This window comes from Acetobacter fallax, assembly GCF_011516735.1.
GTDB classification, from domain to species: Bacteria; Pseudomonadota; Alphaproteobacteria; order Acetobacterales; family Acetobacteraceae; genus Acetobacter; species Acetobacter fallax.
Map to the genome: position 1 here is coordinate 1 of NZ_WOSX01000016.1, position 57,671 is coordinate 57,671.

Annotated in this window: 49 protein-coding genes, 1 tRNA gene and 3 pseudogenes (1 of these 53 running past the window's edge); 37 read left to right on the forward strand and 16 right to left on the reverse strand. The window is 59.4% G+C overall.

Annotated elements, in window-relative coordinates:
• Positions 1 to 795 precede the first annotated feature (795 nt).
• The 5 genes from GOB85_RS09580 to efp all read right to left on the reverse strand — a co-directional run bounded on the left by GOB85_RS09580 (position 796) and on the right by efp (position 5,339).
• Positions 796 to 1,782 carry a peptidoglycan -binding protein gene (locus GOB85_RS09580; protein ID WP_173577376.1) on the reverse strand — a complete coding sequence of 329 codons (987 nt, stop codon included), beginning with the start codon at positions 1,780 to 1,782 and terminating at the stop codon, positions 796 to 798.
• Positions 1,783 to 1,794: 12 nt separating this feature from the next.
• Positions 1,795 to 2,850 (reverse strand): flagellar motor protein MotA, encoded by a 1,056-nt coding sequence (locus tag GOB85_RS09585; RefSeq protein WP_173577375.1) that lies wholly within the window; start codon positions 2,848 to 2,850, stop codon positions 1,795 to 1,797.
• Positions 2,851 to 2,883: 33 nt separating this feature from the next.
• The gene (locus GOB85_RS09590) at positions 2,884 to 3,726 is read right to left on the reverse strand and encodes an OmpA family protein (protein ID WP_173577374.1); all 843 of its coding nucleotides are present in this window, start codon (positions 3,724 to 3,726) and stop codon (positions 2,884 to 2,886) included.
• Between the two features lie 123 nt (positions 3,727 to 3,849).
• Positions 3,850 to 4,680: an inositol monophosphatase family protein gene (locus tag GOB85_RS09595; RefSeq protein ID WP_173577388.1), complete on the reverse strand. Its 831-nt coding sequence runs from the start codon at positions 4,678 to 4,680 to the stop codon at positions 3,850 to 3,852.
• 92 nt (positions 4,681 to 4,772) lie between these two features.
• Complete coding sequence (gene efp, locus GOB85_RS09600) at positions 4,773 to 5,339, reverse strand: elongation factor P (protein WP_173577373.1); 567 nt, start codon at positions 5,337 to 5,339, stop codon at positions 4,773 to 4,775.
• Positions 5,340 to 5,756: 417 nt separating this feature from the next.
• Here efp and hisG point away from each other — a divergent pair, with 417 nt between their 5' ends.
• The 8 genes and pseudogenes from hisG to GOB85_RS09640 form a co-directional block, all read left to right on the forward strand.
• Positions 5,757 to 6,413, forward strand: coding sequence for an ATP phosphoribosyltransferase (gene hisG, locus GOB85_RS09605; RefSeq protein WP_173577387.1), 657 nt, complete (start codon positions 5,757 to 5,759; stop codon positions 6,411 to 6,413).
• A gap of 48 nt (positions 6,414 to 6,461) precedes the next feature.
• A complete protein-coding gene (gene hisD / locus GOB85_RS09610) occupies positions 6,462 to 7,766 on the forward strand; it encodes a histidinol dehydrogenase (protein ID WP_173577372.1) in 1,305 nt (434 codons plus the stop codon).
• A gap of 111 nt (positions 7,767 to 7,877) precedes the next feature.
• The gene (gene infA, locus GOB85_RS09615; protein ID WP_146889024.1) at positions 7,878 to 8,096 is read left to right on the forward strand and encodes a translation initiation factor IF-1; all 219 of its coding nucleotides are present in this window, start codon (positions 7,878 to 7,880) and stop codon (positions 8,094 to 8,096) included.
• Positions 8,097 to 8,101: 5 nt separating this feature from the next.
• Positions 8,102 to 8,749, forward strand: a complete 648-nt coding sequence (locus GOB85_RS09620) for a Maf family protein (protein ID WP_173577371.1) — start codon at positions 8,102 to 8,104, stop codon at positions 8,747 to 8,749.
• Complete coding sequence (locus GOB85_RS09625) at positions 8,737 to 9,861, forward strand: ribonuclease E/G (RefSeq protein WP_194298743.1); 1,125 nt, start codon at positions 8,737 to 8,739, stop codon at positions 9,859 to 9,861. Before GOB85_RS09620 ends, GOB85_RS09625 begins: the two co-directional genes overlap by 13 nt.
• Positions 9,851 to 10,063 (forward strand): DNA gyrase inhibitor YacG, encoded by a 213-nt coding sequence (locus GOB85_RS09630; RefSeq protein WP_173577370.1) that lies wholly within the window; start codon positions 9,851 to 9,853, stop codon positions 10,061 to 10,063. The genes GOB85_RS09625 and GOB85_RS09630 overlap by 11 nt, the downstream gene beginning before the upstream one ends.
• A gap of 41 nt (positions 10,064 to 10,104) precedes the next feature.
• Positions 10,105 to 10,180 (forward strand) — tRNA-Phe (locus GOB85_RS09635).
• A 164-nt stretch (positions 10,181 to 10,344) separates the two neighbouring features.
• Positions 10,345 to 10,618, forward strand: a pseudogene (locus GOB85_RS09640) (transposase); the annotation flags it as partial.
• A 378-nt stretch (positions 10,619 to 10,996) separates the two neighbouring features.
• Here GOB85_RS09640 and GOB85_RS09645 read toward each other — a convergent pair.
• Positions 10,997 to 11,611 carry a hypothetical protein gene (locus tag GOB85_RS09645; RefSeq protein WP_242011416.1) on the reverse strand — a complete coding sequence of 205 codons (615 nt, stop codon included), beginning with the start codon at positions 11,609 to 11,611 and terminating at the stop codon, positions 10,997 to 10,999.
• A 297-nt stretch (positions 11,612 to 11,908) separates the two neighbouring features.
• Positions 11,909 to 13,189 (reverse strand): NupC/NupG family nucleoside CNT transporter, encoded by a 1,281-nt coding sequence (locus GOB85_RS09650; RefSeq protein ID WP_173577369.1) that lies wholly within the window; start codon positions 13,187 to 13,189, stop codon positions 11,909 to 11,911.
• 196 nt (positions 13,190 to 13,385) lie between these two features.
• Between GOB85_RS09650 and GOB85_RS09655 the strand changes: the two genes are divergently transcribed.
• The 8 genes from GOB85_RS09655 to GOB85_RS09690 all read left to right on the forward strand — a co-directional run bounded on the left by GOB85_RS09655 (position 13,386) and on the right by GOB85_RS09690 (position 23,066).
• Entirely contained in the window at positions 13,386 to 13,868 is a 483-nt protein-coding gene (locus GOB85_RS09655) for a glutathione peroxidase (protein WP_173577368.1), read from the forward strand.
• A gap of 238 nt (positions 13,869 to 14,106) precedes the next feature.
• Positions 14,107 to 17,043, forward strand: a complete 2,937-nt coding sequence (locus GOB85_RS09660) for a penicillin-binding protein 1A (RefSeq protein ID WP_242011417.1) — start codon at positions 14,107 to 14,109, stop codon at positions 17,041 to 17,043.
• 36 nt (positions 17,044 to 17,079) lie between these two features.
• Positions 17,080 to 18,211, forward strand: a protein-coding gene (gene prfB, locus GOB85_RS09665) for a peptide chain release factor 2 (protein WP_173577367.1) whose coding sequence is annotated in 2 segments (ribosomal slippage) — positions 17,080 to 17,148 and positions 17,150 to 18,211 — 1,131 coding nt in all. Because the reading frame shifts where the segments join, the coding sequence is not laid out codon by codon here.
• Positions 18,212 to 19,044: 833 nt separating this feature from the next.
• A complete protein-coding gene (locus GOB85_RS09670) occupies positions 19,045 to 19,707 on the forward strand; it encodes an energy transducer TonB (protein WP_173577366.1) in 663 nt (220 codons plus the stop codon).
• A gap of 86 nt (positions 19,708 to 19,793) precedes the next feature.
• Positions 19,794 to 20,828: a MotA/TolQ/ExbB proton channel family protein gene (locus tag GOB85_RS09675; protein WP_173577365.1), complete on the forward strand. Its 1,035-nt coding sequence runs from the start codon at positions 19,794 to 19,796 to the stop codon at positions 20,826 to 20,828.
• A gap of 3 nt (positions 20,829 to 20,831) precedes the next feature.
• Entirely contained in the window at positions 20,832 to 21,254 is a 423-nt protein-coding gene (locus GOB85_RS09680; protein ID WP_173577364.1) for an ExbD/TolR family protein, read from the forward strand.
• 128 nt (positions 21,255 to 21,382) lie between these two features.
• Positions 21,383 to 21,820, forward strand: a complete 438-nt coding sequence (locus GOB85_RS09685) for an ExbD/TolR family protein (RefSeq protein WP_173577363.1) — start codon at positions 21,383 to 21,385, stop codon at positions 21,818 to 21,820.
• Between the two features lie 25 nt (positions 21,821 to 21,845).
• Positions 21,846 to 23,066 carry a tol-pal system YbgF family protein gene (locus GOB85_RS09690; protein WP_408737062.1) on the forward strand — a complete coding sequence of 407 codons (1,221 nt, stop codon included), beginning with the start codon at positions 21,846 to 21,848 and terminating at the stop codon, positions 23,064 to 23,066.
• A 238-nt stretch (positions 23,067 to 23,304) separates the two neighbouring features.
• On the opposite strand, the gene GOB85_RS09695 is transcribed toward GOB85_RS09690, so the two are convergent.
• Entirely contained in the window at positions 23,305 to 23,700 is a 396-nt protein-coding gene (locus GOB85_RS09695; protein ID WP_173577361.1) for a nuclear transport factor 2 family protein, read from the reverse strand.
• 93 nt (positions 23,701 to 23,793) lie between these two features.
• On the opposite strand from GOB85_RS09695, the gene GOB85_RS09700 reads away from it, so the two are divergent.
• From GOB85_RS09700 to GOB85_RS09710, 3 genes are all read left to right on the forward strand, one after another.
• Positions 23,794 to 24,606 carry a helix-turn-helix domain-containing protein gene (locus GOB85_RS09700; protein WP_173577360.1) on the forward strand — a complete coding sequence of 271 codons (813 nt, stop codon included), beginning with the start codon at positions 23,794 to 23,796 and terminating at the stop codon, positions 24,604 to 24,606.
• Between the two features lie 402 nt (positions 24,607 to 25,008).
• Entirely contained in the window at positions 25,009 to 25,632 is a 624-nt protein-coding gene (locus GOB85_RS09705; RefSeq protein ID WP_173577359.1) for a hypothetical protein, read from the forward strand.
• A gap of 1 nt (position 25,633) precedes the next feature.
• Positions 25,634 to 27,142, forward strand: coding sequence for an ImmA/IrrE family metallo-endopeptidase (locus GOB85_RS09710; RefSeq protein WP_173578991.1), 1,509 nt, complete (start codon positions 25,634 to 25,636; stop codon positions 27,140 to 27,142).
• 451 nt (positions 27,143 to 27,593) lie between these two features.
• Here the strand turns inward: GOB85_RS09710 and GOB85_RS09715 are convergent.
• Positions 27,594 to 27,796, reverse strand: a pseudogene (locus GOB85_RS09715) (transposase); the annotation flags it as partial.
• Positions 27,797 to 28,474: 678 nt separating this feature from the next.
• Here GOB85_RS09715 and GOB85_RS09720 point away from each other — a divergent pair.
• Complete coding sequence (locus GOB85_RS09720) at positions 28,475 to 29,863, forward strand: dipeptidase (RefSeq protein ID WP_173577357.1); 1,389 nt, start codon at positions 28,475 to 28,477, stop codon at positions 29,861 to 29,863.
• Positions 29,860 to 30,879: a 4-hydroxythreonine-4-phosphate dehydrogenase PdxA gene (gene pdxA, locus GOB85_RS09725; protein WP_173577356.1), complete on the forward strand. Its 1,020-nt coding sequence runs from the start codon at positions 29,860 to 29,862 to the stop codon at positions 30,877 to 30,879. The genes GOB85_RS09720 and pdxA overlap by 4 nt, the downstream gene beginning before the upstream one ends.
• A gap of 250 nt (positions 30,880 to 31,129) precedes the next feature.
• On the opposite strand, the pseudogene GOB85_RS09730 reads toward pdxA, so the two are convergent.
• A pseudogene (locus GOB85_RS09730) lies at positions 31,130 to 31,309 on the reverse strand (TetR/AcrR family transcriptional regulator); the annotation flags it as partial.
• Between the two features lie 206 nt (positions 31,310 to 31,515).
• Between GOB85_RS09730 and GOB85_RS09735 the strand changes: the two are divergent.
• Positions 31,516 to 32,214 carry a hypothetical protein gene (locus GOB85_RS09735; RefSeq protein ID WP_173577355.1) on the forward strand — a complete coding sequence of 233 codons (699 nt, stop codon included), beginning with the start codon at positions 31,516 to 31,518 and terminating at the stop codon, positions 32,212 to 32,214.
• Positions 32,215 to 32,456: 242 nt separating this feature from the next.
• On the opposite strand, the gene GOB85_RS09740 is transcribed toward GOB85_RS09735, so the two are convergent.
• Complete coding sequence (locus tag GOB85_RS09740) at positions 32,457 to 32,873, reverse strand: lytic transglycosylase domain-containing protein (protein ID WP_173577354.1); 417 nt, start codon at positions 32,871 to 32,873, stop codon at positions 32,457 to 32,459.
• Between the two features lie 142 nt (positions 32,874 to 33,015).
• Between GOB85_RS09740 and gspG the strand changes: the two genes are divergently transcribed.
• A complete protein-coding gene (gene gspG / locus GOB85_RS09745; protein ID WP_173577353.1) occupies positions 33,016 to 33,462 on the forward strand; it encodes a type II secretion system major pseudopilin GspG in 447 nt (148 codons plus the stop codon).
• On the opposite strand, the gene GOB85_RS09750 is transcribed toward gspG, so the two are convergent.
• The 5 genes from GOB85_RS09750 to GOB85_RS09770 all read right to left on the reverse strand — a co-directional run bounded on the left by GOB85_RS09750 (position 33,463) and on the right by GOB85_RS09770 (position 39,310).
• A complete protein-coding gene (locus GOB85_RS09750; RefSeq protein WP_173577352.1) occupies positions 33,463 to 34,293 on the reverse strand; it encodes a type II secretion system protein GspK in 831 nt (276 codons plus the stop codon).
• Positions 34,286 to 36,604 carry a type II secretion system secretin GspD gene (gene gspD, locus GOB85_RS09755; RefSeq protein WP_173577351.1) on the reverse strand — a complete coding sequence of 773 codons (2,319 nt, stop codon included), beginning with the start codon at positions 36,602 to 36,604 and terminating at the stop codon, positions 34,286 to 34,288. Before gspD ends, GOB85_RS09750 begins: the two co-directional genes overlap by 8 nt.
• Positions 36,605 to 36,634: 30 nt before the next feature.
• On the reverse strand, positions 36,635 to 37,288 hold the full coding sequence (gene gspM / locus GOB85_RS09760) for a type II secretion system protein GspM (protein WP_338421700.1): 654 nt from the start codon (positions 37,286 to 37,288) through the stop codon (positions 36,635 to 36,637).
• A gap of 7 nt (positions 37,289 to 37,295) precedes the next feature.
• Positions 37,296 to 38,297, reverse strand: a complete 1,002-nt coding sequence (locus GOB85_RS09765; protein ID WP_173577349.1) for a PilN domain-containing protein — start codon at positions 38,295 to 38,297, stop codon at positions 37,296 to 37,298.
• A gap of 221 nt (positions 38,298 to 38,518) precedes the next feature.
• Positions 38,519 to 39,310 (reverse strand): prepilin peptidase, encoded by a 792-nt coding sequence (locus tag GOB85_RS09770; protein ID WP_242011418.1) that lies wholly within the window; start codon positions 39,308 to 39,310, stop codon positions 38,519 to 38,521.
• A gap of 53 nt (positions 39,311 to 39,363) precedes the next feature.
• Between GOB85_RS09770 and GOB85_RS09775 the strand changes: the two genes are divergently transcribed.
• The 14 genes from GOB85_RS09775 to GOB85_RS09840 form a co-directional block, all read left to right on the forward strand.
• On the forward strand, positions 39,364 to 41,088 hold the full coding sequence (locus GOB85_RS09775; RefSeq protein WP_242011419.1) for a GspE/PulE family protein: 1,725 nt from the start codon (positions 39,364 to 39,366) through the stop codon (positions 41,086 to 41,088).
• The gene (locus tag GOB85_RS09780) at positions 41,085 to 42,350 is read left to right on the forward strand and encodes a type II secretion system F family protein (RefSeq protein ID WP_173577347.1); all 1,266 of its coding nucleotides are present in this window, start codon (positions 41,085 to 41,087) and stop codon (positions 42,348 to 42,350) included. Before GOB85_RS09775 ends, GOB85_RS09780 begins: the two co-directional genes overlap by 4 nt.
• Positions 42,334 to 42,804 carry a prepilin-type N-terminal cleavage/methylation domain-containing protein gene (locus GOB85_RS09785; protein WP_173577346.1) on the forward strand — a complete coding sequence of 157 codons (471 nt, stop codon included), beginning with the start codon at positions 42,334 to 42,336 and terminating at the stop codon, positions 42,802 to 42,804. The genes GOB85_RS09780 and GOB85_RS09785 overlap by 17 nt, the downstream gene beginning before the upstream one ends.
• Positions 42,794 to 43,213: a type IV pilus modification PilV family protein gene (locus tag GOB85_RS09790; protein ID WP_338421699.1), complete on the forward strand. Its 420-nt coding sequence runs from the start codon at positions 42,794 to 42,796 to the stop codon at positions 43,211 to 43,213. Before GOB85_RS09785 ends, GOB85_RS09790 begins: the two co-directional genes overlap by 11 nt.
• A complete protein-coding gene (locus GOB85_RS09795) occupies positions 43,210 to 43,803 on the forward strand; it encodes a prepilin-type N-terminal cleavage/methylation domain-containing protein (RefSeq protein ID WP_173577344.1) in 594 nt (197 codons plus the stop codon). The genes GOB85_RS09790 and GOB85_RS09795 overlap by 4 nt, the downstream gene beginning before the upstream one ends.
• 231 nt (positions 43,804 to 44,034) lie before the next feature.
• Positions 44,035 to 46,200, forward strand: a complete 2,166-nt coding sequence (locus GOB85_RS09800) for an alkaline phosphatase family protein (protein ID WP_198912206.1) — start codon at positions 44,035 to 44,037, stop codon at positions 46,198 to 46,200.
• Positions 46,201 to 46,330: 130 nt separating this feature from the next.
• On the forward strand, positions 46,331 to 47,017 hold the full coding sequence (locus tag GOB85_RS09805) for a Fe2+-dependent dioxygenase (protein ID WP_173577343.1): 687 nt from the start codon (positions 46,331 to 46,333) through the stop codon (positions 47,015 to 47,017).
• A 123-nt stretch (positions 47,018 to 47,140) separates the two neighbouring features.
• The gene (locus GOB85_RS19690; protein ID WP_173577342.1) at positions 47,141 to 48,985 is read left to right on the forward strand and encodes an SPFH domain-containing protein; all 1,845 of its coding nucleotides are present in this window, start codon (positions 47,141 to 47,143) and stop codon (positions 48,983 to 48,985) included.
• Positions 48,986 to 49,002: 17 nt separating this feature from the next.
• On the forward strand, positions 49,003 to 50,052 hold the full coding sequence (hflC, locus tag GOB85_RS09815) for a protease modulator HflC (RefSeq protein WP_173577341.1): 1,050 nt from the start codon (positions 49,003 to 49,005) through the stop codon (positions 50,050 to 50,052).
• Entirely contained in the window at positions 50,049 to 51,188 is a 1,140-nt protein-coding gene (locus GOB85_RS09820; protein ID WP_173577340.1) for an SPFH domain-containing protein, read from the forward strand. Before hflC ends, GOB85_RS09820 begins: the two co-directional genes overlap by 4 nt.
• Positions 51,185 to 53,170: a heavy metal translocating P-type ATPase gene (locus GOB85_RS09825; protein WP_173577339.1), complete on the forward strand. Its 1,986-nt coding sequence runs from the start codon at positions 51,185 to 51,187 to the stop codon at positions 53,168 to 53,170. Before GOB85_RS09820 ends, GOB85_RS09825 begins: the two co-directional genes overlap by 4 nt.
• Positions 53,167 to 53,652, forward strand: a complete 486-nt coding sequence (locus tag GOB85_RS09830; protein WP_173577338.1) for a hypothetical protein — start codon at positions 53,167 to 53,169, stop codon at positions 53,650 to 53,652. Before GOB85_RS09825 ends, GOB85_RS09830 begins: the two co-directional genes overlap by 4 nt.
• A gap of 126 nt (positions 53,653 to 53,778) precedes the next feature.
• The gene (locus tag GOB85_RS09835; protein WP_173577337.1) at positions 53,779 to 55,926 is read left to right on the forward strand and encodes a multicopper oxidase family protein; all 2,148 of its coding nucleotides are present in this window, start codon (positions 53,779 to 53,781) and stop codon (positions 55,924 to 55,926) included.
• 441 nt (positions 55,927 to 56,367) lie between these two features.
• Positions 56,368 to 57,671, forward strand: partial view of a Hint domain-containing protein gene (locus GOB85_RS09840; RefSeq protein WP_173577336.1) — the beginning only. The gene runs 6,586 nt beyond the window's last position; only the first 1,304 of its 7,890 coding nucleotides appear in the window; its start codon is at positions 56,368 to 56,370; its stop codon lies beyond the right edge, outside the window.

Sequence of the window (57,671 nt, forward strand, 5' to 3'; positions counted from 1 at the left end):
ACGCAGTCAGTTCAACCATCGGCGAACTCCTGCGCAGCTACACTCCCAGCGAATGCGCCAACTACTTCACCAACTCAGGATATGGACCAACATAAAATCATCACGCTCTAGTGTTCCCCGCCTGCGCGGGGATGAGCCGCCCGAGGGTCGGCCGTCCCACCATGCGTTTGGGTGTTCCCCGCCTGCGCGGGGATGAGCCGGCTGTTGGTGATGCCCGTAGCGTCAATATAGAGTGTTCCCCGCCTGCGCGGGGATGAACCTGTGATCTTGCGGCAGGATGTCGGAATGAAGCAGCCTGCTTTCTGAGCATTGGTGCGTCATTCCGTCGTCATTGGGGGGTGCAGGCTGTTTTTAGGGTGGGGATATCAAGAACTTCCAGTTCTCTGCTTCATCACCTGTAGCACACCAGTCTTTTCAACGAGACAGCAATCACAAATCGAAACGACTGACCATTATAAAGACGATGAGCACATGGTCCCAACGGATCCATGATCCCGCCCTATCGGGTGCACCCGTGGCGACCTGTCCGCCTGCATCTGACGGCAGGCCAGGTCAGCGATGACAAGGGAGCCGAAGTGGCTTCCTGCTGATCTGCCCGGGGAGACCACCGAACTCATCGGCGACTGCGGATATAACAGCAACAGGATCCGGAACTCCCTTGCTGATCAGGGTGTCGAACCCTGTATCCCCCTCCTCGCAAAACAGAAAAGCCTCAGTCACAGGCGCCAGAAACAGCCTGACCATAACGGATACTTCGCCCCCCGGAATACACTCTCCGGGGAAAGTGAACCGCCCTTACCGATCCGTCAGCCGGAACTCGATCCGACGGTTCCGGGCAAAATCCGCCACTGAAGTCCCGCTCGTCAGCGGCTGATAATCCGCAAACCCTGTCGCCGCGAGATGCTTCGGATCAACCCCCTCGGCAATCAGCAGCTTCACCACCGTAATCGCCCGCGCCGAAGACAGCTCCCAGTTGCTCGGAAACGCCGTATGAATCGGCTGCCGGTCCGCATGACCGTCCACCCGCAAAATCCACGGCACATCGACAGGAATCTGCGACGAGACCTGCCGGAACGTCTTCGCCAGCGTCCTGATCTCCGTCACGCCCTGCGGCGTAAGGTCCGCACTGCCCACAGGGAACAGAACCTCGCTCTGAAAGACAAAGCGGTCACCAACAATCTGAACGCCCTTCTGATCCTTCAGCACATCCCGCAGGCGACCAAAAAACTCAGACCGGTAACGCTTCAGCTGCTCCACCTTATCCGCCAGCGCGATGTTCAGCCGGTTGCCCAGATCGGCGATTTTCGCATCCCGATCCATCATGTCCTTCTTCGAGACATCCAGCGCCTGCGCAATCGCGGTCAGCTGCGCATTCAGCGCCGAAAGCTGATCGTTCAGCGCCAGGACCTTCTGCTCAGCCGTCTGATCCAGCTCATTCGCATGCTGCGTCGCCACCTGCGCCTGCGAAAGCTGACTGCCCAGCGCCGCCGCAGCAGCCGTATCCTTGTCATGCTGCGCCGTCAGCACCGCCAGATTGCCGCGCAGATCCTTCGTCAGCCCACGCTCCAGAGCCAGCATCCGCGTCAGCTCCGCCGCCTGCACCTGCAGTCTGTCCAGCACATGCGTGCGCTTGTTCAGCGCCACGGACAGAAACGCCTGCCCGAGCACAAACACCAGCAGCACAAAAATCACCACCATCAGCAGGGTGGAGAGCGCATCGACATAGCCCGGCCAGGCATTCAGCCCGGCATGACTGGTCCGTCCCCGACGTCCCGGGCGCATCGCCGCCGCCTCCTAGCGCGGGTTCTGCTCGTTCGCCGCGGCAACCGTCCGGGCGACGAGACGAAGATCACTGCGAATGTCAGCCAGACTCTGCTGCCGCCCGCGCTCACTCTCAGAGATCAGCTGTGTCAGAAGCGCTTCGATGTTCCGCATATGCGCCTGCGTCTGACGGGAGTCCTCGCTCTCATGTCCTCCGGTCAGCGTCCCGAGATGCGAGCTCAGCCGCGTCAGTACCTGCGTCTGCTGTGCCCGCTGTTCCTCGCTGGCCCGAAGCACGGTCTGCAATGTCTCAAGATTTTCCGCCGTCTGCTCAAGCAGCGCCTGCACATAGGCCGGAATGTTCCCGTCGCCCTCCGTGTTTCCCATCGTCGAGGAGAACCGCGTCAGACTGGCCAGCCATTCTTCCAGATCATTGAAAAACCGGTTCTGCGCCTGCCCCGCCATCAGATCGAGAAAGCCCAGAATCAGCGCGCTTGCCAGACCGAACAGAGAGCCTGAAAACGCCGTGCCCATGCCGTGCAGCGGTTTCGCCAGCCCGGCCTTGAGCTGATCGAACATCACAGCAATGTCGCCATCCCCGACCGACATGCCCGCAATCACATCAGCAATCGCGCCCACCGTCAGCAACAGCCCGTAGAACGTGCCCAGAAGCCCGAGGAAGATCAGCAGGCTGGTCAGATAGCGCGAGACCTCGCGCCCCTCTTCAAGTCGCCCCGAAAGACTGTCCAGAAGCGACTGCATGGCCGGTGTCGACAGCGCAATCCGATTCCGGCCCGACTGGGCCGCCATCGCGGTCGCAACCGCCGTCAGCATCTTCGGGGGCTCGGGTTGCGCGAGAGTGTTGCGATTCTGGCGAACAGTCTCCACCCAGTTCACTTCTGGCCGGAGCCGCAGAACCAGACGGATGTTCCACGCGATCCCGATGCCGAGAATCACCAGAATCAGCCCGTCCAGCGCGGGGTTGTTGAAGAAGGCAGCATAGAGCGGCTTCCACAGGAGGACCGCCACAACGGCGACGCATCCGAGGAACGCGACCATCCGCAGGAGATAGATCGTGGGTTTTGTCATCGAATGCCTCAGGGCAGGAGAATCAGGAAACCGTTACGGTACCGCGTCAGACCGCCTGATGTCCACACGATCCGCAGGAAGCTCAATGCCAGTCTTCGAGGGTGACCCGATGACGCGCACATAAATCCGCGTCGAAGGGATGCCTGCGTTCATCAGAACCGCCCGCACCACAAGACCACGACTGAGTGACATCCGCCTCGGTCGGGACGGATCATTCACAGGCCCGCTGGCCGTCGAATCCACAAGCGCCCGTGTCTCCGGCCGCTCTTTCAGTGCCTGAGCCACAGCCAGAATCGCGGCGCGTGTCTCGGTGTTCAGTTTGACGGAATCGGGCGCGAACGTAATCCGCATCCCGCCTTCAACGGGCACAGCATTCCCGACAGCGTCTTTCTCCGCCGGCGGATCGGCGGGCATCGGAAAAGGATGCAGCTCAACCGGCACAGACGGTGGCGTCAGAACAGGCAGCGGCGGAGGCGCCAGGGGAATGGTTGCCGGAGGAGGCGGCTTTCCCGGGGCGGACTCCGATCGTGCGCCGGAAACCCTGCTCCCCTGCGCTGCGCCGGTTCCGCCAGCCGGCGCAGCAGTCTCTGCCTTCCTGGCTGAGGTGGCTGCGGGTTCCGGATGGCTATGACGGGTCGTCTCCGCCCCGCCATTGCCGTGCCGCCGTGTTGCCTCCCGGCTCTGGCTGCGCTCCGGAGCCGCCGGCTTTTTCACGGGCGCAATCGAATCAAGCGCGCTCGTATCCGTCGTGACCTGAGCCGTGGCCTCAGTGACAGAGAGCATGATCAGGAGCGCACCAGCGCCGGACAGACACGCTGCCAGCCGTATCCGGCGAGAAAATCTGCGGTCTGAGAAGGTCATGGATAACAACGACATGGATGCGAACCCTAAGGCAGATTGCACCGGCTGCAAAAAACTGGCCGCCGGACAGCCGGGACAACCTGCCCGCGACAGTTCGGAATCGCACCGGAAAGCCGCGACCGGGCATAACCGAAAAGCTCAGGCCTTCGCAGTCAGACTGTCCGCGACGATCTCACGCAGCTTGCCGTGCAGATGCGTATTGCCCGCCACAATCATGACGTCGTCAGGAAGATCATTGAGATCCGTCCCGTCAGGCGCGGTGCAGTATCCACCAGCCTCACGAACCAGAAGAGCACCCGCTGCACAGTCCCAGGGGCGGATGCCAAATTCCCAGTAGCCCTCATACCGTCCGGCCGCCACCCAGGCGAGATCCAGCGCCGCCGCCCCAAACCGGCGAATACCCGCCACCTGCGGCATCAGCGTGCCCATCGCGCGGGCGAAAGGGAGGCGCAGCCGGGCCGGGACTTTCGCAAAGGGAATCCCCGTCGCAAACAGCGATTCCAGCATCTCGCGCCGGGCCGAAACCCGCATCCGGCGGTCATTCAGAAACGCGCCCACGCCTTTCTCGGCCCAGAACATCTCTCCGCCGGCAGGGTTGTAAACCAGCCCCGCCACAATCTCGACGGAACCGTTCTCATGCCGGCGCTGAAGACCGATCGAGATCGCCCAGTGCGGCAGGCCATGCAGGAAGTTGGTCGTTCCATCCAGCGGATCGACAATCCAGCGCCACGTCCAGTTGTCGCCGCCGCTCTCGCCGGATTCCTCCATCAGAAACGCATAGCCCGGGCGCGCCCGTTCCAGTTCCTCGCGAATGGTCCGCTCAGCGCGAATATCCGCCTGAGAGACAAAATCGCCCGGTCCTTTGATGCTGACCTGAAGCTGCTCGACTTCATTGAAATCACGCAGAAGACGCCGCGCCGCCTTTTCAGCGGCAGCCTGCATCACGGTCATCACGGGAGAAAGGCGCATTGCCACGGTGTTTTTGTCCTGAAATTAAGGTCTGGATCAGATGCAGCCGGGCTGATCGGCGCCCGGCAACATGCTCATGCGTCCCGTCCGGATCAGGACTTCGCGCGCTCAACATAGCTGGCATCGTCCGTGCGAACGACAACACTCTCGCCCGCTTCAATGAACGGCGGAACCATCGTCTTGACGCCGTTCGAAAGAATGGCCGGCTTGTAGGACGAACTCGCGGTCTGCCCCTTCACCACCGGATCAGCCTCGATGATTTCAAGCGTCACATGCGGCGGAAGCGTCACGGCAACCGGATCGCCTTCCACAAGATTGACGTTCAGAACCATGTTGTCCTGCAGGAACGGTGCCTGATCGCCGAGCAGATCTACCGGGATCATGAACTGCTCAAACGTCTCCGGATCCATCAGCACAAGCGTTTCACCATCGGAATAGGAATAGTTGTATTCCTTGTCTTCCGTGATCAGCCGCTCAACCGTATCGGCCGTGCGCCACCGCTCGTTGGTCTTGTTGCCGGTCTTCAGATCACGCATCTCGACCTGAATGAACGCACCGCCCTTGCCCGGGGTGATGATCTGCTGCTTGAGGACCGTCCAGCGACGGCCATCATGTTCGATGACCTGTCCGGCGCGGATCAGGTTCGCCTGTTGTTTCATAACGTGTCCCTGGAAGAGGAATGCTGGGGATCAGAGGCGGGCTTCTACCGCCCGAAGGCGCGAAGAGCAAGGCTGACCGGCAATCGATCGCGAAAGCAGCAGCAGAAACGACGCATGCGGGGACACCTGCAAACCACAGTAAAAGTGCCGGGCAGGGAGCACGACACCCCCCTCATTTCTCCCTGCAAAACAATAAACCCGCCTCCATGCCCCGATCGGCCTTTGGCGCTGGCGCTCCGTTATGATAAGTCCCGCGCCTGTTTCACCGGCCTTCCACAGGTATGGCCACCTCTGGCCCGGAACAGGCCTCCGGAGTGCATGATGACCGCGGACCGCAATTCAGATCTGGCCCTGCGCGAAGCCGCTGACACGGCAGCATCGCCTCTGACGAGCGAAGCCCCCTCGCGTCATCACGGGATGGAGAGCCGGCCCCTGGTCCTCGCCCTCCCGAAGGGCCGTATCCTCAAAGGCGCCGCACCGCTGCTGGCCCGTGCCGGGATTGTTCCCGATGCTGACTGCCTCGATGAAAGCAGCAGAAGACTGCGGTTCGGAACCAGCGACCCGTTGCTGGACGTGGTCCGCGTCCGCTCCTTCGACGTCGCGACCTTCGTCGCCCAGGGGGGCGCCCAGCTCGGTATCTGCGGCGCCGACGTCATGATGGAGTTCGATTATCCTGAACTCTACGCACCGCTCGACCTCGGAATCGGCAGCTGCCGCGTCTCGGTCGCACGTCCGGTAAGTGATGATCCGAATGAAGACTGGCGGCGTTACTCGGCCTTGCGGGTGGCAACGAAATACCCGGCAATCACCCGCCGGCATTTCGCGACACGCGGCATCAACGCCGATATCGTCCATCTGCACGGTGCGATGGAACTGGCCCCGATGCTCGGTCTGTCACGCCTGATCGTCGATCTCGTCGATACAGGATCGACCCTCCGCGCCAACGGCCTGCGGGAAGTCGAGACCATCGCCCATGTCACGAGTCGCCTCGTGGTGAATCGTACAGCACTGAAAACCCGGCCCGAGGCCATCTCAGGGCTGATCGCCCGCTTCCGAGCCGCTCTTGCGGGATGAGGGCCAGAGCCCTCCGGGGCGTCTGATCCGTGAGTGAGAACTGAAGTCATGAAACGTCTGGACACCGGCTCTGCAGAATTTGAAGCCGAATTTTCCTCTCTTCTGAACACCCGCGAAACCGAAAGCGCCCGGGTTGACGCCCCCGTCAGCGCCATCCTCGCCGCCGTCCGGGAAAAAGGCGACGAAGCCGTCTGCGACTACACGGCCCGCTTTGACCGCCTCGAACTGACACCCGGCCACATGCGCATCACCGGCGAGGAAATCACCGCCGCCGTGGCAAAAGTGCCGGCGGAACAGCTCGAAGCCCTCAACTTCGCCGCCTCCCGGATCGAACGCTTCCATCGCGCCCAGCTTCCTCAGGATATGAGCTTCACCGACGAGGACGGGCTGACCCTTGGCCAGCGCTGGACCGCGCTCGATGCCGTCGGTCTCTACGTGCCAGGCGGTAAGGCCGCCTATCCGTCCTCCGTTCTGATGAATGCCCTTCCGGCCCGCGTGGCAGGCGTGCCGCGTCTCGCCATGTGCGTGCCAACCCCCGGCGGCGTCCTCAGTCCGCTCGTCCTCGCAGCAGCAGAACGGGCCGGAGTCGACGAAATCTACCGGATCGGTGGCGCTCAGGCCGTGGGCGCACTGGCATTCGGAACAAAGACAATCGCTCCCGTGGACCGCATCGTCGGTCCGGGGAATGCCTATGTCGCGGAGGCAAAACGCCAGGTCTTTGGACATGTCGGAATCGACAGCATCGCCGGCCCCTCGGAAGTCGTGGTGGTCGCGGATGCAAAAAACGATCCTCGCCTTGTGGCCCTCGATCTGCTGGCCCAGGCCGAACATGACGAACTTGCCCAGTCGATCCTGATCACAAATGATACGGGCTTCGCGGACCGTGTTGCCGCCGCCGTCGAACACGAACTGAAAACACTTTCAAGAGCCGCGATCGCCAGTGCCAGCTGGCGGGATTTCGGCGCGGTCATCGTGGTCGCCGGATGGTCCGAAGCCGCGAGTCTCATCAACCGCATCGCCCCCGAGCATCTCGAAATCATGCTGGATGACCCCGCCGCCCTGTTTGCGCAGGTCCGGCATGCCGGCGCCGCTTTCCTCGGCCGTTTCTGCCCCGAAGCCGTGGGCGATTACGTCGGCGGCCCCAACCATGTCCTGCCGACATCGCGCACGGCGCGGTTCGCCTCAGGCCTCTCTGTCTATGACTTTCTCAAGCGCACGACCTTCATCGAAGGCGACCGGAAAGCATTGCAGCGCGTCGGGCCAGCAGGCGTCGTCCTCGCAAAGGCGGAAGGTCTCGAAGCCCACGCTCTCAGCATCTCGGCCAGGCTCGAAACCGGTCACGATACCGAATAAAACCGCGCTTCAGGGCTTAAACCTTGACCGTAGCCGCCCGCGCTCTACATATCGCCGCAGTATTTGCCCTATCAATTGCACGGATGAAGCACAGAATGGATAAAGCTTACCATGTCTAAGGAAGACATGATCGAATTCAGCGGGACCGTCACGGAACTGCTTCCCAACGCCATGTTTCGCGTCAAGCTGGACAATGAGCACATGATTCTCGCCCACACGAGCGGGAAAATGCGCAAAAATCGCATCCGCGTCCTTGCAGGTGACCGGGTGAGCGTTGAAATGACGCCGTACGACCTGACCAAGGGTCGCATCACCTTCCGGTTCAAGTAAGCCACATGCCGCGAACGGAAAAAGACCCGGCAGCCGATCCGGGTGCGGGTTCCGTTGCGCGTCCGGCTCTGGTGCTGGCGTCGGCTTCGCCCCGTCGCCTGGCCCTGCTTGAGCAGATCGGCCTGATCCCGGACCGGATCGATGTCCCCGATATCGACGAAACACCCGGTCGCGATGAACTCCCCCGCTCCTACGCAGAGCGGATGGCCCGTGAAAAAGCCCGGATCGTCGCCGCACGCAGCAATGACGCGTCCCTGATCCTCGCCGCTGATACCGTGGTGACGCTCGGTCGTCGTATCCTCCCGAAGGCAGATGACCGTCAGACGGCACAGGATTGCCTGCGCCGCCTTTCAGGCCGCCGTCACACCGTCATCACAGCCGTGGCCGTCCAGCCAGGCCAGGAATGGCCGGAAGGCCGGACCGGACTGAGAATCGTCGAAACGGCTGTCACGTTTTCGCGCCTGACCGAACAGCAGATCGAATCTCTTCTGGATGGCGGCGACTGGCAGGGTAAGGCCGGCGGCTATGCCCTTCAGGGACAGGCCGCCTCCTGCATCCGTTTCATCTCGGGAAGCGCCTCGGCCGTCATCGGCCTGCCCCTCTTCGAGACCGCTCAGCTCCTTCGGGGCCAGAAGGGCGGATGGTTGCCGTGACAGCAACACTCCGTGTCGCCTGCTCTCCAGGTGAAGCGCGGATTGCCGTCATGGAAAATGGAGAGCTTCAGGATTTCGCGATCTGGACTCCCGGCCACCCGGACGGTGTGGGAGACACCCACAGAGGCCGGATCACCAGCCGCGTTCCCGCTCTCGGCGGTGCTTTCGTCACACTTGGAAAAGGCGCTGACGGGTTTCTTTCAGACCGGGATGGCGCTGAAGGCACCTGCGAAGGCGAGTCCGTCATTGTCCGCGTCACCCGTGCCGCCATGGCAGGCAAAGGCCCCCGACTGCGCGCCGCGCCGGATGCCGCACCGGCCAAAGGCGACATAACACTCCTGAAGCGTGGCCCATCCCCGCTCGAAGAACTGGCCGCCCGCTGGCACGGCCCCATTCTGGTCGATCACCCGACATTCGCCGCCCGCATCCCGACCAGTTTAAGAGACCGTGTGAAGCGCGTCCCCTCCGCATGGGATGATGGCGTTCAGGATGCCGTCGACACCCTGACCACGCCCGAAATCGATCTGCCCGGCGGGATGCGCGCCACGATCACGCCAACCCCCGCTCTGGTGGCGATCGACATGGACAGCGGCTCCGCTTCCGCCATCCTCCAGGCAAAACAGACCGCCCAGTTTGCCGCAAACCGGGCCGCCTTCCCGACACTTTTCAGGCAGATCCGGCTGCGAAACCTCTCAGGCGCCATCCTTATCGACCCGGCTGGCCTGAATGCACGCAAACGCCAGGCACTACGGGAACCCATCGAAGCTGAACTTCGCTCCGATCCGCTTCGCCCGCGCTGCCTCGGCATCACAGCGTTAGGGCTGGCTGAAATCGTGCGCACCCGCATCCACCCCCCACTCCATGAACTTCTCTCAGGCGCCCATGGACAGGCCATGCAGGCCCTGCGTCATCTGGTCACCAGTCACCTGATCGCCAGCCAGGCGACGCACAGAGCGGGCCGACCGGTCCTGCGTGCCGGCCTCGGCGTCGCGCGGGCTCTTGAAGACGATTCGCTGGCCTGCGAGGATGTTGTGTCCTGGTGCGGATACCCGCTCACCCTGCGGGCCGATCCCTCAATGCCGTTTCTGTCATGGGTGACTGATGATGAGTAAGAACCAGACCTGTCCCATCTGCCACAAACCCACAATGGCCGAATTCCGGCCCTTCTGCTCCCGTCGCTGCGCCGATATCGACCTCGGACGGTGGTTTTCCCAGGATTACCGCGTGCCAGGCCCGTTCATCGATGAAGAACCTGAGACCGGTTCAGAAGAGAATGAGCAGACACGGGTTGATCTTGGATCGAGACCGGGTTAAACGCTCGCCATCGCGCGATGGTCCAGTCCCATCCGCCCGGTGCCCAAGTAGCTCAGTTGGTAGAGCATGCGACTGAAAATCGCAGTGTCGGTGGTTCGATTCCGCCCTTGGGCACCATCTTCATAAAAAACTCCTGTAATATCACTATTGATGCTCTTCCATGCAGCGATGCTGCCCGTGGTTGCGCCCGCGACAGAAAAATCCGGACGGTTCGAAAAATCCTGGCACTGACGTTTAAGCTTTGATTCCATTCTCTCGCGAGGTTTTCGGGAGGGATCGAGATGAAGCAGCCCAGTTTCTTCGATGTTGAGGATCGTCTGCGCGCCTGAGCGGGTTGGGCGACCAGCCTGATGCCCCCTTTTCCCGGACTATGGATTTTGAAGGCTTCCGACGTGACCAGGATCAGGCTCTGGCATATTCGGATGGGCGCAAGGGGGCAGGCCGCCGTTCGATCCTGTGCTGATGTTCAGGATTCCGGTGATCCGGACGATCAGCACCCTGTCCGATGAACGGGCCGAATATCTCTCCCGATCTCATCTGAAATTTCAGGCGTTTGCTGTAACTCACCCGCATCCAGGTCGCACAAAGCAAAACAGAACCGGCTGTTCGCGGTACGTGCTGATCTGTGATTTTTTAGAGGATGAGTGGAGACCGGGCTCTGCCCGAACCCGGCAGGGACCGCAGGCTCCTGCACCCCGATCTGTTTACAATAAAATGGTTTCCAAAGGTCTGTGACCTTTGGTGGATTCCAGGGCAAAGCCCTGAGAAAACACCCGCATTGACCGCAAACAGAGCCTTTCCAGACCGTTTTGATAAACAAGCCGGAATGCAGGGGCCTGTGGTCCCTGCCGGGTCCAGGCGGAGCCCGGTCTTCTGCCAACCCTTTGAAACAGGATCTTACAAAATTTCACTTAAATAAAACACCGGCCGCCATCAGTCCGGACAGTGCGAACTCTCAAAGCTCTGCTTCGCCGGACCGAGAATCCGGAACCGGTAACGGGCCGTCTCCGCCGAAAGCCGCGCTCCGCTCGTCCGGGTGGAGAGATGCAGCTCAACCCCGCGGCCATTCTGCAGCGCCATCGTTCCGATCCCGCTGCCCGCCGTCGCCTCGGCCCCGACCGACCAGAAAGTGCTGTCGAAATCATCAACCGAACCAAGATTATCCACCGATCCCTCAGCGCAGGAATGGGAATACCCGATCGCCGGTCCACCTCCACCCGTGACCCGTACGGCGTAGTCCCGGCCTTTATAATGCAGCACCCCGTCACCCCAGCCATAACCTGGCCCAAGACTGGCCTCCCGCAACCGGAATACAAGACGATCCGTCGTGGTCACAGCACTGCCAGCGGCACTTTGCGATGAAGCCGAAGATGACCCCTCTGACTGAACAGCCGCGAAAACAGGGGAAGAAATCGTCACGAGCCCCGAAACCGTCAGTGCAAACGTCACAGCCAGGGTCTGTCGGGCCACGCGCGCGCTCCTTCTGAAATTGATCTGGTAAAGCCCGCCAGCGTAATCATGAAGGGGCTGCATGGATGGCAACGGCATGAAAGGCACAATCTCCCGGCCCGAACGGCGTGCTTCGGGGCGCCGCTGACAGCCACAATAAACCCCCGGCCGCGTCAATGGTTCCCCATCAGGTCTGACTCCGCGGCAGCATCCGCAGTCGTAACAGCGTCAGCGCGATTGTAAAATACGCCTGTACCGTCCTGCTTCAATCCACGGTGGCACCGGCAGGCAGCGTGGCATATTTTTTCCGCGCCCGCCATGGCGTGATGGCCGGCGAAACAGACGGAAACCTGGTCAGAAAATTTCAGAGCAGAAACAGGCCACACCAGAAACAGATCAGCCCAGAAACAGACCGGCAATCGCGGCACTGGTCAGATTTGAAAGCGATCCCGCCAGCACCGCCCGCGCCCCCATCCGCGCCACAAAACCGCGCCGCGCCGGAATCACACTGCCAAAAGCACCGATCAGAATCCCGATCGAGGACAGGTTCGAAAACCCGCACAGCGCAAAAGACGCAATGGCGATGCTGTGCTCATCCAGCGTTGCGGCATGAATGTGCGGAGACAGACTCACATAAGCAACAAACTCGTTAAAGGCGAGTTTCTGCCCGATAATGCCGCCAATCGTGCCAGCCTCATCCCATGGCACGCCAAGAAGCCAGGCCAGCGGCGCAAAAGCATGCCCGAGCAGACCAGCCAGCGACACCATGCCGAATCCAGACGCATGACCCGCAGCCCCCAGCAGACGATCCGTCAGCGCGATCAGTCCGATAAAAGCGATCAGAATCGCCGCCACCGCCACAGCCACCTGCGTCCCGGCCGAAGCCCCCGTCGCAATCGCCTCAAAAACATTCGCGGAGCCGTGCGGCTTCCTGTCCGGCCCGTCCGGAATGCCCATATCCGCCGGCTCACGAAGATCACGCATATCCGTGATCATCGACGGCTCAGTCGCAGGCATCAGCAAACGCGCGAACAGCAGACCGCCCGGTATCGCCATGAAAGACGCCGCGATCAGATAATCCATCGGAACGCCCAGCGCCGCATAGCCCGCCAGAACCGATCCCGTCACCGACGCCGTGCCGCTGCACATCACCGCGAACATCTCCGCATCCGTCATGCGCGGCAGATAAGGCGCGATGGCAACCGGCATCTCACTCTGGCCGACAAAAATCGTGATGACCGCGGAAAACGATTCGACAACCGACGTGCCGAGAAGGCGCTTCACCAGCGACCCGACCACTTCCGCTACCCACTGCATGATCCCGAAATGATACAGAACCGCAATCAGCGCGCTGACATAAATGATCTCCGTCAGTACCTGAAAAGCAAAAATAAACGCCCCGCCCGGAAACACATGCTGCATCTCCGGCCCCACAAGCGGCCCGAACAGAAACGCCGCGCCCTCAGCCCCGCAGGCCAGAACCTCGCCCACCAGAGCCGATACCGCATGCAGCGCCGCACGCCCCGGCGGCACAAACAGCACCACGGCCCCGATCGTAATCTGCGCGGCAAGCGCCGCCAGCACGACCCGGGGCCGGATCGCCCGGCGGTTGGTGGAAAAGGCAATCCCGACTGCCACCAGAAACAGGATTGCAGCAAGGCCGCGCAGAACAGTCATCAATCCGGGTCCGAATCAAAATTCCGGGCAACTCTCCGCGCCGCATGTCACTCTGTCCAGTCCGCATCGCACGCTTTCCACCCCCAACTCTCGACAAAAACCGCCCGGACTGGCACCTGGACACAAACGGAAAAAACACTCGCAAAAAGACATCCGCGCGAAGAACTCGCCCGAAGAACTTAAAGAGGAAGCCGTCATGCCATGCGCCTATGATTTCAGCCTGCCAGGCCTCGCAGGCGGAACGATCGATCTGGGAGCCTGGCGCGGCAAACCGATGCTGATCGTCAACACCGCCTCGAAATGCGGCTTTACCCCGCAATATGAAGGCCTCCAGGCCCTGTGGTCGGAAACCGATCACGAACTGGGCGTGATCGGCGTCCCCAGCAACGATTTCGGCAAACAGGAACCCGGCGACGCCTCGGAAATCGCCACCTTCTGCTCCCGCAATTACGGCGTCAGCTTCCCGATGACCGCGAAATGTCACGTCAAAGGCGCCGAAACCACGCCTCTCTTCCGCTGGCTCGCCACACAGGGCGGCCTGCTCGCTCATCCACGCTGGAATTTCTTCAAATACATCATCGACCGCGAGGGTCGGCTCTCCACCTGGTTTTCCAGCCTCACCTCGCCCGACTCCCGCCGTGTGCGTGATGCCGTCAGTCGCGTTATCCTCAATGGCTGACGGGGGAGGGGTGACGGGAATGACTGACCGCGCTGTCTGACCGGGACCAGCCCCGAAAATACACCGGAGCCGCCGACCATAAAACTGCCACAGCCAGATTCCAGAGTGTAAGCGTTATAACCTGATATCAGTCTCCGATATCGCCGCTCCGGCAGCGCCTGGGCGAAGAACCGGATCCCGTCGAATTCCCGTGGCTCCGGGGGGCGACGACCGTTTGCGAGGGTGCTAGAGAGCCGCCATGATGTTCCGCCTGTTCCCCGCCTCCCTGCCTGTCCCCGCACTGAGTGCAGGTCACGGTGGCTCTGCGCCCGCCGGTCATCGCTTCCCCTGGTCACTCCCCCCGCGCCTGTTCGCGTCCGAAAGCCATGACGATGAATGGCGCGTCACCAGCGAAGACCGTCTGGGTGCCCCGACCGGCACCTCCACTGGCACCTCCATTGGCACCACGCCCCGTGACACCGGAAACGGCGGCAACGGTTCAGGCGGTGGTCCGGGCGGCGGCAACAGCGGCGGCCCGTTCGGCGGCCTCCCCCCACGCCGTCCCCGCTTCCGCATGTGGCGCAAATTCCTCGGCTCGTCCCTGGCCATCCTCCTCCTGGGCACCTGCGTCGCCGGCCTCGCCGCCTGGCGCCAGTATTCCGGTATCGTCGCCGGCCTGCCAACCGTGGACGGCCTGCGCTCCTACCAGCCGCCCGTCATGAGCCGCCTCTACTCCGGCGATGACCGCCTGATCGCCGAACTCGCCGCCGAACGCCGCGTATTCGTGCCCTACAGCGCCATCCCGGACCGCGTGAAAAACGCCTTCATCGCCGCCGAAGACCATAAATTCTGGAACCATGCCGGCGTCGATCCGCTGGCCATCATCCGTGCCGGCCTGACAGATCTGACTCGCGGCAAAGGCCACAGGCCGATGGGCGCCTCAACCATCACCCAGCAGGTCGCCCGCGTCATGCTCATCGGCTCCAACGCCGTGTCGTTCCAGCGCAAAGCCCGCGAAGCCCTGCTCGCCATGCGCATCGAACAGGTGCTGCCGAAAGAGAAGATCCTCGAAATCTATCTCAATGAAATCTACCTCGGTGACGGCGCCTACGGCATCGGCGCCGCCTCACAGGCCTATTTCGCCAAACCACTCGATCAGCTCGATGACGCCGAAGCCGCCGTCCTCGCCGCCCTTCCCAAATCCCCGACCAACTATAACCCGCTCCGCTATCCGGACGTCGCCCGGATGCGCCGCAACCTGGTCCTGGGCGAAATGGTGACAACCGGCGCGATTTCGCGTGAAGCCGCAACGGCGGCCCAGGCCGAGCCCCTCATCGCGAAAAACTTCCACCGCCCCGGTCCCATCCCCGGCTCCGAATGGTTCGGCGAGGAAGTCCGTCGGGAACTGATCGAACGCTACGGCACCCAGCAAACCATGCAGGGCGGCCTCAACGTCCACACCAGCCTCGACCCGGCCCTGCAATCGCTGGCGACAGACGCATTGCGTGATGGTCTCACCGGCTATGACCGCTCCCACGGCGGCTGGCGTGGTGCCGTCACCCACCTGGACGGCGTGAAAACGTCTCAGAGTGACGAAGAGTGGATGCCCCTCCTGACCGCCACCGCCCGCCCCTCCGGAATGCTTGATCGCTGGCGCCTCGCCGTCGTGCTCGATTCCGGTCGCGGCAGCGTTGGCTGGGCCGAAGGCGGCACGCCCCGCCACGGCACGCTTCTGGCGCGGGATCTCGGCTGGATGCGCGTCTTCCGCGCCCTTCGCCCCGGTGATGTCCTCATGGTCGAGCCCCAGGCTGAAGACAGCCACGTCGCCATCCGCCAGATCCCCCGGATCGAGGGCGCCGCCGTGACAATGGACGTCCGCACCGGCCGCGTTCTCGCCATGGTCGGCGGCTGGTCCTTCGAAGCCTCGCAGTTCAACCGCGCCACCCAGGCCCTGCGTCAGCCCGGCTCCTCGTTCAAACCGTTCGTCTATCTCGCCGCGATGGAACAGGGCATCTCCCCGTCGCAGAAATTTGCGGATTCCGCCGTCTCCTACGGAAGCTGGCATCCCAGCAACTATGAAAAGGATTTCTGGGGCGCGACGACCCTGCACGACGCATTGCGTGAGTCCCGCAACCTGGTGACCATCCGCCTTGCCGCCCATATCGGCATGAAAAGCGTGGCTAAAATCGCCACCGATATCGGCCTCGTCCAGACAATGCCGCACGTGCTGCCCGCCGCCCTCGGTGCTGTCGAAACCACCGTCCTGCGTGAAGCCGGCGCCTACGCCACCATCGCCAATAACGGCCAGAAAGTTACGCCGACCCTGATCGATGACGTGCAGGATCGCGATGGACACGTCGTCTGGCGCCCCGAAGGTCTCGTCCTCACCAGCACACCATCAGGCGCCGTACCCGCGCCCGCCTCCCCGGACGCAGCTATCTTTCCCGCCGCCGATCAGGGCGGCGCCGAAGGCCCGGCCACAACACCTGCCACACCACCGACCCCCGGCCAGCCGGCAATGGCGCCAGGCACAGCGCCCGTCATCGTAGCCCCTGGTCAGGACAGTAACCCCGTCCTGGCCGACCTTCGCGCACCCGTCGCCAGCCCCGACAGTGCCTTTCAGATCACAACCATGCTCCAGGACGTCATCCGTCGCGGCACCGGCATCCAGGCCGGGAAGGGGATCGATCACCCGATTGCCGGCAAGACCGGCACCAGTCAGGACTTCAATGACGCCTGGTTCGCCGGATACTCCGCCGACCTCGTGACCGTCGTCTGGATCGGCTTCGACACCCCGCAATCCATCGGTAAGAACGAAACCGGCGGCGCCATCGCCGGGCCGATCTGGAACCGCATCATGAAAACAGCGCTCGCAAGCCGTCCTAGCCTGGAGTTCCGCGTGCCGGAGGGCGTCACCCTGGTCCGGTACGATACCGGACGCGGTATCACCGTCGATGCGTTCAAACAGGATCAGACACCAGGCGAAAGCGCCAATTTCAGCGGCACGGCCGGAACCGGCGAGCTGACCGCCGCCGATACCGGCGCGGAAAATCTGGCGGATTCGGAAAACGATATGGTCTCCAGCGCCGGACCGCAGCCGGCAGGCGACGCAAAACCCGGAGCCCCCGGTGCGCCGGCCGCGGCACAGCCAAACCAGCCCGCCGGGGGTGACATCGGTATGGGCGGCCTGTATTGAGGCCGGTCTCACAACCCCGAAATGGAGTGCGGTCGCATGTCCGCCGAGACAGAAGCGCTCAACGAACAGATTAAGCAGTCGGTCGCGCTGCTGAGGAGGCATCTTTGACTGGGATGTCGCACAGGGCAGACTTGCCGAACTGAACAACCGGGTCGAAGATCCCGACCTCTGGAACGATGCCGAAGCCGCGCAGAAGCTGATGCGGGAACGCACGCTGCTCGCCAATCAGATCGAAGGTGTGCAAAGCCTCGAAACCGACGTGGCGGACAGCATAGAACTGGTCGCCATGGCCGAGGAGGAAGGGGACGCGGCCATGGCCGCCGAAGCGACAAAAACGCTTCGTAAGCTCGCTGAGGAAGCCCGTCGCCGCGAGACGGAGAGCCTGCTCTCGGGCGAGGCCGATTCCAACGACTGCTACCTCGAAGTCAACGCCGGAGCCGGCGGAACTGAAGCCCAGGACTGGGCCGAAATGCTGCTGCGGATGTACACCCGCTGGGCCGAAGCCCACGGCTATAAAACAACCCTGATCGAATGCTCCGAAGGCGAACAGGCCGGAATCAAATCCGTCACCGTCCAGGTCTCAGGTCCGAATGCCTATGGCTGGCTGAAAACCGAAGCCGGCGTGCATCGCCTCGTGCGCATCTCGCCCTTCGACGCCGCCGCCCGCCGTCAGACCTCCTTCGCCTCCGTCTGGGTCTTTCCGGTCGTCGACGATACAATCGAGATCGACATCAACGAAGCCGATCTCAGGGTCGATACCTTCCGCGCCTCCGGCGCCGGCGGACAGCACGTCAACAAGACCGAATCCGCCATCCGTATCACCCATATCCCCACAGGTATCGTCGTCGCCTGTCAGACCGACCGGTCACAGCACCGCAACCGCGCAACAGCCATGGATATGCTGCGCGCCCGGATGTACGAAGCTGAACTGCAAAGGCGCGAGGCCGCCGCCGCCCAGACGGAAGCCGCCAAAACGGATATCGGCTGGGGTCACCAGATCCGCTCCTACGTCCTCGCGCCCTACCAGATGGTCAAGGACCTCCGCACCAACGTTGAGAAAGGCAATCCCGACGCCGTGCTCGACGGCGATCTGGATGACTTCATGGCCGCGTCTCTCGCCGCCCGCGTCGGCGCGACACGCTCGGAAGCGAGCGCCTCCGCACAGTAAGGCGCTGTTACGAATCGCAAACAAATCCGGGCCGGCCTGGTCTGACCAGGCCGGCCCGTTTTTTTTGCTTTAGAAACAGGCTGTTTCTTCATTTTCCCGTCAGGTTTCACACATTCACAAAAGAATTATGCCCTGTCATGACGCTGGCATGCCCGATCAGAGACCATTTCTGATCTGTTATATTCAAAAAAAACATAATTAAATTTCGTATTTTAATTTAATCTGATGAGGAACCATTCGCCCGACAGTCGCGTTTCATCGCGGTAACGGAATAAATCCCTCTGTGACGCGCCGCATGCCTCCCCGAAGCGACCTCATTCCCGTCCGTAATGTCATTTCCATACCCCGGATCAGGACAGATCACGCTGATGATCGTATCACGGCGACTTCCGCCGTCCTCATGGCCACAAAACTGACCCGCAGGCTCACTTTCGTCGTGCCTGCGGCGTTAAGCCCCCGGAATGCGTATAAAAAATGGAGCCTGTTTAGCAGGCAGTTTTCTGACCACCCGTAGTCGTCAGCGCAGCCATCTGGCTGTCGTCCGCCGTTCTTACACAGAAATGAAACCTGCGTAATTTTTAGGCTTCCTGCCCCCGGCGCGAACGTTTTCATTTCGGTTAATATCTTTCTTGACATCATCGGCCGTCGATAGCCCAATCGAGAGGCCAGAGGCTCGATCCGTCCTGCCTGTCGCCCTTGTCCAGACGGCAGGAGGGGCGGGGGAGTGTCACAGGGCTGCATGGCCAGCGGTTCAGGAGAGTCCGGCTGTGCGTCCGTGAGTTCACAAAACTCACTGGCGAAGTCAGGTGACAGAAGTCGAGGAGGTTTCCAGTATGATGGACTACGCGCAACAGCAACGAAATCCGATGCAAAAGGCCATCGGTATCGGAGGTGTTGCCTTTCTGGCCGTGCTCATGGGCGTGATCTACTACACGTGGGTCGATAAACAGCCGAAATCCGAGACGCACGCGCCGATCAAGACCGAGGTGATCAAGGAGGTGAAGCCACCGCCGCCACCACCGCCACCGCCACCACCTCCGCAGATGACCACGCCACCGCCGCCGTATATTCCGCCGCCGAAGATTCAGGTGCAGCCGCCGCCGCAGCAGGTCATCCAGCACGTGACCCACACGCCGCCGCCGAAGGCCATGCCACCGGCAACGGTGCAGTCGCCGCCATCTCCGGCAGCTCCGGTCGGCCCGCCGGTCCCGGATCATCTCGCCGGATCGCGTCCGATCAACCATGTTGAGCTCGAGTATCCCTCGGAAGCTCAGGATGAAGGCCGCGAAGGTAAGGCAACAGTGGTCTGCGACGTCGAGCCAAGCGGCCAGACAAGCAACTGTAAGGTCACGAGCGTCTCCGGCGGTCAGGATTTTGCCCGGGCGGCTCTCGATTATGTCCGGAAGGCCAGATACCAGCCGGCAACAGCGAATGGCGTTCCGATCAAAGAGTTCCACCACGCCTACACGATCACCTTCAGCCTGAGTGACGAGTAATCGTCACAAGCCAGCGTAGTAACGATCTCACCAGCAGCTGCCATACAGAATCACGGCAGCTGCTCATGACGAGGACCAGAATTACAATGACAAGACTGCTTCGCCGCTTTTCGCTCCCCGGTATGGCCGTTCCCGCGCTGGCGGTTCTGCTGAGTTCGGCCGCTCCGGTTGTCGCGTTCGCTCAGGACACGCAGCCACCGGCGACCGATGCCCCCGCTCCCGCAGCAGCTCCCGCGCCCGATGCCGCTCCGGCACCCGACGCATCCGCTCCTGCGGCAGCCCCGGCCGGCGACGCCGCAGCCCCTGCTCCCGCAGCAGACGCGCCTGCTCCCGCCACCGATGCGCCAGCCCCGGCTCCGATCGAAGCCGCAGCCCCGCCAGCCCCGGCCGGTAACCCGTACGGCCTCGGCGCTCTCTGGGCCAACGGCGACATCATCGCCCGTGGCGTGCTCGTCATCATGGTCATCATGTCGGTCGGCACATGGTACATCATGATCACGAAGTTCTTCGAGCAGGCCAAACTGTTCGGTGCCGCCAAGGAAGCCGCGAAAAACTTCTGGTCAAAGCCCTCCCTCCAGGAAGGCGCTTCTTCCCTGAAGAGCTCCTCGCCGTTCCGCTACATCGCCGATACCGGCATCGTCTCCGCCGAACACCACGAAGGCACGATGCAGGAATCCATCGACCTCAGCGACTGGACATCCTCGCAGATCCAGCGCGCGGTTGACTCCGTGCAGAGCAACCTCCAGGGCGGCCTCGCCTTCCTCGGAACCGTCGGCTCGACCTCACCGTTCGTCGGTCTGTTCGGAACCGTCTGGGGTATCTATCACGCCCTGACAGCCATCGGCATCGCAGGCCAGGCCTCGATCGACAAAGTCGCCGGCCCTGTCGGTGAATCGCTGATCATGACAGCCATCGGTCTCGGAACCGCCGTCCCGGCCGTGCTCGGTTACAACCTCCTCGTCCGTCGCAACAAAGGCGCCATGGATAAGGTCCGTAACTTCGCGTCCGATCTTCAGTCCATCCTCATCGGTGGCTTCCGTCATGGCGCGGCTCATGAGACAATCGTCGTCCGCTCAGACAACTCGCCGACCACGTCAACCGTCTCCAACCGGGTGGCCTGAACCATGGGAATGTCCGTCGGAGGCGGTGGTGACGAAGACGAGGTCGTATCCGCGATTAACACGACGCCCCTCGTCGACGTCATGCTGGTGCTGCTCATCATCTTCCTGATCACCATTCCGGTGGCGACCCATTCGGTGAAGGTGCAGCTGCCAAAGGACGCCGATACCCCAAGCAAGATCAAGCCAAACAATATTACTCTGGCGGTGACTGCGGACGGGACGGCATACTGGAACGAAACCCCCATCAAGGGCCATGCCGATCTTCTGGCGCGGCTCGAGAAGGTGGCCGTACTGAAGCCTCAGCCACAGATCATGATCCGTGGCGATGCGGCAGCAAAGTATGAAGCCGTCGGTAAGCTGGTCGCGATCTGTCAGGAAGCGGGCATCTACCACATCGACTTCATCACCGAGCAGCCCCACTCGTAAGTGATGAGAACCGTGTCCGCCACGCAACGTGGCGGGCACGTCAGCCCAAACCAGGTCCCGCAGGCGTCTCAGCAGTTTCAGGACCGTGACGTGACGCCGCGGGATCAATGTGAGAGAGTGATGCCACTATGGGCATGAATGTCGGATCCGATAGCACGACGGAAGACGAAGGCATTGTCGATATCAACACCACGCCGTTGATCGACGTGATGCTGGTGTTGCTGATCATGCTCATCATCACCATTCCGCTCCAGACCCATTCTGTTTCAATGGATCTGCCACAGGGTAACCCGCCGCCGTCGTCCGCTCCGGACCCGAAGGTGGTGACTGTCGCGATCGATTTCGATAACAGCGTCTCCTGGAACGGAACCCCCATAACCAGCGAAGCTGATCTCCAGTCGCGGTTCATGCAGGCTGCTTCGACACCGGACCAGCCGGAGATGCATATCCATCCAAACCGCCTGGCTGATTACAGGACCGTCGCCCACGTCCTTGCCGATGCCCAGAGACTTGGCATCACAAAGATGGGGATCGTCGGTCAGGATCAGTTCATGGAAGGACAATGACCTGATGTCGTTTCGTCTATCGCGCATGGCGCTTCTCGCCAGCGCTATGTTTTGTCTGCCACTGTCAGTTTCCGGCGCCTCGTCCGCGCAGGCCGCCGACACTCTGAGTCCTGCGGTCGGAAAGCCCCTGCAGGCCGCTCAGTCGGCACTCGCCGGACATAATTACAGCAAGGCCATGGCCGCGGTGAACGAAGCCGACGCGGTCAAAGGAAAGAACGACTACGAGTCCTACACAATCGAGCAGATGCGCGCCGCCGTCGCCGCTCAGTCCGGTGACGTCGCCGCCGCAACCTCGGCTTACGACAAACTGATCGCCTCATCGCGCACGCCCAAAGACGCCAAAGCCCAGATGCTGATGGCCGAAGCGACAATGGCCTACACGGCGAAGGACTACGCGCACGCCGTCCCCGCCATCGAACGCTACCTGAAACAGGTCGGCCCGAACGCGCAGATGGAAACCCTGCTCGTTCAGTCCTACTACCTTCAGAACGACTTCAAAAACGCCGCCCGCGTCCAGCAGACGATGATCGACGAGACCCTGAAGGCGAAAAAGGTCCCGACCGAAAACCAGCTCCAGCTTCTCGCCACCTGCCAGTCGCAGATGAAAGACACAGGTGCGATGACGCACACCTATGTCCTCCTCGCGACCTATTACCCGAAGCCGGAATACTGGGCCCTGCTCCTGCACGGACTGGTCACCAACCCGAAGCTGCCTCCGGCGCTCCAGCTTGACGTCTATCGTATCCGCCTCGCAGCCGGAAATCTGACGGCAACAGGCGATTTCATGGATGCGACAGAAATCGCCATGCAGATGGGGCTGCCACAGATCGCCCTGAACATCATGAACCAGGGTTACGCCACCGGCGCCCTCGGCAAGGATGCAGGCGCAGCCCGTGAAGCGAAGCTGAAAGCCCTCGTCGTCAAAACCGTCGAAACCAAAAAGGCCTCTGCGGACGCGGATACAGCCGAGGCAGCCAAAGCCCCGAGCGGTAACGCCCTGATCACCGCCGGCTACAACTACGTCACCTTCGGTCAGGTCGATAAAGGCCTCGACGTGATCAGACAGGGCATCGCCAAAGGCCCGTTCGACATCAACGTCGCCAAACTCCGTCTCGGTGAAGCCCAGATGGATGCCGGCCGCACCGCCGACGCCATCGCCACCTTCGACACCGTCGATGGCGATAACGGCGCCAAAGACATCGCGGAACTCTGGGCTCTGAAGCTCAAATCCGCCGCGAAAAAATAAAACATAGCGCCATCACCAGTGCGTCGTGCAGGCCGGGGTCGAAAGATCCTGGCCTTTTTTTATTATGAACAGCACCCGCAAGGCTCGGCCCTTCACCTCATTAATCCAGCGATCACAGACTTTGCCAATATGTCGGCTTACGCCCTCATGTCAGTCATTCAGCAGTTCGTTTGCGTTTCCCGAAAGCAGACACTTCATATCTTGAAAGAGAACATCTACTCGCATTGACTGGGTTTTCTCATTGGAGTGCCCCCAGCACCTGATCGCTGCCACTACCTTCCAGAACGTGCGTCAGTTCATCCACTAGACAGATGCGCTCTTTCCGAAACTGATAAAAAGCCACGACCTTGATCCGGCTTTGCTCGCCAGAGAGACGTCTTGCGTGCGCCACGTGAACGGTGGCTGCTTTATCGCCTTCACATACGACATGCTGAATATCTATTTCCAACGAACCAAGAGTGTTACGTAAGGCATGCGTGTGGGCTTGGAAGTCGCCCAATGTCATTTCACGTCCATCGACGAATTGCCGATAGTCCGGCGTCATGAAATCAAGCAACCTGTCCGGAGTTGAAGCAAAGTCCGTGAATGTGGCGAACATTTCCCGGATGAGCTGCTCAAGGCGTGTGGAGGACATGAAACCCCTTTTGATCTTGTGGATTGAGTGGATCGGAAGATTTTAAAGGAGAACCTGTTGGCATTCTTCCGACAGTAGGCCACAATTCGACTCATGTACGCCAAATCGTTTTGTTTTTTATCAGAAGATGTTGCCTCATCTCGTAGCACTCTCTGGCTATTTGGAAGTCCCGTAAGACAGACGGATCGGCGGACTACTGACCCGCATGTTCACGAAAGGGGGCAGATATTCGTCGTGGAAAGCGGTGTTATGGCCGTGATAACCCAAAGTTCTTACTGGCTAATCGTGCCAGGACAGCTTCTCTGGTTGCCTCCTGGCTTTGTTCATGAGGCACGCTCCCACGGCGCTATCGCAGGCTGGAGCCTGTATATTACTGCTGAAAGGTGTTCTTCGGTTGCGCACGATCCTTTTGTATCAGACTGCACGCGATTACTGTTGGCTCAGGTTGAACGTCTGTCGAAAAATGCAAAAGAAGCAGCATGTCAGGCAAGTTTTACAAGGCTGTCTGAAAGTTTCTGGGATGAATTTCTGTCCATACCGCGTCATTCTGTCTCACTGCCTTTTCCTGAAGACGCTCGGCTAAAGCGGGTAACAGAAGCTCTGAGTGCCATTCCTGCTGATCCGCGAAGCCAGCAGGAATGGGCAGATATGGCAGGCATGTCTTTGCGGTCGTTCATTCGGCATTTTACCGCCGAGATGGGAATGCCGTTTTCAGTTTGGCGGCAGCGTCTGCGTATTCTTAATGCGCAGGAGAGGCTGGCGCGACGTGAGCGTGTGACGGATGTCGCCGCCGCAGTCGGTTACGAAAGTCTGGGCGCATTTACTGCGGCCTTTAGAAAAGCCACTGGATGTAGCCCTAGCGCCCATGCGCAACGCTGCCGTAATGGAGCAACTTACCAAATGTGAATATGAAACTGGCAATCTTTGCCGTTGATGAGCGTTCACTAAATAGCCTGCTGTCGCCTACTTGCCGGTCGTTCAGGCTGCGGTGTTGCATTTCGCATAGCGGACATGATTGATTCAAAATCCTTTTATCTGGATTTCACGTCGAGATCATCCGCAGCAAAAACGGAGGAAAGGGTTTCGAGGCGCTTCCGCGACGCTGGATGATCGAAAAGGACTTTGGGCTGGATGATCCGTTGGTGGCGGCTCGTGCGGTGGCTACGAGCACCGCGTCGACATGTCACAGGCCATGACCTTCGTCGCCATAGGCACCAAATCTCAGGCGCAGGAATGCTCACTCGTGATTTTCCAAATAGGCGTTAAGGGATTGAAAATATTTTGTGAATATACTAGCAAAATAGCATAATGATACCTCTTTCCCTTCCCCGTCGTCGCTTTCAGTTAGATGGTTGCAATGGCCCTGTGGTATTGCAGGTTAATGATGAAATCTCAGAAGAAGCACTTCAGCAGTGGGAAAGAGAATGGAAGCCTATACTAGATAATAACAAAGAAAAATGTGAAGACCATCATTGGCCGTGGAGAGACATACAAAAAACTATCGATAACAAGATTACTTTGGGGTTTTCTTTATTCGACGGTCAAGAATGCCAAGCTATGATGGTCATCAAAGCTGACGAGATCATGCGCAGTGCCCGTGAAGGTGGAAGAAAATGTGTCTACCTTGAATTTATTGCTGTAGCTCCATGGCATCGACATTGCCTTCGCGACCAATTCCCAACGCGTTACAAACCTGTGGGACGATGTCTAGTTTATCGAGCTATAGAAGTTAGTAATGTGTTGGGCTATGATGGGCGCATAGCGTGGCATTCTTTGCCCGGTGCGGTGAGTGCCTACAAAGCAATGTTTTCTCCGCTGGATACAATGGGCATGGATGAAGACTATGGGTTAGAGTGGTATGAGGCGGGGCGGGTTGCGGCCTCACGTTTTAGTGAATTTATGATGCCACTAATTGTGGGGACGGTTAAGTAGTTTGGTTGAGGTAATTGCAGTGGAAAGGTCTGAAGCGATGTCCGATTTTGATCTTCCGATAGGGCATCTCCAAAGCAGGGATAGCGACGGAGCAGTCGTGAACGGCGGCTCAGTTTCGGGTCTCAGCTTTGCGATTCTATGGGATATCCATAGGTCTACGGGAGAAGCTTATGGGCATCTTACAGTAAAACTCGCCAACGAAATTGTATGGAGGGTTCTAGCTGAGGAATCTTCCATCGATCTCATGCCATTTCTTGCCTTTTTAAGTGCCAAATGGGATGCGCTCGTTTTTAATCAGGGTTATCCAGGTGGAAAATCCTTAATAAAACCATCCGCCATCCTACAAACCCGTTCCTTTTTTTCTTTGGATGAGGAAGCGGCCGAGGAAGATGATGATAATAACGATGTATTCTTGAGCGTACATGATTTATCCCATGGATTCCGTGATGTTGCGGACTGGCCTTCTCTGTGGTTTGTTAAAGAAGATAGCTTAGCCGTTCTTGAAGCAAATCAATCCGTAGTTCGTTGGCCATTTTATGATGTAATCAGGACTCTAGAACGTTTGGGTACATTGATATCTAATCGCATCAAAGAAATTGATGCGAATCATGATTTGGTTGTTCAATGGGAAAAGCGAAACAATTTAAGTATAGATGAAATTCTTCCCATTTCGCTGGGTCTTCCGAAAGGGGAAGTGGAAACACTCATCAGAACAAATGTGATTGAACGTCCGGGTTCGCGGTCTGAATTGGTTCGAGACTTCGATGAGACACGAGCTGCGGCTCGAATGCTTGGTTCCGTTGTTGATCTCGATGACCTTGTTTTAACAATCTCTGCACTTAGGGAAATACCAAAAACATCGACACCTGAACTCGACGCTTTGTCTCTGGAAGCCGAGGATGCATTAGCTCAATTTACACTTAAAGAACCATTTCACCAAGGGCGATATCTTGCTACTTGGCTTCGTGAAAAAATTGGACTGGATTCAGAAGGGTCTTGTGTTGAACTGGAACATTTACTGAAGCAGTGGGGCGTATTTTTCGGAAAATTTGAAACCGCATCTAATGTCGAAGCGATTAGCGTTTGGGGAGATAAATATGGCCCAGGTGTTCTCATAAACTCAGTTGGCACGAGATCTCGTGACACTACAAACAACGGCGCGCAAAATTTCGGTGCCCGCGCAACGATGGCACATGAAATATGCCACCTCCTAATCGACAGAGGTACAACCTTAAGCGTTCTTGAAGTCTACGGAGGGGCAACACCTAAAATTGTAGAGCAGAGGGCCAATGCCTTTGCTGCAGAGTTTCTGTTGCCTATGGATTGGGCCATAAGACTTTATCGCAATTCTCCAGATGTCTCTTCAGCCTTAAATATAGCTAAGGAACAATATCAAACTACTCGTACATTGTCGGCAGCTCAAATGTTAAATTATGATAGAAAAAATCCGGGATCTCTGCATTTCTTTGATAAAAAACACTTATCTCACATTGCATCTACTTGGAGATGATAATTTTTCAGATGAAGATCTTATTAAGCATACAAGAGCGGATCTTTTAATAATTTAAGCTTTCAAAATCGATTTGGATGTTGAGATAGGTTGCCAGATACAATACAAACCATCTTACGGATTCGTTTTTATAAACTTTCGTGTCTAGCGGGCATACTATCTCTTGTGTGACAGCTTTCTGGTCTATATTTTCGATCTTCAGAAATACGACCAGATCTACTAGCAATATCGCCTCCAGTAATTGGCCGGGCACAGGAGGATATCTTGGATCGCTGCTTGAGTATTTAAAGCCACATGGCCATAGATCAGGATCTCGGTCTTTTTCCATGCGTGGATTAATGTCTGATTGTGTCATTTACTGATCGGATAGCCGACATTCCGCTCTCCCCCCACAACCGCCTGTCTGCTAAGTGTGATGAAGCGGACAGGTGATGATCCCTCCCGGTCGCCACCCCTCCATCATCCGGGCGAAAACACCATGGCGCCCCAACGCTTCCAGCGATTGTACAGCGCCTTGCAGGGATCGCAGTCTTTCGGCGCGTCCCGCCAGCGCAATCCACTGTAACTGACGAAAATGATCCCGCTCAGCACACGGCAGTCATCACCCCGCGATTTGCCGTGACCCTTCGGAAAACAGAGCCGAAGCCGGGCCATCTGCTCGTCTTCATTCCTCTCGCGGAGTCTGAATCAAAGCTTCAACAATAAATCAATGCACCGCAGAGGTAAGGGGATATTATTGGTCCCCGGAATGAAAAATAAAACAAAATACGCTAACAGAACAAGCTTAATACATATTGGGGCGTTGTTATAATGAGCACCTCATCAACCTGGGGTGTTGCAATAGGAAAGGATTACTTCCAATGGCTAAAACATCCCATACTGAAGCTGCCGAGCACCACGAGAACGCAGCAAAGGCACATCGGACGGCCGCCGGGCATCACGATAAGGGTGAGCACGAAAAGGCCCACGCGCATTCGACAACAGCGCATTCCCACTCAACGAAAGCGCACACTGCTTCCCAGGCCGCTCACGAAAAAAGCAGCAGTTCTCCGAAAAAGTAAACAACGCTAACGGCCCGGCGGCATTTGTCGCCGGGCCAGTATGCCAGATGCCTCTTCAGCGCAGCCCCGCAGTGGATCGTCCGCTTTTACCCCATTTTGTTAAAGTAAATCGGGACCAAAGGAACTGAGTCCCTTTGCGGGCAAGGGGCAGAGCCCCGATAAACACGCTCCCCGCATAACGTCTTCCCACGGCCCCCCGTTCCACCCAACGCCCCCCGGTGCCATGATGCCCCCCACATACGGACCACACGACCACCAGGGAGCATCACCCATGACAACACCCCACGCAGCCCTCACCCAGGCCGACAAAAACCTCGACGACAGCCTCGAACGCCTCTTCGCGCTGCTCCGTATCCCCAGCATCTCTACCAAAGCAGCGCACACCAAAGACTGCCGCGCCGCCGCCGAATGGCTGCAAAAAGAACTCACCGATCTCGGCTTCACCGCCGCCATCCGCGAAACCCCTGGCCACCCCATCGTCACCGGCCACCGCAAAGGCCCCGAAGGCAAACCTCACGTCCTGTTCTACGGCCATTACGACGTCCAGCCCGTTGATCCGCTCGACCTCTGGACCGTTCCCCCCTTCGAACCCCGCCTCGTGGACTCCCCGTCCGGCGCAACCGAAATCACCGCCCGCGGCGCCGCCGACGATAAAGGTCAGGTCATGACCTTCCTCGAAGCCTGCCGCGCCCTCCGCGACGCCGAAGGCCAGTTCCCCGTCGGCGTCACAATCGTCATCGAAGGCGAGGAAGAATCTGGCGGCGTCAACCTCCTGCCGTTCCTCAAAGCCAACGCCGCGGAACTGAAAGCCGACCTCGCCCTCATCTGCGATACCGGCATGCTCGACGAGAAAACCCCCGCCATCACCACCATGCTGCGCGGTATGGTTGGTGAAGAAGTCACCATTACCGCCGCCGCCTGTGACCTCCACTCCGGCATGTTCGGCAACGCCGCCCGCAACCCCATCCAGGTCCTCTGCGACATCATCTCAGACCTCCGCGACGGCGCCACCGGCCGCGTCACCCTGCCAGGCTTCTACGACGGCGTCCCCGAACTCCCCGAAACCACCCGTGAACAGTGGCGCAAAATCGGCCCCACCGACGAACAGGGGCTCGGCAGCGTCGGCCTCCGCTGGCCCGCAGGCGAACAGGGCTACACCGCCCTCGAACAGACCTGGTGCCGCCCAAGTTGCGAAATCAACGGCATCTCCGGCGGCTACGAGGAAGACGGTTTCAAAACCGTCCTCCCCGCCAAAGCTTCCGCCAAAATCTCCTTCCGCCTCGTCGGCAAGCAGGACCCGGAAAAGATCCGCGCCGCCTTCCGCGAACACGTCCGAGCCCGCCTCCCCAAAGACTGCAAAGTCGAGTTCAGATCTCACGGCGGCTCCCGCGCCAGCGTCGTCCCGTCCGACATGCCCGCCCTCAGATCCGCCCTCACAGCCCTCTCCGAAGAATGGAATGTCCCCGCCACAGTCATCGGCTGCGGCGGCTCCATCCCCGTCGTCGGCGAAGTCAAGGAAGCCCTCGGTCTCGACTCTCTCCTGATCGGCTTCGGCCTCGGTGACGATCGCATCCACTCACCAAACGAAAAATACAATCTGACGTCCTTCCACAAAGGCATACGCTCCTGGGTCCGCGTCCTCTCGGCTCTTACAAAATGATAAACACCCCGAATCACAAACCTCTCGTCCTCACCATGGGAGATCCCGCCGGGATCGGTCCGGAAATCACCGTCGGTGCCTGGAAAGCCCTGCGTGAAACCGGCCCCGTCTTCGCCTGGATCGGCGATCCCGCCTGCCTTCCATCCGGCACATCGTATGAGGAAGTCATAACACTCACAGAAGCTGCCAGAGTTTTTCAGAAATCACTCCCGGTCCTGCCTCTCTCCCTCCAGGCCCCGGTCACACCCGGCAAACCCGACATCCTCAACGCCGGCCTCGTCGTCGACAGTATCCTCCGCGCCGTCGGCCTCACCCGCGCCGAAGATGCCGGCGCCGTCGTCACCAACCCAATCAGTAAAGCTGTCCTCCGCAGAGCCGGTTTTCCACATCCCGGCCACACCGAATTTCTCGCCGAACTTTGCGAAGTCCCCGGTCAGGAAGTCATGATGCTCGCCAGTCCCATGCTGCGTGTCGTCCCCGTCACAGTCCACGTCTCTCTTCGCGAAGCCCTGGACACTCTCACCACCGACCTCATCGTCAAAGTCGCCCGCACAACAGCCCATGCTCTGAAACGTGTTTTCGGAATCGCAACCCCCCGCCTCGCCATTGCTGGCCTCAACCCGCACGCAGGGGAGGGAGGCCATATGGGCCGCGAGGAAATCGACATCATCCTCCCTGCCATCAAACAACTCCGCGCCGAAGGACTGAGCCTCCACGGCCCCATGCCTCCCGACACCATGTTCACAGACTCAGCCCGCGAAAACTATGATGTTGCCCTCTGCATGTATCACGACCAGGCCCTAATCCCGATCAAAACCCTCGACATGGAAAACGGCGTCAACACCACCCTCGGCCTCCCCATTGTCCGGACCTCCCCCGACCACGGCACCGCTTTCGACATCGCTGGAAAAAACCTCGCAAAACCCGAAAGCCTCATTGCCGCCCTCCGCCTCGCCAGCCAGCTCGCCACTCACCGCGCCGCCAACCCGGAACCTCCCGAAAAACGCTTCACCTGACAGGCCGCACCGCAATCACAGGGGCTCCGCCCCTGCACCCCGATTGGTTAATCATAAAATGGTTTCCAAAGGTCTGTGACCTTTGGTGGGTTCCAGGGCAAAGCCCTGGGAAGAAGCCAACACTTAATGACAACAGAGCCTTTGGAAACCATGTGATTCCCGCAATTATCTGGCCCACGGATGAGTCCCCTGCGCTCTCATCCCGGTCGTTCCGAAAGGTGTGTTCGGTTCCCGAAAGCGGAATGTCCGATCAGTCCCCCCGACACAATCCGTCCAGCAGCACGTCCAGCGCGGCCTGAACCGGCTCGTTGCCGACCTTTTCTTCAGAAAGCTGCATGTGCAGGGCCAGCATCGCCAGCCCATGCACCTGTGCCCGGCATGCCGCAGCCTGCGCGCTGACGGGTACGGAACGGAAACTGCCGCTCCGCTGTCTTATCAGGCGATTCTATCGCCATGCTGAAAACGCAACCATCATTTCTGATGAAAGGATACCGAACGAAGAGAGAGCCCAATCAAAAAGAGCGCCCGGAATCGGAGACGCCTAACACTTCCTGTGCGGCTTTACCGCCGAGATAGCGAACAGGACGGGTAAATGATCAGAAATAACGAAGGCGGGCATCCCGCCAGAGCATGCCGATGACATGCTGTTGTAATCAGAGCAGGGCCGACAGAATCGCCGCGCTCGCAGCTAAAGGGCTGGCGAAAGCCGCATCCGCTGCCGGACAGACGGTGACGCTATACAGGCCAACAGTGGCAATGTTGCCTCTGGAACAGCCACCGACCGGAACTCTTTCCGTTCTGTTCGACCAAACTGCCGCCCTGCCGGGAATATCGCCTGCGGTATGGGGCCACCCGTTAGCATATGCGGCCTGTGATATTACCCGGATCATGCCAGGTGATTACATGCTCACGGCAGCTTCTGCCGTGCTGCCTGGCGCGGTGGCAGACACATATTTTGTATCACGGGTTGATCTGAACAGGCCCGCGCTGGTGGTCCGCACTAATGCGGTCATGACTGTTTTGGAATCGGACCCGACAGCAGACGATAAAACCTTCGGGCTTCGGCCTGCGGAGGGTCCGGCTGCGAGTAAAGACGTGAAAATTGCCGATGGCTGGCCGGTGTCGCTGATCGCGCATGGTGGGACTAATCCACCCACGAGACTCGGCACTGATGTGCGTGCTGGCATGTTTTCGGTTCTCATGCCTGCAATCCCCGGCCAGCGGGTCTATGCGGGCCTCCGGCTTCGGGATGCGCTCGGCCATGATTACCACACCAGCGCTGTTGAGGTTTCAGACTTCGGCGTCAGGCTGACTCTGACAGAGGACCGGGTGTGACGTTCATCCAGACTGGACCGGCAACGCTACCAGAGGCCGGTGCAGCGGTTCCGCCTCCGCCAACAGCAAAAACATAAACAGGGGACAGGAATTTTTATCAGAAAAAAATGCAATATCATGCTGTTATTTGTTGATATGATTCCACCCTCTCCGCCGGAAAATCAAGAAATCTACAATAAAGTCATATATTCATGGAGAAGACGCTGAGATATCCGGCACAAAACCGTCACAGGTCCGGTGAATTACTGGTTTTCTGTGCTCTCCGCAAATAACCGCGTGGCTTCGCTCATGACTTTCTTCTGATAAGCATCGTTCAGACGGGGCGTGTGGGAATGATAGTCCCCGATGGCCTTCATGAGATCGCCATGAGATTCAGTAATATAACTCCGGAGAACCACGGCAGAAGCCGCAATGTTGAAACATCCGTCGGAAACAAGCCGTGCTGCCGTCTGGACCGCCGGCATGCGTGACAGTTTCGAAAGTGGTTGTATCCACTGTGTGTTGATTTGCATGAGGCCCAGATCGGATGATCCATCCCGGTTGCGGTGAACAAGACCAATAGCACCTCGTTCGACCTGCCAGATACTTGGAAGGACGCGTGGTGGAATATCATATCGGATTGCGGCAGCAAGCATACAGGCAAGCAAGGGAGCGGGCATCACTGTCCTGTCGTTAGTCGTGTTTAAAAATCCGTGAAGTTTTTATGAATGTAATTCATTTTTAACAGTCATAATCTGTCCACAGCATTTTCGAACGTTTACTAACGCAACTGTTCTCTGTTCAGAAAGACAGTTCATAAAAATGTCACTTCCGGAAGAAAATCATTCCAGAAATCCCTCCGACACGGAGGCCGGATTCACCCTTCTGGAAATTCTCGTCGTGCTGGCCATTCTTGGCCTTCTCGTCGGGCTCGTTGCGCCGGCAGCCCTGCGGCAACTGGGCGGAGCCCGGCTTTCGGTAGCAAAACAGTCACTCGCGCGGATTGGTACCGTCCTTGATATGTACAAACTGGATACCGGAACCTATCCATCCACTGATGAGGGGCTGGAAGCGCTGATTCAGCGTCCGTCCTCGGTGGAAAACTGGAGCGGCCCATACCTGAAAAATTCGGCACTTCCGCTGGACCCGTGGAATCATCCCTATGTCTATCGTTTTCCTTCGGATCAGGAAGGAAAGGAATATGACCTGTGTTCGAATGGTCCGACCGGAAAAAGTGATGCCGGATCAGGCCAGATCTGCAATTCCTGATCAGTCCTCATGGCGTGTTGTGGTCTCCCATCGCACAACACGCCATGGCACCGGCCGCGCATCCGGCAAAAGAACAACTTCCGCATGCCTGTTCATGCGATACGCCCCCCGGGTCGCAACAGCATCAACCCCGATCAGCGTCTCCTCCTCCGGTTGTTCGTTATCGGGCTTCTGATCAGGACTGTTTGAAATGCCCGATCTGGTGAGCGCTTGCCGGACAGCCGGATCTGTGCTGCTCAGATCCGGAAGCTGAATCTGAGAAAAAGACAGATGTGGTTTAAGAATATTAAGGACAGACGGTGTCATCCCCGGTAATGCGGAGAGATCGTCGAATGTATGAAACGGCGCGCCGGTCGGAGTGCATGTTTTCTGACCACCGATGGAACCGGTTGCCCCCGAGGCCGCGACATCCGGCATGTGCCAGGAAAAAATAGCTGCCGAAAGCGCCTGAGACTGATCCGTCGGCAACCCGGAAGCGGAAAAGAGCGCAGCCAGAAGAGTCTGCCCGGCGAAATTGGGATTGACACGGTTCCTGTCAGCCTGACTCCTGACAACAATACGGGTGCTTTCTTCCTCCGGCGCGCCATGCCATTGCGGGGCGGGCCGGGCAGCCCCTGTGCTCAGACCGAAAAGCTCGCTGGTAATTGCGGCATCGGCCAGGGTTTCAAGCTGAACACGCTGAAGAGTTCTGTCCCCAAGCCGAACGGCTGAACGACCGGTCGCAAGCGTCTGGGCGCCAATCAGCGCAAGAAAACCAAGAGTCCAGAGCACAAGAAGAAGTGCAAATCCCTCGTCCTGGAACGTGCGCGTTCCCTGTGGCTTTTCAGTCATGCAGCCCGACAGCATTGAGGATGCGTTTCTGAGGATCCGCCGAACCCGTCGCGGGCATGGTGGCCATCTCATGGGGCAGTACCGCCGCATGCGGCAGTTGCTCACGCAGATCCTCGGTCAGCGCATATGCCTCGCCCTGGCTGTGAATCACATGCGGCGTGATGAGAATCAGAAGCTCCGTCCTGTCGCGGGTATTGGTCTGCGTTGCTCCCAGCATTCCGATCACCGGAATGTCCTTCAGCCAGGGAAGGCCCGCATTGGCACGATTGGCCTTGTCTGAAATCAGCCCTGCCAGCCCAACGGTCTGTCCGTCCGCGATCACGACGCGGGATGTCACCTGGCGCTGTGAAAAGGTCGGGCTGTTGATCGACCCGCTGCCTGTGGACGTCGTGGTGGACGCGACCGAACTCACTTTTTGCGAAATGTCGAGTGTTACCGTGCCACCATTGCTGACATGCGGAGTGACCTGAAGAATGACACCGGTTGGCTGATAATTGATGGAATTCGTGATCGTCGAATTGGATGTCAGCACACCCGTCGTCGATCCGGTGAGATAGGGAACCATATCACCAACCATCAGCGATGCAGGCTGGTTGTCGACCACCAGGAGTTCAGGAGAAGACAACACTTTCACAGATGTCACGGATTGCAGGGCATTGATGACAAACGGTGCTCCTCCCTGGCCGGACCCGCCAAGCACAAAACCAGGAAAGCTGCTCGAAAGCTGGGATGAAACGAGATTCGAAGCGCCAAGAGACTGCGTGGCATTGCTGAGAATACCGTTGATGCCGCCGGACTTGAAGAAAAACTGCGTGCCGTAATTGAGCGCGTCGTTCAGCGTGACCTCCGCAACCGTGGCATCGACCCTTACCTGAAGCGGCATGATGTCCACTTTGCGTAACATGGATGCAACCGTCTCGTTCTCAATCAGAGTGCCATAAACCAGAAGAGCATTGTTCTGCGTGTCCGGAATGATGCGGATCTGGCCACCTTCCGATTTGTTGCTGTCCGAACTGTTGCCAAGGCCGCCCAGCAACGGATTATTTGAAATGCCATCCTCAGACTGCGCGGACTGACTGTTTCCCTGCGTGCCACCTGTCGTGGAACCGGTCTGGCCCTGATCCGCGGATAAACCGTTCTGAGACGAGGACAGGCCATTGCTATCCTGCGATCCCCCTATGCCAGTGCTGCTGCCCGATGATCCGGATGAGCCGGACCCCGACATGCTATTCTGTAAACTCCCAGATTGTGTCGACATTTTCGATGTCGGAACGGCCGTGACATGACCGGGCGTGAAGGCCTGCTGAAGAATATAGGCAACGTCATTCGCACGCCCGTTCTGAATATAATAGACGTTCCAGTGCCGGATCGTCTTGCGACGCTCAGCTTCGATCACTGCAAAAGCCCGCCGCGCATCCTCAAGCAGACGTGGCTGGGATGTGATGATCATCACCGATTCAATGCGCGGCATGGCAATGACCTGAATCCGGTCAGCCAGAGCCTGCCCCTTTTTGCTCGCCAGAGCCGACTGGAGCGCCTGAGTCAGCTCCTGCGCGTTCCCGCTGGTCGCCGGAAACAGCGCATAGGACTGACCGGCCAGAACATCGGAATCGAATGTACGCACCAGTTCATCGAGTGAAGCGCGGGTCGCCGGATCACCGGAAACAACAACCGCGTTTCCTGATGGAGCCGCAACAATATGACCCCCATTGCGCAGCACCGGCTGGAGCGCTTTCACAAGACTTTCCGCGGACGTGTAGCGAAGAGGGATAATCGAACTGCCCGCCGCATCCCCGCCGCCGCCTGGCCCGCCCTGTGCCGTCGAAGAGGTCACCCGATACACCCCGTTTTCAACGATCAGAGCCGCGCCCGCGCCGGAAAGCGCCGTGCGAAAGACCGCCAGAAGCTCATCCTGCCGAAGCGGACGGGATGTCCTGAGTGTGATCGTGCCATGAACATTGGAGTCGACCAGATAATTGGCTTTCAGAAGGCGCCCCAGAACCTCGTCCGTCGCCGACCGGATGTCCGTATCGGAAAAATTCAGTGTGATGTCACCACCACCGGAAGACGATGTCGCGCGTCCTGGCAGTGAGCGCACACGCCCATAACTCAGCGTGCCACCACGTGTCGCGTCCGTGCTGCCCAGATCCCCGTCTATGCGGGGTGTCGCGATCTGGCCGCTCATATTGCCCGAAACAGGAAGGGGGGTGACATGCGGCGGTATGTCGGAACAGCTGGCAAGAAGGGCCAGCACAGGCAGAGAGGCCAGAGACAGTCGCAGTCTGAGAGATCTGAGCGGGGAAAAATGCATGGAGGAAGCTGTACCGTATCTCACACTGCGTCACCGAAAGGAGGAAGAAGAGGAAGTTGGGAGAGTATTGCGGGCAACGCGTTTTAGCGGAGCATCCCGCAGGGCAAGGATTGTCACTGCGGCATCGATCATCCGCCCCTTCATGGCCTCCTCCTCAAGGCGTGCGCTGCCGGCAACCTGCAACTGAAGATCATCGACCAGAAGTCGGGGGGATGTGCTTCCGTCGAGAACATCAAGCAGATGCACAAGATCCGGCCAGGAGGTCGTCAGGGAAATACGTACGCCGAGACGCTCGAAACTTCCGCTGCGCACAACAGGCAAAGGCTCCTGACTGGTCAGAACCGCCTGCACACTGTCCGCCGCATCGTGCACGCTCTCCTGAAGTCGGGCCAGCGCCGTCTCGTCCGAGGTCTCGGTGATGAGCAGAGTGCTGCCAGAAGCCGTCTGCGTCGCCGTTTCATACTTCGCCCGAAGAGCGGGAATGCTCTCCGCAAGTGCCTCGGTACGGGACAGAATCAGATGCTTGTTTTCAATGTCCGATTTGCCATCCTGATAGAAAGCCACAAGCGATGACACCAGAATCCACATCAGAACGGCAAACATGACCGTTATCCCGATCGCAAGGATGCGTCCCGGACGACCTTCCGGCAATTTCAGCTCGTGCTGCGAAGGTGAGGATGACACGGCGATATCAGTCCGGAGCGTTGGCATTAATGGTGAACACGTCCTGACTCTTGTCATCGGAGCGTGTTACCGGACCGGAAAAAGAGGCATCCGTGAAGGCTGCATCATGCTCAAGAATGCCAATCAGCTGGGTCGCCTGCTTCGACTGACCTTCCATGGTGACATGATGCTCATGAATACGCAGCGCCGTCAGAAATGTACCATCCGGAAGCGTGTCCGTCAGAGTCCGGAGCGTCGCCAGAGATGACCCTGTCCGGCGTTCCTCTTTTCCGATTTCAGCCGGACCAGCCGTAAATGCCGCAATCTCCCGGCGAAGATTCTCAGCCTGCTCACGTCTGTCAGACAGAGCCCTGATCTCGCGATTCAACCGGAAAACCTGAATCTCCTGTAAACAGAAAGGAACAATCGCCACACCCAGAGCCAGAACGGGGAGAGCATAGAGAAAAGGATGTTTCTTCGGCTTCACGACATGAAACGGAATGGCATCCATCCCGCCCGCCGGCGTTTCCATGCACAGGCGCGTCGGAGAAATACCGGCGCCACGCAACATGTCGAGCGCCGGTTCAAACAGGAAGCGTGGCGCGACAAGCAGTCGGAAAACAGCTCCGGCCTGTCTGCCCGCTTCACGATCCCGGGTGACCGTCCATATGACATCCTCCGCCCGAAAAGGTGTCAGGCGATCAAGATCATAACCAATGGCCAGCATGGCATTTCGCGCCGCCGCCAGTGGAAGAGAAACATTCCGGGACAGAATGCCACCGTGCGGCAGCATAAGCGAAATCTCCGGCATATGGCGGAGCAGGGACCGACGCTGACGTGCGCCCGCAAGGGCCGTCCGGCAGGCCTGAATGTCATTTTCATGAACCGTTCCGTCAGCGCGGATCATAAGCCGGATGTCCCGCCTGTTATCTCCCGTGAGCGCACGGGGAAGCATCTCCGTCATCCGGTCGAACCACCAGCGTCCGAACGTATGAACAAAAAGGCTGACGGATGCTTGTCTAATGGTCATCACGCAGCGCTTCGAATGATCCGGTTTTCAGAGAGTATCTGATGAAAAAATCCTGTTCCATTGACCACCGGCGGGAGACAGGCGCACTCGATAACACCGCCCCCCGTCAGGTGACAGGACCGACGTGTTATATATTTATGACACGTTAACGTTCGCTCTGGTTTCAGACGCTCCCGTCTTTTAAGCCGGGTTCCTGCCATCAGGCAGAGACGTCGGAGATCTCACTCCGCCGTCAGCGTCAGGCGCGCAATCCAGATGGCACCAGCCAGACAGGGACCAAAAGGAACGACAAGTGTCATGCTGAAGCGTCCCGTTCGAAAGATGGTTGTCGCGGCAGTCATGATTCCGAGAACGGATGACAGAAGCACGACAGAAGGCAGCGGAGCGATACCAACCCATGCGCCTCCCAGCGCCAGAAGCTTTACATCGCCACCACCAAGACCAGTACGTTTCCTCAGGCGGCGATATCCCCAGGCGACAGACGCAAAAAGTATCCAGCCGGCAGCACATCCCATGACCCGGTCATACACCCCGTCCCAGCCCTCCAGGACGACACTCTCAAGAAGCCCGGTAAGCAGAAGCGGGAGCGTGATGGTGTCCGGAAGCCGCAGACAGATCAGATCAATCCAGGAAAGCACGAGAAGCCCCCAGCCGAGAACGCAATCGGCGAAAAAGACAGGCAGATCGGAAACAGCATCATCATACGGCACACCATGCAATTGACACCCGATCAGTCTGGACAGCACCGCACAGGCAGGAATCAGCAGCGCTGCCAGTTCCACTTTCAGATGCAGAGGGTCGATCGAAGCACCGCAATGCCGGCAGCGTCCTTTCTGCACAAGATACGAAAAAATCGGGACCATCTCGAAAGCCGAAAGATGGGTGTGGCAACTTTCGCAATAAGATCGACCGGACACAAAAGTCTCGTCACGCGGAATGCGACGGATGAGCACACCAAGGAAGCTGCCGATAAAAGGTGCGAGAAAAAACGGGATGAGGACAAAAGGCGTCATGGCGCGGCCGACAGTGAAGGATTGTTCCCTGCCCGGCAAGCGGGGAATGCAGCATGACTGAGCTTGCGCCGTCCACATCGCCGGACATCATGCCGCTTAACGTAATGAGTCTGGAAAACGCCATACTGGAACGGGGTGTCTGTGAATCGCGTGCCCTTGACCGCGCCCGCAATGTCGTCACGGAAACAGGCCAGCCCCTGGCCCTCGTCCTGTTGCAACTGGGGCTCGTCAGCGAAACGGATCTCGCCCGTACCTACGCCGCGCTGCTCGGAAAAGATGTCATCGACGCCCCGCGCCTGGCCGAAATCATCGATCCGGTGATGCCGGACCGTCTGGGAGCGCGCTTTCTGCACCATGCCCGTGCAGTTCCCATCAAACATACCAGCGGACTCATCCATCTCGCCATGGCGGACCCTCTGGACGACTACACCTGCGCTGCGGCAAAACTGGCGACAGGCTGCCATGTGGTGCGCGAAGTCGCACGCCCAGCCGATCTGGAGGTCGCTCTTACCCGCCTCTATCCTGAAAACGACGATGAGAATGAAGACGGCGCTCCGCTGCTCACCGATGACGATCCGGCAGAGGAAGATACCGACCGGCTGAAAGACCTGGCCAGCGAGGCGCCGGTCATCCGCCTGGTGAATCAGCTCATTTTTCGGGCCGTCGAGACACGCGCTTCAGATATCCATATCGAGCCGTTCGAGGATCGCCTGATCGTCCGGTATCGCTACGACGGCGTCCTGCACGAAGTCGACAGCCAGAGTCCCCGCATGACATCCGCCCTGATCTCCCGCATCAAGATCATGGCCAGACTCGATATCGCTGAAAGACGATTACCGCAGGACGGCCGGATCAAACTCGCCGTGCGCGGGCACGAGGTCGATTTCCGTGTCTCCACCGTGCCATCCCTGCACGGGGAAATCGCCGTTCTCCGCGTGCTCGACCGGACCACCGTCAGCTTCGATTACGCCCGCCTCGGCCTGGCGCCGGGCATCATCAGCGCCTTCAGGACAGCACTGGAACTCCCGAACGGCATCGTGCTCGTTACCGGCCCGACCGGAAGCGGTAAAACCACCACGCTCTATACCGGTCTTGCCGGAATAAACTCCCGCGAACGCAACGTGATGACGGTCGAAGACCCGATCGAATACCAGCTCGCCGGGATCAATCAGATCCAGACACGCCCCGTCATCGGACTGACCTTCGCAAGCCTGCTGCGCGCTATCCTCCGGCAGGATCCCGATGTCATCATGGTCGGTGAAATCCGTGATCTCGAAACCGCGCAGATCGCCGTTCAGGCCGCGCTGACCGGCCATCTGGTTCTCTCGACGCTCCACACCAATTCCGCCGCCGCCGCCGTGACGCGTCTGCGCGACATGGGACTGGAAGACTATCTCATCACCGCGGTCCTGCGCGGCATTCTCGCGCAGAGACTGGTGAGAAAGCTTTGTGAAAGCTGCAAAAGACCCGAGCCGGTCCTGCCCGAACTCGCACAGCGCCTCGGGCTTGATCCGGCCGGACAGCACACACTCTGGCATGCCGTCGGTTGCCCCCACTGCCGCCAGACAGGATATCGCGGGCGGAGCGCCGTCGCGGAATTTCTCCAGCCGTCCCGGGAGGTCACGCGTCTCATCCTCGCCGGCGCCGATCACACTGAAATCGAGCGCGCCGCCATCGCCGAAGGGATGGAAACGATGTTTCACGCCGGCCTGCGCGTGGCGCTCGCCGGCGAGACGACGCTTGAGGAAGTCAGCCGTATCATCGGACAGGACGGATGAACGCGGCCGCTCAGACAGATCCGGGAAACAGCCAGACGAACTGGCGCTATCAGGCCGTCTCACCCGATGGAACCGTCAGCCACGGAGAGATGACAGCCGCCACCGAAGCGCAGGTCGTCGCCCGTCTGCGCCGCCAGAAACTCATGGCCGTTCAGGTCACGCCCGCAACCCGCGGAGGCGCTCTGCGCAGCGAACTGTTTTCCCTGCTCGGACGCGGCAACGAAGCGCGTCTCCGTGGTCGCGAACTCGCGGATTTCACGCGCAAACTCGCCACGATGCTGGGCGCCGGCCTGGATCTCGACCGCGCCCTGCGATTTCTCGGTGAAACGGCGCTTAACCCACGCAGTGCCAGAGTCATCGATACACTGAGAGATCGCGTACGAGACGGTGACTCCTTCGCCAGCGCGCTGGAAGCCTCCTCTTCGACATTCTCGAAACTCTATATCGGCCTGATCAGGGCCGGTGAAGCCGGAGGCGCTCTCGCCGACGCCCTGCTGCATCTCGCCGATCTTCTGGAACGCGAACGCAGGATGAAGACAACCGTTCAGTCCGCCATGATCTACCCGGCCGTGCTGGTGGTCGCCTCTGTCTTCTCGATCGTCCTGCTCCTTACACACGTCCTCCCCCAGTTCGTGCCCCTGTTCGAGGAAAATGGCGCGTCATTACCGACAGCCACGAAAATTGTGATTGCGGCAGGTGATTTTCTCACGACATGGGGCATCTTCCTGCTCGGTGGCAGCGTGCTCGGCATCGCACTGGGGAGGATCGCCCTGCGGAAGCCGGATCTGCGCTACATGTCCGACCGCCTGCTGCTGCGTATTCCCGTGCTCGGAACCCTTCTTCGGGAAGTCATGGCGGCACAGTTCACGCGCACCCTCGGCACCCTCATGCGCAATGGCGTGCCTCTCGTGGGCGCCTTGCGGATCACCGAAGGCGTCATCAACAATTCCGCCGGCGCCGGCGCGGTCAGTGAGGCCACCCGTGTCGTCCGGGAAGGCGGAAGCCTCGCTTCCTCGCTCGAACATTCCAGGTTTTTCCCCGAAACCATGACGCACTTCCTGAAGGTCGGAGAAGAAACGGCGCAACTCTCCGCCATTGCCCTCAAATCCGCCGACATCCACGAAGACGCCAGCCGCGTCACTATCCAGCGGCTCCTTGCCATTCTTGTGCCCGCCATCACGATCATCATGGGTGTCATCGTCGCCGGGATCGTCTCCGCCCTCCTGCTGGCGATGCTGAGCCTCAATGATCTCGCACACTGAAACCGGCGAAGATCCGTCCCAGGCTGGTTTCACCCTGCCTGAGATCATCGTCGTTCTCGTGATCGCAGGCCTCCTCATGGGCGTGGCCCTGGAGCGCGGGCCGCTCCGGAGCGACGCCACCGCGTTTTCAGCCGCCCGCTCCCGTGTTCTGGGTATTTTCCATGATGCACAGACCTTGTCCGAAACCAGTGGTGATGGTGTCTCACTCGAAGTCAGTGCCGCCACGGGCCATCTCATTACACGCCACGGACGCAGTGTGTCCGATCAGAAACTGACAGGAGCAACCCGCCTGCTTCTGCCTTTGCTCAATGGTCATTCCGCTCCCGTCGCATTCTACCGTTTTACCGCCGACGGAGGGGCGTCGGGGCCGCCCGTGGTCCTCACACTCGGTAATCATGCCTGCATCATCAGCCTCAGCCCCGTCACAGGCCGGATCAGTGCCAGTGAGAGCTGATCAGTCCCCGTCCGCGGCAGAGCCTGAACGCGGCTTCACATTGCTCGAAGTCATCATCGCGCTGATGATTGCCGGTTTCGCGCTTGCCGCAATGTTCGCCTCCCTCGAAACAGGGCTGGCCGGTGGCGGCAGGGCGGATCACAGTCTGCGCGCCATCTCCATTGCGCGCTCCGAGCTTGCGGCCGCCATTGCAACGCCCGTGCTCCGCCCCGGAACACAGGAGTATGTTATCGAGCGCTACTATCATTCGACAGTCGACATCAGGCAGGTCGCAACCGGTTCCGCAACACGGGGCAGCAGCGAAAGACCCGGGTTGTTCTCCGTGTCAGTGACCGTGACCCGGGACGGATCAGCCCGTGCCGTTAATCTGACAGGGAGGGCAGTCCGCATCGCTGTCACACAGGAATGAGACAGGATGACGCTGGTTTCACGCTGCTCGAAATTCTTGTTGTCACCATCGTGTTTGGTCTGCTCTCCGTCGCTCTGTGGGAAGGCGTCGGCATCGGCACCAGAGGGTGGGCCCTTGAGGAGCATCGTTACGGACGCGAGCTCGAATTTCAGGGGCTTGAGGACAGCCTGCATCGCCTGATCGAACGTGCTGAACTCTCCGATCCGGGAAATCCAGGCGCTTTCTCAGGACAGGCCGACCTCTTGCGACTGATCTCATGGCTCCCCGAAGGCAACGGCTTCGATCATGAGATTGAAGCGGGTCTCGGCGTCAGCGGCCGCCATGAACTTGTGCTGCGATGGCGACACTACCGCCGGGCAAAATGCCCTGGTGACGACGCATCGTTTCATGAAGAGGTTCTCGCACACGGTGTCAGGGCCGCCAGTTTTTCCTATTACGGCATGCAGAATGGCCGGCACGTCTGGCAGTCGGTCTGGTCAGGGCAGTATTTGCCGCTTCTGGTCAAAATAAAAATCGATTTTACAGCATCACGGGATGAATGGCCGGAAATGCTGATCAGACCGCTGAGAAGTGGCGCGGACGGATCGTAGAAGAAACTAAAAAAATCAAAAAGTATCACGGCGTCTGTCATCTAACCTTAATGATTTCTTCATTTTCATTGTGACGAAATTTTAACTAAGTGTTGCACGAACGGAAAGAGAAAGAGAATCAGTTTCTGGTAATAAATCTGTAAAAGTTTCTTTTTTTACTGAGTTTTTCTCTTTTGTTTTTGTTCGCAGGTTCCGAAAATCTGAAATTGCGGTAATACGGAAGGTATAAAAATGTCTGCTCCGGTGTGGAAGCGCCTGAGAAAGCCGCTGACGCGTTCAGTGGCTCATCTCACTGCGGCGTCAATGGCCGTGTCGCCAGTTGTGGCAACGGCTCCCGCTTTCGCGAAATCGTCGGTCGTCACAACTGCGACGCCGATTGAGCATATCGTTCTCATCATCGGTGAAAATCATACCTTTGATAATCTCTACGGAACGTACATTCCGAAAAATGGAGAAAAAGTCGACAACATTCTCTCCAGAAAGATCGTCAACGCCGACGGCACGCCAGGAGCGAACTTTGCTCAGGCCGCGCAGATGCAGGCAACCGGTGCCAGCACGTACGCAATCGCACCGGCCGGAAAAACATCCTACACCAAATTGCCGGCTCCGGCCCTTTCCGGGACGCCTGCCAAGGCTTCAGACACGGATCCTGCTCCGTTCGCGACGCTTGCCGCAGTGGAAGCATTCGAGACACTCGTTGGCAACGACGGCCTGAATCGTTCCGACTGGGCAAAGCTGACAACCGGCGCCAGTGGCCTCGGCTCAAGCGGCGTCGATACCCGGATCACCAACGCAAACAATCTTCCCAACGGACCATTCCAGTTTACCGGTGCCTCACTTCCATATGATTCCTATGTCGGAAGCCCGGTCCACCGCTTTTTCCAGATGTGGCAGCAGACGGACTGCTCCGTTTCTCATGCCACCACGAAAAATCCGTCAGGCTGTCTGAACGATCTGTTCCCATGGGTCGAAATCCAGAGTGGAACGGGTGGAAACGGCGCGGCACAGGCAGCGAATTTCGGCGAGCTCACCACAGGTGAAGGCTCGGTCTCGATGGGCTTCTACAATATGGCCATGGGTGATGTGCCATATTTCAAGTCCCTGTCAGATAAATATACGACAAGCGATAACTTTCACCAGTCTGTCATGGGCGGCACCGGCGCGAACCATATCGCCCTCGGCACCGGTCTCGGCATCTATTATACCGACGGAAACGGCAATATCGCCACGCCGCCGGCCAGCCAGATCGAAAATCCGAATCGTCAGAGCGGCACAACCAACTGGTTTACCCAGGACGGCTATTCCGGCGGCTCCTACGTCAAATGTGCGGACGATTCCGAGCCTGGCGTCAAGGCGGTCTCTGATTACCTGAAAGCACTTCCAGGTAAACATCCGAAGAATTGTAAGGCCGGCGCCTATTATATCGTCAATAACTACAGCCCGGGCTACTTCGGTGACGGCACTGTCAACACCGGTACCTTCGTCATTCCGCCATCAGGCGTCCCGACAATAGCCGATCGCCTGAACGATAAGAAAGTGACATGGCGCTACTACGGCGCGGGCTGGAACAACTACGTCAAGGATCCAACCAGCCAGGTTGGCGGCGTCTACTGTGATATCTGTAATCCGTTCCAGTATGAAACCAAAATTATGGCCGACGCACGTCAGCGTCAGGAACATATAAAGGATATCACAGACCTTGAAGCCGACCTGTCTCTGGGTAACCTGCCGGCCGTCTCCATCGTCAAGCCGGACACCCTGCTCGATGGTCACCCGGCCTCCTCCAAGCCTTCCCTTTTCGAAGCCTTCGCCAAACACGTCATCGAAAAGATCAAAGCTAACCCTGAAGTCTGGAAAAAGACTGCTATTCTCGTCACGTTTGATGAAGGTGGCGGTTCCTGGGATTCGGGCTACATCCAGCCGCTTGACTTCTTCGGCGACGGAACCCGTATCCCCGCGATCATGGTTTCACCATACTCTAAGGGTGGTCACATCAACCACACCTATTCAGATCATGTGTCTTTCCTGAAGTTCGTTGAGAAAAACTGGGGTCTGAATGTTATCTCGTCCACAGGACGCGACAATCTGCCAAACCCGGTGACGTCCGGCAGTAACCCGTATGCGCCGACCAACAGCCCGGCCATTGGTGATCTGATGGACATGTTCGACTTCTCTTCGGCATCTGGTAAGACGGGCAGCGACAGTTCGACAGGCGGCGGCAGCCAGTCCGGAAGCTCTTCCTCCGGGTCGTCCGGTTCCGGTTCAGCGTCAGGCTCCGGTTCCTCTTCCACCTCGGGCTCCACGTCCCAGACGGGCCTGATCCAGCAGATGCTGCAGCAGATCGAAACCGCGCTGCAGAACCTCTGGTCCTCGATAACGTCTGTCCTCTTCGGATAAGACATCACGAACGGGTCGTCCGGGCCGCGCGCCCGGATGGCCAGCCCATGACAACCGCCATCGCTCCTTCCGTAAGGGGTGGTGGCGGTTTCGTGTCATGATTGTTTGTCATCATCGTAAGGAGTCACCGATGCCTGTGCATATCCAGAACGTCCTCACCCCGGATGAACTCATGGAATGTCGGGCTCTGCTTGATGCCGGCCAATGGGTCGACGGTCGGGACACCGCTGGCGCACAGGCAATACACGTCAAAAAAAATCAGCAGCTCAACACGAAATGTGAAGAATCCACCGCGGCCCGGCAGATCATTGCCGGAGCTCTGTCGCGCAATCTCCTCCTGCGAAGCGTCGCCCTGCCAAGGATGATCTTCCCGCCGATGTTCAATCGCTATGAGGGCGGAATGACATACGGCGCGCATGTCGATAACTCTGTGCAGGTCATCCCGGACGTCCCCGGCCAGATGATGCGGGCCGATCTTTCCGCCACGCTGTTCCTCACGGACCCCGATGATTACGAAGGTGGCGATCTCACGCTGGAAACAAATGCAGGCACGGAAGTCATCCGTCTGCCCGCAGGCGACATGATCGTCTATCCGACGACCATGATTCACGCCGTGACACCCGTCACCCGCGGCTGTCGCATCGCCTCATTTTTCTGGATTCAGTCCCTGGTTCCAGACCCGTCGTGCCGGACGCTCCTGTTTGATCTCGACCGCGCTATCATCGACCTTTCATCGCGTACGGAAGCAGGAGATCCGGCTGTGCTCTCACTCACCGGCACGTATCACAACCTCCTGCGTAAATGGTGTCTGATCTGACGGGTAGTTTCATAATATTTTAACAAACAGGCCGCGTTCAGTCCGTATAACGCAGAGGATTTTTTAAGGCAGGGCAGGGGAAAAACGGTCATCGTGGCAGAATATCAAAGCCAGGGACCAGATGTGGCATTTTCCCCGCAGGCACAAAGTTGCAGCCACGACATGCAGGCAATCCGGCGCGCACTCATTACGATCTGCGCCGTTTCCACCACCGCTCTGGCGCTTGTCTGGGTCATTGTCTCGGTCGCGCGAAAACCCTCTGTAAATCAAAGCAGTTTCGCCGCTCTCATCACAAAAACGCCACTTTCCGGACTCCTGATTGCTAATCTCTCCCTTGTCACAGCAGGAACTCTCGCAACACTGATCGTCATGCGATCCCGGCAAAAAGCCGACCTGAACACCCCGTCGCCATCCGGGTGGCTCGTGGCGTTCTCCATACTGCCCCTGTCGCTGATGGCACTCGTCGCTGCACAGAAATCGTCAGGGCGCGTTACGGATCTGGCGCCGTTCAGCCACACCGCACTCAGCCTGGCATCAGCCCTGACATTTGTGCTCGCTTTCATTTTTCTGCTTCTGGAACGCTCGCTTGCGACAGGACGCCATTCCGGTATCCTGGAGGCCGGCGGTCTGGCCGCCCTGCTCCGCGCCGTCATTGTCAGCCTTGCACTCTCAGGTTTTCTGGCCGGCTGCGGCGCAAGCGATATCAGTCTGTTAACCTGGCCGTGGCTTATCCCGATATGCCTGACACTCGCCGCCGCCTGCGAAACCATCATCAGAGTCATCGTCCGGCTGTTCTCTCCTCCTGCAACCGTGGCTACCACGTCCGCCTGCATCGGAAATATCCTTTTCGACAGCCCGCTGGCACTGCACCCCGCGCGCGTCGCAATGGTCATGAAGACCAGTTTCGGCATTGATTTCGAGCAGAGCTGGGCACTCAGTTTCGTATGGCGTGCCATGCTCCCGGTCACTGGCGCCATGATCCTCCTCGCCTGGACCTTCAGCGGTGTCGTGAAAATAGACCAGAATCAGAGAGGAATTTACGAACGCTTCGGAATTCCGCAGGCTGTTCTGGGGCCGGGACTGCACATCGTGCTGCCGCGCCCTTTCGGTTATGTCAGACTGACCGAGTTCGGAACGATCCGTTCCACAGTCATCACTGATCATGCCGATGCGGCAAAGGCTGCGGCCGATGTCTCCGGAGCCGAAGGCGAGGCACCGGAAAGCGCAAACCGGTTATGGGAGGACTCCCCCGAGGATGCCTCCTATCTCGTCGCCCGCAGCGCCGACGGCCGGGCCGGATTTGAAATGCTCACTGTTAATCTGCGTATTCTTTACCGCGTGCGCCTTTCCGATCAGGGCGCAATGGACGCGCTCTACAACGTTTCGTCCCCCGATGAACTGCTGCGTTCCCTTGCGCGCAGCGATCTGGTCATGTTCTTTGCCTCTGAAACGCTCGAAGGTGTCATGGCGACACGGCGCGATAAGGTCGCGGAAATCATCTCCGCAGATCTGCAGGCCAGCCTCGATCAGAGACATTCGGGCATCGAAGTCGTCGCCGTTCTCATCGACTCGATTCAGCCACCGGCCGCTGCCGCCCGGTCATGGCGCGCTGTGCAGGCCGCCGAGGTCAGGGTGCAGATGAGCGTGGCCGAAGAACGCACTCGTGCCGCAGGGACCGCCGCTCTCGCGCGCCGGGATGCCTACACCTTGCAATCATCGGCCCAGGCGCAGGCGGAAACCATCCGAAAGGCGGCGCGCGCCGACGCCACGCGGATGACCGGCGATGACAGGGCATGGCACGAAAGCGGACAGGCTTTCCTGCTCGAATATTATCTCGCGGCTCTGAAAACCGCCCTGAACGGCGCGGCCATAACAGTCGTGGACAGCCGTATCCCACGCAGCGTTCTGGATCTGCGCGACATGCCATTCAGCCTTCTTCCTCCTGCAGACAGCGCGGCCTCAAAATGAACGGACCGGTAAACGGAATGCTCCCGGAAACGGGAAACAGGCAGTCAGCCCTCGCCCTTCCCGAAGGCATAAGCCCATCAAAGCGAAAAGGACTGCCTGGCCTCGTTTCACGTTTTGCCATCGCCGGGCTGGTTTTCTGCGCAGCCCTGTCCACGGCCACATCCTTCACGGTCGAAACCGGCAAGGCCGTCGTGGTCACACGCTTCGGCGCACCGGTTCGCGTCCGCACCGAACCTGGCCTGCTCTGGAAACTTCCCGCCCCGCTCGAAGTCGGACAGGTTGTCGACCTGCAAACGCGCACAACCTCAGGCGGCCTTCAGGATGTCGGAACACGTGACGGACTGCGCGTGCTGGTGCAGGCCTATCTGGCATGGTCGGTCTCCGGAGATCCCGAACACATCCGGCATTTCCTCCGCGCCACGGGAAATGATCCGGACGAGGCCGCCCGCCAGCTCAGATCCCTGCTCGGCTCGACGCTCCAGATTGTGGCAAGCGATTTCCCTCTCCGAAACCTCGTCAACACAGACGCACGGGAGGTCAGAATTCCCGAATTCGAGAAAAAGCTGCTGGCCGCTCTCCAGCCGCAGGTCGAAGCCATATACGGCATCCATATTGATCAGGTCGGCATGGAGCGCCTGAGCCTTCCGGCCGAAACGCTGAGCGCGACAGTCGCACGCATGAGAGCCGAGCGTGAAACCGTTGCCGCCGCCCGAACCGCTGAAGGGCTGCGTCAGGCGGCCGCCATCAAATCCGACGCCCAACGGGATGCCCGTATCATCGTCGCTCAGGCAAAAGCGGACGCCGCAATAACGGAAGCAAAGGCGCGCGAAGACGCCGCCCGGATCTACGCTGACAGCTACACGAAAAATCCTGACCTCTACACAACCCTTCGCACACTCGATACGCTGAACAGCATTGTCGGCCGAAGCACGCGACTGGTCATGCGCACCGATGCGCCCCCCTTCAACGCCCTGACCGGTCTCCGGGAAGCAGGGCAGGGGACTCCGGCCACACTCCCTCCGCACAGAACCGATGACCATCAGACAAAAGCCAGGACCGCGCGGTGACGCCGGAAATCAGCGTGGTCGGGGAACCGGGACCGCCCGTCGACGGCGCGCTGGAACAGTCCGTCCGTCTCGCTTTCATGGTGCTGAGCGGCGTGACCATCCTGCTCGGACTGGTCTGGCTCACCGGCAACATCCGTTCCGTTCCTCCCGACAGCAACGCAATCGTGGTGCGTTACGGAAAGATCATGTCCGTCCGGCACTCCGGACTTGTTGTCGCCCTGCCAGGGCCATTTGAAAACGTTTATTTCCTGCCCTCGCAGGATAAGCAGCTCTCCCTGCACGTCACGCGTGACAACACTGATTACAGCAGTGACGAAACGGATCTCGAACTTCAGGAATCCGATGATTTCTATCACATGGAAAAAAGCCGGGATGCCGCGAATTCAAGCTACCTCCTGACCGGCGACGGCAACGTCGTTCGTCTGGACGCCAACCTGTTCTATCGTATCGTCCGCCCGGTTTCCTACGTGCAGGCCCGCCCGCACGTCCCGGCCGCCCTGAGACGGCTCTTTTACGCCGCGGCAACGGATGTCGCGGCGTCCCACCCTGTCGGGGACTTTCTCGTCGTCCGGTCCTCATTCGATACAGCCGCGGGAGACGATGCGCTCCCGGCGCGTCGCGCAGCCCTCCGCAGCGAACTTCTCGCTGCCGTGAATGCCCGTCTGGCAGCTCTGCGTGGCCACAACACCGATCCCGGGATCGAAGTGGCCCGCATCGACCTCATGGTCGTCCTGCCGCCGCGTGCAAAGCAGGCCTTCGATCAGGTGCTCACAGCGGAACAGTCCGCCGCACAGGGTATCGCAGCCGCCCGCACGGAAGCGGAACATATCCTTCAGGAGGCCGGTCGCGAACGTGATCGTCTGGGCGCGGATGCCGCCGCCGCCGCCGTCGAGTCCGTCCATCAGGCTTCCGGGGAAACCGCCGCCATCTCTGCCGTCGAAAATGCGGCGCGCGCTCCATCGGCCGATACGCGCCACGCCGTCGAACTCCAGGCATGGCGCGAAAAAACGACCGCCATCTTCGCAAAGGCCGGGCGTGTTACCGGGATCGCCCCGGAGACCGGGCAGATTCTCCTCCCCGGTCCCATGCCTGAACAGCCATCCGAAGCCGGGCAGGGCGAAGGAAATATCCCATGAGCGCGACCAGCTTCTCCTCAGCGCCTGATGCCGGACGCGGGCTCGGTCATCACGCACAGCAGGTGACAACCGCCGCGGGGCCTGGCGCCCTGATGACCTACGCCGGGAAATGGGCGCTGGGAAGCCGTCTCGTGCTCGCTATGATTGCCTGCTGGCTGCTGGTGATCGCCCTGGTCTGGAAATATCTGGTCTCCGCCAACAGCGCCGTGCCCGACCTCGCCGCCACCGGTGCCGCGCTGCTGGTTGCCGCCCCCGTCCTGAGCGCGGCACTCGCCAGCCTGCGCCATCCGTCGCTGCATGGCCTCACAGACCAGCTCGTCGCCGTGGCCATGCTCGCCTCATGGGCGGCGGGCGATCTGCTCACGGCTGCGCTGCTGCCCATCGTCATGATCGTCGGACATGTGCTCGAAGAGCGTTCCCTGCTCGGATCTCAGGAAGCCATCCGCGCGCTGGAACGCCTCGTCGACACCACAACCCTGCGCCTGAACCCGGACGGCACAACAGAGGCCGTCACCGCTTCACAGCTCGCCACGGGAGACCGCCTCGAACTTCGCGCCGGCGACCGCGTTCTCGCCGACGGAATTGTCCTCACGGGCCAGTCCTCGCTGGATATGGCCTCCCTCACAGGCGAGTCAGTCCCCGTCGAAGTCGGACCCGGTGACCGCGTCCTTGCCGGAACGATCAATCTCTCCGGCGTGCTGACCACGGAAATCACCCGCATCGGTGGTGAAACGGCACTCGGGCAGATCATCGCCCTCATGGAAGTGGCGGAAGAAGCCAAACCACCCCTCACACGCCTGCTGGAGCGTTACGCCGGCCGATACATGGCGCTCATCATGACCATCTCCGCCGCCGTGTGGTTCGCGTCCGGCTCCACCTCCGCCATGCTTGCCGTCCTCGTCGCGTCCTGCCCCTGCGCCGTCGTCCTCGCCGCCCCGGCTGCGTCCATCGCCGCCATCGCCGTTGCCGCCCGCCACGGAATCCTGATCAAGGGCACCGCCTTTCTCGAACATCTCGCCGACGTGACATCCCTTGTCATCGACAAGACAGGAACCCTCACAACCGGCCGCCTCGCCCTCGACCGCACACTCGCCCGACCCGGCACTACGGAGGAGCAGCTCCTGTCCCTCGGCGCCGCGCTGGGCAGCCTCAGCACCCACCCGGTGAGCCGCGCGCTGGCCCGCACCACAACCACCCACCCGTCCTTCTCATTCAGCGACGTGCAGGAACAGCATGGACTCGGCCTGCGCGCCGTGGCGGAGGACGGCACCATATTTCTCATGGGACGACCTGCCCTGCTGGCAGGGGAGGGGATCGATCCCGGCCCCGTTCCCGACCATGACGGACCAATGGTCTGTCTGAGCCGGAACGGTACCCTGCTGGGCTGGCTGCTCCTGTCCGACTGCCCGCGTCCCGAAGCCGCCGGGGCTATGCAGGATCTGCGTGACCTCGGCCTCTCCCGCCAGATCCTCCTCACCGGAGATCGCCGCGCTGTCGCGCAGCGGATCGGAGCTGAAGTTGGCATCACGGTCATTCAGGCCGAAGTGCTCCCGGCCGAAAAAATGAACTGTGTTCTGACTGAAATCGATCATGGTCAGCGTCCTCTGGTCGTGGGAGACGGAATCAACGACGCCCTTGCCCTGCGCGCGGGCGCTGTCGGAATCGCCATGGGAGCGGAGGGCACCGACGTCGCACTCAGTTCCGCCGATCTGGTCCTGATGCAGTCAGACCTCCGGCGTCTCGGCACAGCCATCCGACTCAGCCGCCGCTGCCGGCGCACTATCCAGGTCAACGTGGGCATGGGCGTTGGCTGGACCGGTATCCTCATCACCTGCGCCGCGTTCAACCTGCTCGGCGCGCAGGGCGCCGTCATGGCCGCCGTGCTCCACAACGCCTCAACGCTCGCCGGCCTCGCCAATGCCGGCCGCCTGCTCCGGTTTGATGAAACACGCCGGACTTTACAAACGAGAACGTCATCATGAAATCCGGTGGTCTGCTCATCCGATCCGTTCTCCGCATTTGCATCCTGGCCGGCATGACCATCACCTGTGCTCACGCAGAGCCACCGCCGCCGGTCCAGGCAGGTGAGCCGAACGACAGAGTCAGTGCCATTCTCCTTCGTCCGCTTTTCGAGCCGGATCGTCGCCCGAAAGGCGTTGCGAGATCGGATGAAGGCAGTTTCGACATTTCAGGAATCGTGGGAAAAGACCGAAACTGGCGAGCGATTTTCAAACCGGAGAAGGAGGAGGCGAAAAGCCGTGTCGTGACAGTCGGAGAGCAGGTTGATGGATGGACCGTCACGGCAATTGCTCCGGAAGCCGTCACGCTTTCAAAAGGATCGGAAACAAAAAGAATGTCTCCGGTTTTTTCAAAGTTTTTCATGCCTGAAGTGTCGGAAAAAGATAAACTCGCTGGCGTTAAAATCATGAGTCAAAAACGGAAAGATCCCCACCTCGCCTGGTGACAGGCCATTTCTGTCACGTGAATGTCATGCAACGATCACATCGCAAAATCAAAGTCATTCATAAAATGACGTCAGGAAATCATACGTAATATTCGTCATGATCAGCTTTTCCCTGACAAGGCTCCGATGTCTCCGCGATCATTTTTTCTGACAGGTCCGCTTCCTGGTCTGATCTTCCTGTTCTCCCCGTTACAGGCACACCAGTTCTCATCGGAAGAAGCGAATCAGGTTCTTTCCGACAGCACGCACAGTTACAGGGAGCCCGCTCATCCCTCTTACTGGTCGTCCCGCCTCCCGGAAGCACAATCCACCTGCGGTGCCGGTTCCGTCCGGCGCTCCGGCTCGACGGTGACGGCAAATCTTGATCTTGCCTACTCACGAAACAGGATATGGAATCCGGCAGAAAACCGGAATGATACTGTCAGGCTCAGATCTTATAACGGATGCCTTGCCGCACCGACCATCGTTGTGTCGCCCGGTGACGATCTGCATATCAATCTTACGAACAACCTGCCCGACGAGCCGACGGATAACTGCCCGAAGACCATAAATACGCCATCCTGTTTTAACCACCAGAACCTGCATCTTCACGGCATGCATGTTTCTCCGCAGGGACACAGCGACAACGTCATGCACGCCATCCTGCCGCAGGGCGGGCGCTGGAATTATCGTTACGCCATCCCGTCCGATCATCCGGCCGGAACATTCTGGTACCATGCGCACGAACATGGAGCGACATCCATCGGCGTGGCCAGCGGGGAAGAGGGTGTTCTGATCGTCGGCGGAAAACGGCGATACACGGACAGGAAAAATCATGGCGGCGTCGCGGATCTCGACACGATCCTGCATGACAGTTCCGGCGAACCGATCCCGGAACGAATCATGCTCTTCGAACAGATCCCTTACGGATGTTTCACCGACAAAACATATAAAACCCTGATGCAGGACGAAACCACCGGCATATGGCAATGCCCGAAAAATGCTGACGGCGTCGTCGAAAACTTCCACAGTCAGTTCATCGGCAGCCGAACCGACCCGGATGGCACCAGCCGTGACGCCTGGCAGCTCTCCCGGCGCTACACACTCGTCAACGGCGAGACACAGCCGGTTCTCAATACCCGTGTCGGACGGGTGGAACGCTGGCGCATGATTGCAGGCGGCGTCCACGACACACTGAACATATCAATCATCGGGACACGCCGGAGCACTGCGGGAGGAGGCCCGCATCCGCCGTCTTACGCAGGAAACGATGCGCAGGCCATGACCTGCGACGGGGAGACAGTCGCCCAGTATGAAATCGCCGAAGATGGACTGACCCGGCAATCAGTCTCCCGAAAAGACATCAATTATCTCTTTCCCGGTCAGCGCAGTGACGCTCTGGTCACGTTCCGCAAGCCCGGCCTTTACTGTGTCGTCGATCAGGGCGGCAGCACTCTGAACACGGTCATCCCGCTCAGATCGCGTCCGGAAGGAAAATCACCCGCGCTGATTGCCGTGGTGTCCGTCGCGCCGGAAGACGGAAACAGCATGGCGCAGCAGCCCGAAAGTGAGGCGCGAATCCGGAAACTGTTCGAGCAGGGATCGGAAGGTCTCCCCTCCTTTGTGCGCGCCCGTCTCGCGCTGTTCGATCTCTCCGACTTCGCCTATTTTCCACCGGGAGGAGAGCCCGGGAGTGATCTCTCGATGGCCACTGTCACGCACAGACCAACCGCATTCTTCGGCTCGCTGAGCATGCCTCTTGCCGCCGGAGCTTCTCTGCCGGCGGATCAGCCAATGCCCGACACAAGCATTAACGGGATGATCGGCCTCGTCGAAAATGATCTGGTGAAAATCAACGGAGTCAGCGCATTGCCCTTCAGTATGGACCCGACGCACTCCTATCACGTCAGGCTGGGAGATGTGGACGAATGGCGCATCGGAACCCACACCATGGGAACGGGCACCAGCGCCGGGCAGCATGTGTTCCACATTCACGTCAATCCCGTCGAAATCATGGATATCGTTGACGAGACCACGGGAGAGTCGATTTTTACGGCCGGCGGGCAGTGCAGGCTGCAATATCGTCTCAACGCTTCCGGAAATACGAACGATGCGTCTTACAGTCCTGAATACTGCGACCAGCGCCATGTCTTCCGGGACAGCCTGTTCGTGAAACCGGGCTTCCAGACCGTTGTTCGCACCCGATACGATGATTTCCCGGGTGACGTCATGCTGCATTGTCACATTCTGGATCACGAAGACCAGGGAATGATGACCTATGTGACGGTAGAATAACCGCCCTCCCGACTCTCTCCAAAATAAAACCCTGCACCATTCCGGCGTTTTCGGACTTCAGAAAACAGGAAGCGCCATTTTTTTAACATGCCGGACCATGTTTTCCAGGCTCTGAGCAGGTGCTGAAGCGCTGTAACAAATGTTTCGCGGAAACATAACTTTCTATGTCTGAGCCAGGCACCTAGTTAATAATCAGTTAACAAAAGACGGCATGGTGACAGGTCGGCGCAACACGCTGCCGTCTTCCGTGCGACGTCTGAACTGAAAGCGTCGTCATGCCGTCTGTGTTTCGGAAAAAAGGGATGCCTCCGCTCCATACCTGGAAAGCCGGACCTGCCGCCCCGTCACTCACGTAAGACGCTCCCTGCATATCCCCGATTCTTCCGCCGAACGAACAGGCCGGTCCTCCGGATGACCATGCCTGCTGGAGATTTTTCATTCATGACAGCCTCATCGCTTTCCGGAACTGCTTCTTCAGTCACCGTTGCATCGGGCAATACGCTCACGCTCAGCAGCGGTGCTCAGGTCTCCGGACTCGATATCGAGTCCGGAGGGATCGTGAAGATTCTTGCCGGGGCTTCCGTCATGGATGGCTCCGTCGAAACCGGTGGTGTTCTCTCCGTGTCAGCGGGCGGCACGGCCGAAAACCTCGACATCGCCGTCTCCGGTCGGGTCAACATCTCCTCCGGCGGCATCGTCACCGGTGCCAGTCTTGACGCAGGTGCGCTGCTCTATGTCTATTCCGGTGGCGTCAGCAGCGACAGTATCGGTGGGATTCAGGTCAGTTCGGGTGGCCTCTCCGTTGACGGAACAGCGACATCCGGCGCTGCTTTCTACATCTTCAAAGGCGCTGAGGCCTCCGGAACAGTCGTTACAAGCTCCGGAATCATCCGTCTTTCAGCAGGCGGAACCGCAACGGATACAACGGTGAAATCCGGCGGCTACCTCTGGGTCTCCTCGGGCGGCGTGGCAAGCGGCGCGGATATCGTCACCAGCGGCGGTTACATCGGCGTCAGTTCCGGCGGCAGCGCGACCGATGTGACGATCAACGGCGGATCAGGGCGAATTTCCGGGATCGGAACGGATTATACCCTGACCAGCGGCGCCTATCTCTGGATCTCGGCCGGTGGTGTACTCTCCGGGGCCACGTTCGACACCTCCGCTTACGCGATGATGAGCAGCGGCGCCCTCACTGAAGAGGTGACAGTCGAAAACGGTGCGACCCTGTATGTTTCGGCAGGCGCGAAAACCGTCAGCACCACCGTCCTCTCCGGCGGTTCGCAACAGGTCGCCGGCGAGACTGACAACGCCGTGATCTCCTCCGGTGGAATCGACATCCTTGCAAGCGGCGCCATCGGAAGCGGCGACACAATCGCCAGCGGCGGTGTCGGGATCGTCTCCTCCGGTGCCAGCGTCACAGGGGAGACCGTGCTCACAGGCGGCCAGCTGGTCCTCATCCCGGGCGCCACTGCCACCGGTCTCATCAACGAAGGCGGGGATATCATTTCCGCCGCCGCCCTGCTCACCTCTTCCGGCCAGTTCGTCAGCGCCTTTTCCGCCGACGATCTGGCAAAAGACAGTCTTCCCGTCGATAGCGGCCTGACACTGGATGTCTATGCCGGGGCGAATCTGACCTCCGCTCAGGAACAGGGAACGGTCCTGATCGAAACCGGCGCGACAGCAACAGGCGATGTCCTGTCCGCAGGTGCCGGGCAGGATGTGTTCGGGCAGGCTTCCGGCACCGT

Coding starts and splice junctions, on each gene's coding strand:
- GOB85_RS09580 (WP_173577376.1), bottom strand. CDS start 1,782: ATGCGCCCGGGACGTCGGGGACGGACCAGTCATGCCGGGCTGAATGCC.
- GOB85_RS09585 (WP_173577375.1), bottom strand. CDS start 2,850: ATGACAAAACCCACGATCTATCTCCTGCGGATGGTCGCGTTCCTCGGA.
- GOB85_RS09590 (WP_173577374.1), bottom strand. CDS start 3,726: ATGTCGTTGTTATCCATGACCTTCTCAGACCGCAGATTTTCTCGCCGG.
- GOB85_RS09595 (WP_173577388.1), bottom strand. CDS start 4,680: ATGCGCCTTTCTCCCGTGATGACCGTGATGCAGGCTGCCGCTGAAAAG.
- efp (WP_173577373.1), bottom strand. CDS start 5,339: ATGAAACAACAGGCGAACCTGATCCGCGCCGGACAGGTCATCGAACAT.
- hisG (WP_173577387.1), top strand. CDS start 5,757: ATGGAGAGCCGGCCCCTGGTCCTCGCCCTCCCGAAGGGCCGTATCCTC.
- hisD (WP_173577372.1), top strand. CDS start 6,462: ATGAAACGTCTGGACACCGGCTCTGCAGAATTTGAAGCCGAATTTTCC.
- infA (WP_146889024.1), top strand. CDS start 7,878: ATGTCTAAGGAAGACATGATCGAATTCAGCGGGACCGTCACGGAACTG.
- GOB85_RS09620 (WP_173577371.1), top strand. CDS start 8,102: ATGCCGCGAACGGAAAAAGACCCGGCAGCCGATCCGGGTGCGGGTTCC.
- GOB85_RS09625 (WP_194298743.1), top strand. CDS start 8,737: ATGGTTGCCGTGACAGCAACACTCCGTGTCGCCTGCTCTCCAGGTGAA.
- GOB85_RS09630 (WP_173577370.1), top strand. CDS start 9,851: ATGATGAGTAAGAACCAGACCTGTCCCATCTGCCACAAACCCACAATG.
- GOB85_RS09645 (WP_242011416.1), bottom strand. CDS start 11,611: ATGCCGTTGCCATCCATGCAGCCCCTTCATGATTACGCTGGCGGGCTT.
- GOB85_RS09650 (WP_173577369.1), bottom strand. CDS start 13,189: ATGACTGTTCTGCGCGGCCTTGCTGCAATCCTGTTTCTGGTGGCAGTC.
- GOB85_RS09655 (WP_173577368.1), top strand. CDS start 13,386: ATGCCATGCGCCTATGATTTCAGCCTGCCAGGCCTCGCAGGCGGAACG.
- GOB85_RS09660 (WP_242011417.1), top strand. CDS start 14,107: ATGATGTTCCGCCTGTTCCCCGCCTCCCTGCCTGTCCCCGCACTGAGT.
- GOB85_RS09670 (WP_173577366.1), top strand. CDS start 19,045: ATGATGGACTACGCGCAACAGCAACGAAATCCGATGCAAAAGGCCATC.
- GOB85_RS09675 (WP_173577365.1), top strand. CDS start 19,794: ATGACAAGACTGCTTCGCCGCTTTTCGCTCCCCGGTATGGCCGTTCCC.
- GOB85_RS09680 (WP_173577364.1), top strand. CDS start 20,832: ATGGGAATGTCCGTCGGAGGCGGTGGTGACGAAGACGAGGTCGTATCC.
- GOB85_RS09685 (WP_173577363.1), top strand. CDS start 21,383: ATGGGCATGAATGTCGGATCCGATAGCACGACGGAAGACGAAGGCATT.
- GOB85_RS09690 (WP_408737062.1), top strand. CDS start 21,846: ATGGCGCTTCTCGCCAGCGCTATGTTTTGTCTGCCACTGTCAGTTTCC.
- GOB85_RS09695 (WP_173577361.1), bottom strand. CDS start 23,700: ATGTCCTCCACACGCCTTGAGCAGCTCATCCGGGAAATGTTCGCCACA.
- GOB85_RS09700 (WP_173577360.1), top strand. CDS start 23,794: ATGTACGCCAAATCGTTTTGTTTTTTATCAGAAGATGTTGCCTCATCT.
- GOB85_RS09705 (WP_173577359.1), top strand. CDS start 25,009: ATGATACCTCTTTCCCTTCCCCGTCGTCGCTTTCAGTTAGATGGTTGC.
- GOB85_RS09720 (WP_173577357.1), top strand. CDS start 28,475: ATGACAACACCCCACGCAGCCCTCACCCAGGCCGACAAAAACCTCGAC.
- pdxA (WP_173577356.1), top strand. CDS start 29,860: ATGATAAACACCCCGAATCACAAACCTCTCGTCCTCACCATGGGAGAT.
- GOB85_RS09735 (WP_173577355.1), top strand. CDS start 31,516: ATGACATGCTGTTGTAATCAGAGCAGGGCCGACAGAATCGCCGCGCTC.
- GOB85_RS09740 (WP_173577354.1), bottom strand. CDS start 32,873: ATGCCCGCTCCCTTGCTTGCCTGTATGCTTGCTGCCGCAATCCGATAT.
- gspG (WP_173577353.1), top strand. CDS start 33,016: ATGTCACTTCCGGAAGAAAATCATTCCAGAAATCCCTCCGACACGGAG.
- GOB85_RS09750 (WP_173577352.1), bottom strand. CDS start 34,293: ATGACTGAAAAGCCACAGGGAACGCGCACGTTCCAGGACGAGGGATTT.
- gspD (WP_173577351.1), bottom strand. CDS start 36,604: ATGCATTTTTCCCCGCTCAGATCTCTCAGACTGCGACTGTCTCTGGCC.
- GOB85_RS09765 (WP_173577349.1), bottom strand. CDS start 38,297: ATGACCATTAGACAAGCATCCGTCAGCCTTTTTGTTCATACGTTCGGA.
- GOB85_RS09770 (WP_242011418.1), bottom strand. CDS start 39,310: ATGACGCCTTTTGTCCTCATCCCGTTTTTTCTCGCACCTTTTATCGGC.
- GOB85_RS09775 (WP_242011419.1), top strand. CDS start 39,364: ATGACTGAGCTTGCGCCGTCCACATCGCCGGACATCATGCCGCTTAAC.
- GOB85_RS09780 (WP_173577347.1), top strand. CDS start 41,085: ATGAACGCGGCCGCTCAGACAGATCCGGGAAACAGCCAGACGAACTGG.
- GOB85_RS09785 (WP_173577346.1), top strand. CDS start 42,334: ATGATCTCGCACACTGAAACCGGCGAAGATCCGTCCCAGGCTGGTTTC.
- GOB85_RS09795 (WP_173577344.1), top strand. CDS start 43,210: ATGAGACAGGATGACGCTGGTTTCACGCTGCTCGAAATTCTTGTTGTC.
- GOB85_RS09800 (WP_198912206.1), top strand. CDS start 44,035: ATGTCTGCTCCGGTGTGGAAGCGCCTGAGAAAGCCGCTGACGCGTTCA.
- GOB85_RS09805 (WP_173577343.1), top strand. CDS start 46,331: ATGCCTGTGCATATCCAGAACGTCCTCACCCCGGATGAACTCATGGAA.
- hflC (WP_173577341.1), top strand. CDS start 49,003: ATGCTCCCGGAAACGGGAAACAGGCAGTCAGCCCTCGCCCTTCCCGAA.
- GOB85_RS09825 (WP_173577339.1), top strand. CDS start 51,185: ATGAGCGCGACCAGCTTCTCCTCAGCGCCTGATGCCGGACGCGGGCTC.
- GOB85_RS09830 (WP_173577338.1), top strand. CDS start 53,167: ATGAAATCCGGTGGTCTGCTCATCCGATCCGTTCTCCGCATTTGCATC.
- GOB85_RS09835 (WP_173577337.1), top strand. CDS start 53,779: ATGTCTCCGCGATCATTTTTTCTGACAGGTCCGCTTCCTGGTCTGATC.